This is a genomic window from Actinosynnema sp. NPDC023794, assembly GCF_040639675.1.
Classification (GTDB): domain Bacteria; phylum Actinomycetota; class Actinomycetes; order Mycobacteriales; family Pseudonocardiaceae; genus Actinosynnema; species Actinosynnema luteola.
Window position 1 is genome coordinate 800,892 of sequence record NZ_JBFAFR010000001.1, and the last position, 56,501, is coordinate 857,392.

56 protein-coding genes (2 of these 56 cut by a window edge) are annotated in these 56,501 nt (G+C 72.0%); 32 read left to right on the plus strand and 24 right to left on the minus strand.

Translation table 11 applies throughout. The features are described 5' to 3' along the window. The 4 genes from AB0H12_RS03590 to AB0H12_RS03605 form a co-directional block, all read right to left on the minus strand. A protein-coding gene (locus tag AB0H12_RS03590) for a serine hydrolase domain-containing protein (protein ID WP_499620531.1) crosses the window boundary here: on the minus strand, positions 1-1,197 show its 5' portion. 210 nt of this gene lie to the left of the window's left edge; 1,197 of the gene's 1,407 nt are visible here — the first part of the coding sequence; it begins with the start codon at positions 1,195-1,197; the stop codon falls past the left edge of the window. 36 nt (positions 1,198-1,233) lie between these two features. Further along, the gene (locus AB0H12_RS03595; RefSeq protein ID WP_499620532.1) at positions 1,234-2,016 is read right to left on the minus strand and encodes a class I SAM-dependent methyltransferase; all 783 of its coding nucleotides are present in this window, start codon (positions 2,014-2,016) and stop codon (positions 1,234-1,236) included. A gap of 96 nt (positions 2,017-2,112) precedes the next feature. Continuing rightward, positions 2,113-2,661, minus strand: a complete 549-nt coding sequence (locus AB0H12_RS03600; protein WP_499620533.1) for a DUF1062 domain-containing protein — start codon at positions 2,659-2,661, stop codon at positions 2,113-2,115. Between the two features lie 347 nt (positions 2,662-3,008). Further along, complete coding sequence (locus tag AB0H12_RS03605) at positions 3,009-5,393, minus strand: GH92 family glycosyl hydrolase (RefSeq protein WP_499620534.1); 2,385 nt, start codon at positions 5,391-5,393, stop codon at positions 3,009-3,011. Between the two features lie 162 nt (positions 5,394-5,555). Between AB0H12_RS03605 and AB0H12_RS03610 the strand changes: the two genes are divergently transcribed. From AB0H12_RS03610 to AB0H12_RS03640, 7 genes are all read left to right on the plus strand, one after another. Beyond that, positions 5,556-6,620, plus strand: a complete 1,065-nt coding sequence (locus tag AB0H12_RS03610) for a sensor histidine kinase (protein WP_499620535.1) — start codon at positions 5,556-5,558, stop codon at positions 6,618-6,620. Further along, the gene (locus AB0H12_RS03615) at positions 6,613-7,770 is read left to right on the plus strand and encodes a hypothetical protein (RefSeq protein WP_499620536.1); all 1,158 of its coding nucleotides are present in this window, start codon (positions 6,613-6,615) and stop codon (positions 7,768-7,770) included. The genes AB0H12_RS03610 and AB0H12_RS03615 overlap by 8 nt, the downstream gene beginning before the upstream one ends. Continuing rightward, the gene (locus AB0H12_RS03620; RefSeq protein ID WP_499620538.1) at positions 7,755-8,405 is read left to right on the plus strand and encodes a response regulator; all 651 of its coding nucleotides are present in this window, start codon (positions 7,755-7,757) and stop codon (positions 8,403-8,405) included. The genes AB0H12_RS03615 and AB0H12_RS03620 overlap by 16 nt, the downstream gene beginning before the upstream one ends. 203 nt (positions 8,406-8,608) lie before the next feature. Continuing rightward, a complete protein-coding gene (locus tag AB0H12_RS03625; RefSeq protein ID WP_499620540.1) occupies positions 8,609-9,949 on the plus strand; it encodes a glycoside hydrolase family 6 protein in 1,341 nt (446 codons plus the stop codon). A 52-nt stretch (positions 9,950-10,001) separates the two neighbouring features. Further along, positions 10,002-10,490 carry a MarR family winged helix-turn-helix transcriptional regulator gene (locus tag AB0H12_RS03630; RefSeq protein WP_499620542.1) on the plus strand — a complete coding sequence of 163 codons (489 nt, stop codon included), beginning with the start codon at positions 10,002-10,004 and terminating at the stop codon, positions 10,488-10,490. A 73-nt stretch (positions 10,491-10,563) separates the two neighbouring features. Beyond that, positions 10,564-11,988 carry an MFS transporter gene (locus AB0H12_RS03635; protein ID WP_499620544.1) on the plus strand — a complete coding sequence of 475 codons (1,425 nt, stop codon included), beginning with the start codon at positions 10,564-10,566 and terminating at the stop codon, positions 11,986-11,988. A gap of 20 nt (positions 11,989-12,008) precedes the next feature. Then, positions 12,009-12,509: a pyridoxamine 5'-phosphate oxidase family protein gene (locus AB0H12_RS03640; protein WP_499620546.1), complete on the plus strand. Its 501-nt coding sequence runs from the start codon at positions 12,009-12,011 to the stop codon at positions 12,507-12,509. Here the strand turns inward: AB0H12_RS03640 and AB0H12_RS03645 are convergent. Genes AB0H12_RS03645 through AB0H12_RS03665 form a run of 5 tightly spaced genes read right to left on the minus strand, consistent with a single transcriptional unit; the run spans position 12,437 to position 16,566 of the window. Further along, on the minus strand, positions 12,437-13,402 hold the full coding sequence (locus tag AB0H12_RS03645; RefSeq protein WP_499620548.1) for a P-loop NTPase family protein: 966 nt from the start codon (positions 13,400-13,402) through the stop codon (positions 12,437-12,439). The genes AB0H12_RS03640 and AB0H12_RS03645 overlap by 73 nt on opposite strands. Before the next feature lie 2 nt (positions 13,403-13,404). Then, complete coding sequence (locus tag AB0H12_RS03650) at positions 13,405-14,115, minus strand: MBL fold metallo-hydrolase (protein ID WP_499620549.1); 711 nt, start codon at positions 14,113-14,115, stop codon at positions 13,405-13,407. A 25-nt stretch (positions 14,116-14,140) separates the two neighbouring features. Next, positions 14,141-14,719: a Pycsar system effector family protein gene (locus tag AB0H12_RS03655; protein WP_499620550.1), complete on the minus strand. Its 579-nt coding sequence runs from the start codon at positions 14,717-14,719 to the stop codon at positions 14,141-14,143. 31 nt (positions 14,720-14,750) lie between these two features. Further along, positions 14,751-15,686, minus strand: a complete 936-nt coding sequence (locus tag AB0H12_RS03660) for a hypothetical protein (protein ID WP_499620551.1) — start codon at positions 15,684-15,686, stop codon at positions 14,751-14,753. Next, positions 15,673-16,566, minus strand: coding sequence for a radical SAM protein (locus AB0H12_RS03665; protein WP_499620552.1), 894 nt, complete (start codon positions 16,564-16,566; stop codon positions 15,673-15,675). The genes AB0H12_RS03660 and AB0H12_RS03665 overlap by 14 nt, the downstream gene beginning before the upstream one ends. Positions 16,567-16,877: 311 nt before the next feature. On the opposite strand from AB0H12_RS03665, the gene AB0H12_RS03670 reads away from it, so the two are divergent. Continuing rightward, on the plus strand, positions 16,878-18,077 hold the full coding sequence (locus AB0H12_RS03670) for an MFS transporter (protein ID WP_499620553.1): 1,200 nt from the start codon (positions 16,878-16,880) through the stop codon (positions 18,075-18,077). A gap of 235 nt (positions 18,078-18,312) precedes the next feature. Here the strand turns inward: AB0H12_RS03670 and AB0H12_RS03675 are convergent, their stop codons facing one another. After that, positions 18,313-19,134 carry an alpha/beta fold hydrolase gene (locus AB0H12_RS03675; protein ID WP_499620554.1) on the minus strand — a complete coding sequence of 274 codons (822 nt, stop codon included), beginning with the start codon at positions 19,132-19,134 and terminating at the stop codon, positions 18,313-18,315. A 76-nt stretch (positions 19,135-19,210) separates the two neighbouring features. Here AB0H12_RS03675 and AB0H12_RS03680 point away from each other — a divergent pair, with 76 nt between their 5' ends. Further along, positions 19,211-20,248, plus strand: a complete 1,038-nt coding sequence (locus tag AB0H12_RS03680; protein WP_499620555.1) for a sigma-70 family RNA polymerase sigma factor — start codon at positions 19,211-19,213, stop codon at positions 20,246-20,248. 2 nt (positions 20,249-20,250) lie between these two features. On the opposite strand, the gene AB0H12_RS03685 is transcribed toward AB0H12_RS03680, so the two are convergent. Further along, the gene (locus tag AB0H12_RS03685) at positions 20,251-20,775 is read right to left on the minus strand and encodes an AAA family ATPase (RefSeq protein WP_499620556.1); all 525 of its coding nucleotides are present in this window, start codon (positions 20,773-20,775) and stop codon (positions 20,251-20,253) included. An 84-nt stretch (positions 20,776-20,859) separates the two neighbouring features. On the opposite strand from AB0H12_RS03685, the gene AB0H12_RS03690 reads away from it, so the two are divergent. The 3 genes from AB0H12_RS03690 to AB0H12_RS03700 all read left to right on the plus strand — a co-directional run bounded on the left by AB0H12_RS03690 (position 20,860) and on the right by AB0H12_RS03700 (position 24,212). Then, positions 20,860-21,303, plus strand: coding sequence for a helix-turn-helix transcriptional regulator (locus AB0H12_RS03690; protein WP_499620557.1), 444 nt, complete (start codon positions 20,860-20,862; stop codon positions 21,301-21,303). A gap of 10 nt (positions 21,304-21,313) precedes the next feature. Further along, a complete protein-coding gene (locus AB0H12_RS03695; RefSeq protein WP_499620558.1) occupies positions 21,314-21,724 on the plus strand; it encodes a VOC family protein in 411 nt (136 codons plus the stop codon). A gap of 100 nt (positions 21,725-21,824) precedes the next feature. Then, a complete protein-coding gene (locus AB0H12_RS03700) occupies positions 21,825-24,212 on the plus strand; it encodes an ATP-binding cassette domain-containing protein (protein WP_499620559.1) in 2,388 nt (795 codons plus the stop codon). A 164-nt stretch (positions 24,213-24,376) separates the two neighbouring features. On the opposite strand, the gene arfA is transcribed toward AB0H12_RS03700, so the two are convergent. The 4 genes from arfA to AB0H12_RS03720 all read right to left on the minus strand — a co-directional run bounded on the left by arfA (position 24,377) and on the right by AB0H12_RS03720 (position 29,069). Then, on the minus strand, positions 24,377-25,882 hold the full coding sequence (arfA, locus tag AB0H12_RS03705) for an arabinosylfuranosidase ArfA (RefSeq protein WP_499620560.1): 1,506 nt from the start codon (positions 25,880-25,882) through the stop codon (positions 24,377-24,379). 7 nt (positions 25,883-25,889) lie between these two features. Further along, on the minus strand, positions 25,890-26,729 hold the full coding sequence (locus AB0H12_RS03710; RefSeq protein WP_499620561.1) for a carbohydrate ABC transporter permease: 840 nt from the start codon (positions 26,727-26,729) through the stop codon (positions 25,890-25,892). Beyond that, positions 26,726-27,688: a carbohydrate ABC transporter permease gene (locus tag AB0H12_RS03715; RefSeq protein ID WP_499620563.1), complete on the minus strand. Its 963-nt coding sequence runs from the start codon at positions 27,686-27,688 to the stop codon at positions 26,726-26,728. Before AB0H12_RS03715 ends, AB0H12_RS03710 begins: the two co-directional genes overlap by 4 nt. Before the next feature lie 67 nt (positions 27,689-27,755). Then, positions 27,756-29,069: an ABC transporter substrate-binding protein gene (locus AB0H12_RS03720; protein WP_499620565.1), complete on the minus strand. Its 1,314-nt coding sequence runs from the start codon at positions 29,067-29,069 to the stop codon at positions 27,756-27,758. A 382-nt stretch (positions 29,070-29,451) separates the two neighbouring features. Here AB0H12_RS03720 and AB0H12_RS03725 point away from each other — a divergent pair, with 382 nt between their 5' ends. After that, positions 29,452-30,480 (plus strand): LacI family DNA-binding transcriptional regulator, encoded by a 1,029-nt coding sequence (locus tag AB0H12_RS03725; protein ID WP_499620567.1) that lies wholly within the window; start codon positions 29,452-29,454, stop codon positions 30,478-30,480. A 139-nt stretch (positions 30,481-30,619) separates the two neighbouring features. On the opposite strand, the gene AB0H12_RS03730 is transcribed toward AB0H12_RS03725, so the two are convergent. Together AB0H12_RS03730 and AB0H12_RS03735 are read right to left on the minus strand one after the other, a co-directional pair. Further along, positions 30,620-31,297: a response regulator gene (locus AB0H12_RS03730; RefSeq protein WP_499620569.1), complete on the minus strand. Its 678-nt coding sequence runs from the start codon at positions 31,295-31,297 to the stop codon at positions 30,620-30,622. Further along, positions 31,294-32,442: a sensor histidine kinase gene (locus AB0H12_RS03735; RefSeq protein WP_499620571.1), complete on the minus strand. Its 1,149-nt coding sequence runs from the start codon at positions 32,440-32,442 to the stop codon at positions 31,294-31,296. Before AB0H12_RS03735 ends, AB0H12_RS03730 begins: the two co-directional genes overlap by 4 nt. A 157-nt stretch (positions 32,443-32,599) precedes the next feature. Here AB0H12_RS03735 and AB0H12_RS03740 point away from each other — a divergent pair, with 157 nt between their 5' ends. Genes AB0H12_RS03740 through AB0H12_RS03750 form a run of 3 tightly spaced genes read left to right on the plus strand, consistent with a single transcriptional unit; the run spans position 32,600 to position 35,777 of the window. Next, the gene (locus AB0H12_RS03740) at positions 32,600-33,523 is read left to right on the plus strand and encodes an ABC transporter ATP-binding protein (RefSeq protein WP_499620573.1); all 924 of its coding nucleotides are present in this window, start codon (positions 32,600-32,602) and stop codon (positions 33,521-33,523) included. Beyond that, positions 33,520-35,037, plus strand: coding sequence for an ABC transporter permease subunit (locus AB0H12_RS03745; protein ID WP_499620574.1), 1,518 nt, complete (start codon positions 33,520-33,522; stop codon positions 35,035-35,037). The genes AB0H12_RS03740 and AB0H12_RS03745 overlap by 4 nt, the downstream gene beginning before the upstream one ends. Further along, a complete protein-coding gene (locus AB0H12_RS03750; protein WP_499620575.1) occupies positions 35,034-35,777 on the plus strand; it encodes an ABC transporter permease in 744 nt (247 codons plus the stop codon). Before AB0H12_RS03745 ends, AB0H12_RS03750 begins: the two co-directional genes overlap by 4 nt. Here AB0H12_RS03750 and AB0H12_RS03755 read toward each other — a convergent pair. After that, positions 35,774-36,148 (minus strand): hypothetical protein, encoded by a 375-nt coding sequence (locus AB0H12_RS03755; RefSeq protein ID WP_499620576.1) that lies wholly within the window; start codon positions 36,146-36,148, stop codon positions 35,774-35,776. The genes AB0H12_RS03750 and AB0H12_RS03755 overlap by 4 nt on opposite strands. An 89-nt stretch (positions 36,149-36,237) precedes the next feature. On the opposite strand from AB0H12_RS03755, the gene AB0H12_RS03760 reads away from it, so the two are divergent. Then, positions 36,238-37,356, plus strand: a complete 1,119-nt coding sequence (locus tag AB0H12_RS03760; protein ID WP_499620578.1) for a glycosyltransferase — start codon at positions 36,238-36,240, stop codon at positions 37,354-37,356. Here AB0H12_RS03760 and AB0H12_RS03765 read toward each other — a convergent pair whose 3' ends face one another. Both AB0H12_RS03765 and AB0H12_RS03770 read right to left on the minus strand, forming a co-directional pair. Beyond that, entirely contained in the window at positions 37,357-38,124 is a 768-nt protein-coding gene (locus AB0H12_RS03765) for a response regulator (protein ID WP_499620579.1), read from the minus strand. Further along, complete coding sequence (locus tag AB0H12_RS03770; protein ID WP_499620581.1) at positions 38,121-39,236, minus strand: sensor histidine kinase; 1,116 nt, start codon at positions 39,234-39,236, stop codon at positions 38,121-38,123. The genes AB0H12_RS03765 and AB0H12_RS03770 overlap by 4 nt, the downstream gene beginning before the upstream one ends. Positions 39,237-39,371: 135 nt before the next feature. Between AB0H12_RS03770 and AB0H12_RS03775 the strand changes: the two genes are divergently transcribed. After that, positions 39,372-40,556: a serine hydrolase domain-containing protein gene (locus AB0H12_RS03775; RefSeq protein WP_499620583.1), complete on the plus strand. Its 1,185-nt coding sequence runs from the start codon at positions 39,372-39,374 to the stop codon at positions 40,554-40,556. Between the two features lie 45 nt (positions 40,557-40,601). On the opposite strand, the gene AB0H12_RS03780 is transcribed toward AB0H12_RS03775, so the two are convergent. Then, the gene (locus AB0H12_RS03780; protein ID WP_499620585.1) at positions 40,602-41,231 is read right to left on the minus strand and encodes a response regulator; all 630 of its coding nucleotides are present in this window, start codon (positions 41,229-41,231) and stop codon (positions 40,602-40,604) included. Next, positions 41,228-42,268: a sensor histidine kinase gene (locus tag AB0H12_RS03785; RefSeq protein ID WP_499620587.1), complete on the minus strand. Its 1,041-nt coding sequence runs from the start codon at positions 42,266-42,268 to the stop codon at positions 41,228-41,230. Before AB0H12_RS03785 ends, AB0H12_RS03780 begins: the two co-directional genes overlap by 4 nt. A 104-nt stretch (positions 42,269-42,372) precedes the next feature. On the opposite strand from AB0H12_RS03785, the gene AB0H12_RS03790 reads away from it, so the two are divergent. The 3 genes from AB0H12_RS03790 (at position 42,373) to AB0H12_RS03800 (ending at position 45,326) form a co-directional block, all read left to right on the plus strand. Next, positions 42,373-43,731 (plus strand): alpha/beta fold hydrolase, encoded by a 1,359-nt coding sequence (locus tag AB0H12_RS03790; RefSeq protein WP_499620588.1) that lies wholly within the window; start codon positions 42,373-42,375, stop codon positions 43,729-43,731. A gap of 42 nt (positions 43,732-43,773) precedes the next feature. Then, complete coding sequence (locus AB0H12_RS03795; protein ID WP_499620589.1) at positions 43,774-44,145, plus strand: RNA-binding S4 domain-containing protein; 372 nt, start codon at positions 43,774-43,776, stop codon at positions 44,143-44,145. Positions 44,146-44,321: 176 nt separating this feature from the next. Next, positions 44,322-45,326, plus strand: a complete 1,005-nt coding sequence (locus AB0H12_RS03800) for a hypothetical protein (protein ID WP_499620590.1) — start codon at positions 44,322-44,324, stop codon at positions 45,324-45,326. On the opposite strand, the gene AB0H12_RS03805 is transcribed toward AB0H12_RS03800, so the two are convergent. After that, the gene (locus tag AB0H12_RS03805) at positions 45,323-46,252 is read right to left on the minus strand and encodes an EamA family transporter (RefSeq protein ID WP_499620591.1); all 930 of its coding nucleotides are present in this window, start codon (positions 46,250-46,252) and stop codon (positions 45,323-45,325) included. The genes AB0H12_RS03800 and AB0H12_RS03805 overlap by 4 nt on opposite strands. Before the next feature lie 39 nt (positions 46,253-46,291). On the opposite strand from AB0H12_RS03805, the gene AB0H12_RS03810 reads away from it, so the two are divergent. The 10 genes from AB0H12_RS03810 to AB0H12_RS03855 all read left to right on the plus strand — a co-directional run bounded on the left by AB0H12_RS03810 (position 46,292) and on the right by AB0H12_RS03855 (position 54,817). After that, a complete protein-coding gene (locus AB0H12_RS03810) occupies positions 46,292-46,822 on the plus strand; it encodes a CGNR zinc finger domain-containing protein (protein ID WP_499620593.1) in 531 nt (176 codons plus the stop codon). 138 nt (positions 46,823-46,960) lie between these two features. Next, entirely contained in the window at positions 46,961-47,479 is a 519-nt protein-coding gene (locus AB0H12_RS03815; RefSeq protein WP_499620594.1) for a hypothetical protein, read from the plus strand. Further along, complete coding sequence (locus AB0H12_RS03820) at positions 47,377-47,838, plus strand: enolase C-terminal domain-like protein (RefSeq protein ID WP_499620595.1); 462 nt, start codon at positions 47,377-47,379, stop codon at positions 47,836-47,838. Before AB0H12_RS03815 ends, AB0H12_RS03820 begins: the two co-directional genes overlap by 103 nt. Further along, complete coding sequence (locus AB0H12_RS03825) at positions 47,835-49,016, plus strand: MFS transporter (RefSeq protein WP_499620596.1); 1,182 nt, start codon at positions 47,835-47,837, stop codon at positions 49,014-49,016. Before AB0H12_RS03820 ends, AB0H12_RS03825 begins: the two co-directional genes overlap by 4 nt. After that, on the plus strand, positions 49,013-49,546 hold the full coding sequence (locus AB0H12_RS03830; protein ID WP_499620598.1) for a class I SAM-dependent methyltransferase: 534 nt from the start codon (positions 49,013-49,015) through the stop codon (positions 49,544-49,546). The genes AB0H12_RS03825 and AB0H12_RS03830 overlap by 4 nt, the downstream gene beginning before the upstream one ends. Positions 49,547-49,556: 10 nt before the next feature. Then, complete coding sequence (locus AB0H12_RS03835) at positions 49,557-51,092, plus strand: ABC transporter substrate-binding protein (RefSeq protein ID WP_499620599.1); 1,536 nt, start codon at positions 49,557-49,559, stop codon at positions 51,090-51,092. Next, positions 51,089-52,033, plus strand: coding sequence for an ABC transporter permease (locus AB0H12_RS03840; RefSeq protein ID WP_499620601.1), 945 nt, complete (start codon positions 51,089-51,091; stop codon positions 52,031-52,033). The genes AB0H12_RS03835 and AB0H12_RS03840 overlap by 4 nt, the downstream gene beginning before the upstream one ends. Continuing rightward, positions 52,030-52,800, plus strand: coding sequence for an ABC transporter permease (locus AB0H12_RS03845; RefSeq protein ID WP_499620602.1), 771 nt, complete (start codon positions 52,030-52,032; stop codon positions 52,798-52,800). The genes AB0H12_RS03840 and AB0H12_RS03845 overlap by 4 nt, the downstream gene beginning before the upstream one ends. Further along, entirely contained in the window at positions 52,797-54,269 is a 1,473-nt protein-coding gene (locus AB0H12_RS03850) for an ABC transporter ATP-binding protein (RefSeq protein WP_499620604.1), read from the plus strand. The genes AB0H12_RS03845 and AB0H12_RS03850 overlap by 4 nt, the downstream gene beginning before the upstream one ends. After that, positions 54,266-54,817: a GNAT family N-acetyltransferase gene (locus AB0H12_RS03855; protein ID WP_499620607.1), complete on the plus strand. Its 552-nt coding sequence runs from the start codon at positions 54,266-54,268 to the stop codon at positions 54,815-54,817. The genes AB0H12_RS03850 and AB0H12_RS03855 overlap by 4 nt, the downstream gene beginning before the upstream one ends. A 12-nt stretch (positions 54,818-54,829) precedes the next feature. On the opposite strand, the gene AB0H12_RS03860 is transcribed toward AB0H12_RS03855, so the two are convergent. Continuing rightward, positions 54,830-55,675, minus strand: coding sequence for an SDR family oxidoreductase (locus tag AB0H12_RS03860; protein WP_499620608.1), 846 nt, complete (start codon positions 55,673-55,675; stop codon positions 54,830-54,832). Positions 55,676-55,923: 248 nt separating this feature from the next. Between AB0H12_RS03860 and AB0H12_RS03865 the strand changes: the two genes are divergently transcribed. Then, positions 55,924-56,501, plus strand: the 5' portion of a protein-coding gene (locus AB0H12_RS03865; protein WP_499620609.1) for a pectate lyase. It continues 634 nt past the right edge of the window; only the first 578 of its 1,212 coding nucleotides appear in the window; it begins with the start codon at positions 55,924-55,926; its stop codon lies off the right edge, out of view.

Genomic DNA, 56,501 nt, shown 5'->3' on the forward strand with positions numbered 1-56,501 from the left:
CAACGCCACCCGCCACGCAGGCGTGCCCGCCCGACGTCGTGCCCACCGGGCCGACCGCCGCACACCGAGCACCCCGAGACCGATGGCGGCCAACGCGATCAAGCCCAGCACCAGCTCGAACGTCTGCCGACCGCCGTCGGCGGGCGCCGGATCACGGCCCTGGCTCACCGCGACCAGGCCGTTGAGGATGTCGTAGGTCGCGTCGTACAGCGACGCGCTGTTGACCAGCACCGCGAACCCGTGCCCAGTGCTCGGAACGATCGCCTGCACGGCCGAGTAGGTGAACAGGTTCCCGGGGTGCACGAGCTGCTCCACGCCGTCCGGTCCCCGCTCGGGGATCCAGCCCATCGCGTAGTCGTCCACAGTGGACGAGGTGTGCATGGCGCGCAGGCCCTCGGGCGACACGAGCTGTGCGCCGTTGCCCGTCTGGCTGATCAGCCACCTGCCCATGTCGGCGGCCGTGGTGACGACACCGCCACCGCCGCTGTGGAACCCGGGCAGCTCGGGCCTGCTCAGCCACGCGCCGAACACCGAGTTGTAGCCGTCGGCGGGTCGGATGTCGTCCGTCGACACCGTGCTGCGCGACATGCCGAGCGGCCCGAACACGTGCTGCTTGAGGTAGTCGTCGAACGTCCGGCCGCTCGCCACCTCGACCACCCGCGCGGCCAGGTCGTAGTTCACGTTGCAGTACTCGTAATGCGTGCCCGGGTCGGCGGCCAACGAGCCGGGGGACAGCTTGGCGGTGTAGTCGCCCAGGGAGGTGGCGGTTTCCAGCGCGGTCACGTCGATCGTGGTGTCGGAGAAGCCCGAGGTCTGGTTCAGCAGGTGCCGGACGGTGACGTCGGCGAACCTCGGGTCGGCCATCGTGAAGCCGGGCAGCTGGTCGGCCACCGGCTCGTCCAGCGCGATCCGACCGTCCTCCACCAGCGTCATCACGGCCATCGCGGTGAACGACTTGCTGACCGACGCGATCCGCATCGGTGTGTCCGCCGTGACAGGTTCCCCTTCGGAGTCCTCGCCGTACCCGGCAGCGTGCACGACACGGTCGCCCTGGGTCACCACCACCGACAGGCCCGGCAGCCCGGTGTCGTGCATGACCTCGGCCAGGTAGTCGTCGATGGAACTCGGCGCGGCGTGCGCGGCGGGGCTCAGGAGCGCCGCGGCTGCGACCGCGATCAGGATCGGCATTGCCTTCATGCCGATGACGGTAGGAATCGCCGACCTGCCCGGACATCAGTCCACGGGTCCGACCCGCCCCTGACGAAAGTGGTAGAACTCCGCGCCGGCGACCAGGTCCACCCCGCCGGTCGGGTGGTCCTCGCGGAGGCTGCGGAGCACCCGTGCGCGGAACGCGTCACGGTCCACCGGCGGCAGCGCGTCGTACAACCACCGGTTGCCGTGCGACATCAGCCACGACCAGCACGCCTCGGGCCCGTCGACCGGGAACGACGCCTCAGTCCCGATCCGCCCACCGTGCCGCAGCCCCACCCGACCCGCACGCTCACCCCACGTCACGGGCTCGTGCCGCGTCACCTCCCCGACTCGACGGGTGAACTCGTCCACGATCCGCCCGTACGCCGCCCACCACCCACCGTCCGCGCTGGGACCCGGCACGGAGAACGCGAACACCCCACCGGGCTTGAGCACCCGCGCCACCTCCGCGAACACCGCATCGGCGTCGAGGACGTGCACCAGGAAACCGCTGAGCACCACGTCGAACGACGCGTCGGGCAGCTCGAGACGCCGCGCGTCGAGCACCCTCGCGTCCACCCCGGGCAGCGCCTCCCGCAACCCGTCCAACATCGCCGACGACACGTCCCCCGCCACCACCGAACAGCCGGCAGCCACGAGCGCCGCGGTCACCGCACCCCGCCCCGCGCCGAGGTCCAACACCCGTGAGCCGGGCTCCGGCGCGACCCACTGGACCAACCGCCGGCCGAACGTGGCGAAGAACGGCACCTCCCGGTCGTAATCGGCGGCCACCCGGTCGAAGAGCTCCGCACCGAGATCCACCACGATCCGCAGCCTACGACGCGAACCTGCCTACCGCGCCGTGGTTTTCGGCCAGGGCCCGCCCGCCGGATCGTGCCGGACAGGCCCCGACCCCGAAGCTCAGCGCTTGAAGGTGAACGTGAAGTCGCCGGACAGCTTGCCGCTCAACCGGACCGCCGACACAACCTTCCCCTCCGCGATGAGCCTCTCGACCTCACCCCGCGGCAGACCGAAAGCGTCAGCGATCAGGCGCACCGGCCGAACGGGGATCCGCGCCGCGAACCGGACCGACACGTCGACCACCTCGTGGTCCAGGTGATCCGATCCGCCGGTGTCGAGACGCCAGGCGTCGTCCCAGTCGAGGGCGATGCGGTTGCGACGTCGCAAGACGGGGTCCTGCAGCAGGTCGGCGATCAACCCGAGGTCGTTGTCGTGCAACCGATCCAACAACTCGGACCGCACGGAACGCACGTTGACCCGCTCCAGGACCGTGAGCTTCACGGTGTCCCCGCACGCCGCGCAGAGCAGGAGGAGCCAGGCGTCGAGGACCTTGTGGTTCGCGTTGACGCGGAACTTGCCGCTAGCCCGGAAGCGATCGGACGCGCACACGTGGCAACGGCGCTGAACGAGCGGCAGGCGGGTGGGCACGACCATCCAGTTTTTGAGCACAGGAAATACACCGGTTCTGTGAGAAGTCCGCAGCAGAAGGAGCGCGGGCGCACAAGGCGCGACGCGCGACTGATCAGCTCTTGGGAGGTCTCACAGAATCTGCAACGGCTCGCCCTTGCCTAGACGACGTGACTCGCCAGCACGCTAACGGCGCACCACACCTTCACTCCACCGGTTTTCCGAGGACGGCTCGAGTCGCGCCGCACTGCACGCAGCCGGCGAGGAAGCGGCTTGCCCAACCGTCACCACAACGGACCCGCAGCAACCGCACCCAAGCCCGATTTGACATCGGTTCGGGCCCGTAAGGGGCCCGTGTCACATCGAGCCGGCCTCAACCACCGACCCCGTCACCCGTGATCGACCGGCAACTCCGCAACACCCCAAGACGTGTCGGGCACCGCAGCCACGTCCACAACCAGCTCACCACCGCGCGCAACGAACTCCTCCGACAGCCACGACCTGCCGTGCGCCCGCCCGTTCACCGTCACCCCACCCACATACACATTCGACGGAGACGCCTCGGGCGCCCTGATGGTGATCGTCGGCCCACCGTTCCGGTTGATCTTCGCCTTCACGAACATCGGACTGGACAGCAACAGCTCCGCCCGACTCGGCGTCTGCGGGTACACGCCGAGCGCGGCGAACACGTACCACGCCGACATGGTGCCGAGGTCGTCGTTGCCGGGCAGCCCGCTCGGTCCCGTCCGGTACACCAGGGACGCCATGGCGCGCACGGTCTCCTGCGTCTTCCACGGCCGGCCCAACGCGTTGTAGAGCCACGGCGTGTGAATGCCGGGCTCGTTGGTCGGGTCGTACCGCAACCCGTCGCCACCCGTCGCCCACGAGCCGTCCGGCTTGCGGAAGAACGCGTCCAACCGCTGGGCCGCCCGCTCACGCCCGCCCATCGCCGCCGCGAGCCCGGACACGTCGTGCTGCACCATCCACGTGTAGGTCGAACTCGTGCCCTGGGCGAACCCGACGTCCGACGACGGGCTGAACGGCGACACCCACGTGCCGTCCGACCTCCGCGCCTGCTGGTAGCCGACGCCCACACCCCCGGCCGAGGGGTTGAACGTGTTGCGCCACCAACCCGCCCGCGGCAGCAACGCGTCCCGCACGTCGTCGCGCCCGAGCCGCCGTGCCCAGTCGGCCAACGCGAAGTCGGCCGCGGCGTCCTCCAACGTCTCCGCCGCGCCGCCCCAGCAGTGGCACGTGTCCTGCGGCGCGTAGCCCAGGCGCAGGTACTCGGCCAGGTTCGGCCGCTGCCCCTCGCACTGGCCGGGGCACCCCTTGTCGGACAGGCCGTCCGGGTGCGGCACGGTGGCCTGGCGCACCAGCGACTCGAACGCCGACCGCACGTCGAAGTCCCGCGCGCCCATCGCGTGCATGCCCGCCAACGCGGGCGCGGACGGGTCGCCCGTCATCACGTGCGTCGGCCCGTTGACGTGCACCCAGCGGTCCCACACGCCGCCGTTCTGGCGGGCCAGGTTGAGCAGCGACTGGGCGTAGTCGGAGGCGATCCGCGGTTCGAGCAGGGCCAGGAGCTGGGTGTGGGCGCGGTACTGGTCCCAGCCGGAGAAGTTGCCGTACTGGGCGCGTTGGCCGCGTTCCAGGCGGTGCACCTGCCGGTCGCTGCCGAGGTACGTGCCGTCCACGTCGCTGGTCACGTTCGGTTGCAGGAACGCGTGGTAGAGGGCGGTGTAGAAGGTGGTGCGCCGCGCCTCGGTCCCGCCGGCGACCTCCACGGCGCGCAGTTGCCGCGCCCACTCGCGGCGGGCGTCGGCCGCGACGTCGTCCACGCTGTCGTGGGGCCGGATCTCGCGGTCCAGGTTGCGCCGCGCGGCCTCCGCGCTGGTGTACGAGATGCCGACCCGGACCCGCACGTCGTCGTCACGGGAGGTGTCGAAGGTGACGTAGCCGCCCGACCCGCGTCCCTGCCGCGCCGCGCCGGTCTCGTAGCCCTCGCCGCCGGTCGCGGTGGTGCCGCCGGGCTGGTGCGCGCCGTCGACCCACGTGCCGGTGCCCGCGAACGCGCGGTCGAACGACGCGGTGAAGTGCAGCCGGTAGTAGGTCTTCTTGTTGTTCGCGCCACCGTTGGCCCGACGGCCGCAGAACGCGCCGGTGAGCACGGACCCCGACACCGTGCGCGCGGCCGGGTCGATGGTGACCTCGGCGTCCTCGCTGCCGTTGAGCGAGTTCGACACCCGGAACAGCAGGGCGGCGGGCCGGTCGCGCGGGAAGGTGAAGTCGCCGACGCCCGCCCGCGTGGTCACGCTCAGGTCGGCCGCCGCGCCGGAGGCCAGCTTGACCGCGTAACGGCCCGGCGTGGCCGACTCGTCGGCGTGGGAGAAGTCGGCGGCGTAGACCTCGTCGCGGACGTCGGCGGTCGGCGAGCCGGTGACCTCGCCGACGAACGGCATGATCGGCACGTCGCCCGCCGCGCCGGGGTGGCAGCCCGCGCCGTTGACGTGGGTGAGGCTGAACCCGCGCACCCTGGTGGCGTCGTAGGCGTACCCGTTGGCCGCGCCGGTGTTGGTCTGGTCGCCGCGGGTGCTGGTCGGGCTCCACGAGATCATCCCGAACGGCCGCACCGCGCCGGGGTAGGTGTTGCCGCCGCCCGCCGACCCGATCAGCGGGTCGACGTGCCCGACCGCGTCCTTCGCCGACGCGGTGGCCGGCACCGCCAACCCCGCCGCCAGCACCATCGCCAACCCGGCCGTGAGCACCCGCACCGCGTCCCCCAACTCTCGACTGCCCTCGGGTCTACCCAACCGGGCAGGCGGGCCGGAAGCCCCGGCGCGGTTTCTGTCCGCTGTTGTCAGGGGAACGCTCCCGGCCGTTCGCGGGCACGTCACCCGCCGTCCACCCTGGACCGTGCGGCTAGGGTTCGCCGCATGCCGGGTCAGGTCGAGACCGAACTCCTGATCGCCTTCGCGCGGTTCGCCGGACCGGTGCGCGGTGTCGGCGTGACGCTGATCAGCGCGTTCGGCGTGCTGTCCGTGCCCGCCGACGCCCTGCCGCTCGGCCTGGGGCTGTGCGGCCTGGTGCTGATCGGCGCGGTGGCGGACTTCCGGTCGCCGCGAGTCGCCTTCGTGCTGTCGATCGTGCGGGTGGTGGCGCTGTGCGCGGCGCAGGAGCAGCTCGGCGCCACGGGCACGTGGTCGCTCAACGTGCTCACCACCACCGCGATCACCTTGCAGTGGGAGTGGGCGCCGAAGGTCACCGTGCCGACCACAGCCGCGCTGCTCACCGTCTACCTGACCGCGGTGTCGGGGGACGGTGGGGTGGCGCTGCGGGTGGTGGTGGAGTGCGTGTTGGCGCGGTTGGCGTTGCTGCTGCTGCGCCGGTCGTCACGGCGGGTGGACGAGCTGCGGACGCGGCGCGCGGCGCTGGAGCGCCAGGAGGCGGTGGCGTTGGAGCGGCGCAGGCGTGAGCGCGAGTACCTGGCGCTGCTGCACGACACGGCCTCGGCGACGTTCCTGGTGGTGGCGGTGAACGGGCGGGAATCCGATCCGGCGGAGGTCGCCGGGTACGCACGTCGTGACCTGGACCTGCTGACCGGCACGTCAGGTGTGCCGCGGGACAGCTCGGTGGACGTCGGCTCGTCGTTGCGGGCGGTGGTGGAACGCAGCCCGCTGGAGGTCGACGTGCGGTGGGAGAGCGTGCTGCTGCCGGCTTCGGTGGCATTGGCGCTGGTGCGGGCGGTGCGGGAGGCGTTGACGAACGTGGAGCGGCACGCGGGGACGGGTGCGGCGCAGTTGCGGGTGAGGGCGTCCGGCGGCGGGGTCGAGGTGGAGGTGACCGACGCGGGGCGCGGGTTCGACGTCGGCGCGGTCTCGGACCACCGGCGGGGTCTGCGCGGGTCGGTGGTCGAGCGGATGGCGGCCGTCGGCGGGCGGGCCGAGGTGACGTCCCGGCCCGGTCGGACGACGGTGCGGATGGAGTGGCCCGGTGATTGATCAAGGGGTCGGAGCGCGGTCGTGGGCGGGACCGTTGCTCACCTGGAGTCGTGACGAGGGCGATCACGGCGACGACAGCCGCGAGGCCGAACGGCACGTGTTCGCCGGCGTGCGGCTGATCCTGCTCGGCGTCACCGCCGTGCTGCAGGTGAGCCTCGGCTTCGGCGCCCTGCTCACCTACCCCCACCACCCGGCCGCGCGGGTCACGCTCGCCGTGTTCGTCTCGGTGACGCTGCTGTGCGCGATCTGGGTCGTGCGACGCGAACCACCGCCGCGGGCCGTGGTCGTGGGCGGTGTGGTGGCGGTGATGGCGGCTTCCGCGCTGGCCACCGCCGTGCTGCCGTCGTACGCGATCTTCGGGCCGGCGCACTGGTCGTGGGGTCAGGTCGGGTGGTCGCTGCTGCTGTTGCTGCTGGACCGCGTCCCCGCGCTGCTCGCCGCGCAGGCGGCGCACGTGGTGCTCGGCGTCGGGCAGTGGCTGCTCGCCGGCACACCGGACCTGGCCGGGATCGGCAACGCGGGCGTGGTCGTGCTCAGCGCGACCAGCCTCCAGCTCGGCGCCCTGGTGATGACCCGGTTCATGCTGCGCAACGCGTCCCAGGCCGTCGAGGTCGCCGCCGAACGGGAGCGCGCGGCGACCCGTGCCGCGTTGGCCGAGCAGTGGGAGCAGGACCTGCGCGCCGGGTTCGCCGGACAACTGGGCGCCACCCTGCCGCTGCTCGCGGACCTCGCCGACGGCGTGCTCGACCCGCGTGCCGACGAGACCCGGCGGCGGTGCGCGCTCGCGGCCACCCAGCTGCGGCGGTTGTTCGCCGAGAACGACGACGTGCCCGACCCGCTGGTGCACGAGGTCACGGCGTGCGTGCACGTCGCCGAACGGCGCGGGGTGGCGGTGTCGCTCGCGGTCAGCGGCGCGACGGTGCCGGTGCCGACCGACGTGCGGCGGCAGCTGACCGGACCGCTGGCGGAGGCGTTGTCGGCGGCGCGGGAGCGGGCCCGGGTGAGCCTGCTGCGCACCGAGGGCGAGGTGCGGGTGGCGGTGGTCTCCGACGCGGAGGTCGAGGTGGGAACCGCGATGGGGCCGGTCGAGGTCGAAAGCGGCACGTACGGTCGGCACACGCGGATGGAGGCCAGATGGCGGACGAACTGAGCGCAGTGGTGGTGGACGACCACCCGGCGGTGCGCGCGGGCGTCGCCTACTGGCTGTCGTCCGGCACGCCGCCGATCCGGGTCGTCGCGAGCGGCGATGACGTGCGCTCGGCGTGGCTCGGCGAGGGCGCGGACGCCGACGTGGTGATCCTCGACCTGCACCTGAACGGACCGACGCCGGTGCTCGGCGACCTGCGCCGGCTGGTCGAGGCGGGTCGGCGGGTCGTCGTCTACTCGATGCGCGCCGACGACGACATCGCGTTGCAGTGCCTGGAACTGGGCGCGTTGTGCTACCTGACCAAGGCGGAGGGCGCGGAGCACCTCGTGCAGGCGACCCGTGCGGCGGCGGAGGGCAGGTCGTACACGCCGCCCTCGCTGGCGGGCGCGTTGGCGGGCGACCGGTCCGACCACCGGCCCGCGTTGTCGGCGCGGGAGGTCGAGGTGCTCGTCGAGTGGTTCCAGTCGGAGTCCAAGGAGTTCGTGGCGCAGCGGCTCGGCATCTCGCTGAGCACGGTGAACTCGCACCTGGAGCGGATCCGGGTCAAGTACGCGCTGATCGGGCGGGAGGCGCCGACGAAGGCCGCGCTGGTGGCGCGGGCGATCCAGGACGGGCTGATCGGCGTGGACGAGCTCTGACCCGGGCCACCGGCGCACGTGGTCACGGCAGCCGGATGCCCGGCCGGCGACCGCGGCCCTGACGAGTCGAGCGCCTTCCGCGGGCCCGGAGCCGGTCGCCGAAGTCGCCTCCGCCGGATCACAGTCGGTAGTCGTGCCGGCACGGTACGGTGGGCAGCACACCGCCTCCCTCACACCGTTGTGATCACCGGAGGTTGCAGTACATGAGATCCCTCATCCGCGTCGGCCACGCGCTGACGGCGGTCGCGGTCGCCGCCGGGCTCGTCGTCACCGCGCCGGCCGGCGCGAGCACCGCCCCGCACTGGTCGCCGCGCCTGGACAACCCGTACGTCGGCGCGCGCCCCTACGTCAACCCGGAGTGGTCCGCCCGCGCCGCCGCCGAACCGGGTGGCACGGCCGTCGCCGGCCAGCCGACCGGCGTGTGGCTCGACAGCATCGCGTCCGTGCAGGGCGCCGACGGGACGATGGGCCTGCGCGCCCACCTGGACGCGGCCCTGCGGCAGAACGCCACCCTGGTGCAGCTCGTGCTGTGGAACCTGCCCGGCCGCGACTGCGGTCGCCTGGCCACCAACGGCGAGCTGGCGTGGAACGAGCTGCCGCGCTACAAGCAGGAGTTCATCGACCCGATCGCCGCGATCCTGGCCGACCCGGCGTACGCGCGGCTGCGGGTCGTCACGGTCGTGGAGCCCAACTCGTTGCCGTACCTCGTCACGCACGTCCAGCCGCGCTACGACGCCACCCTGGCCTGCGAGTACGTCAAGGCGGCCGGCTCGTACACCGAGGGCATCGGGTACGCGCTGGCGAAGCTCGGCGCGATCCGCAACGTCTACAGCTACCTCGACATCAGCCACCACGGCAACATCGGCTGGGACGACAACCGCAAGCCGACGCTGGCGCTGCTGGTGAAGGCCGCGACCTCGGGCGGCAGCCGGCTCGGCGCCGTGCACGGCTTCATCGCCAACACCGCCGACTACTCGGTGCTGCGCGAGGAGTTCATCGTCAAGACGGTGATCAACGGGCAGCACATCCAGCAGACCAGGTGGGTCGACTGGAACCCGTTCATCGACGAGCTTTCCTTCGTGGACTTCTTCCGGACCGAGGCGGTCGCGGCGGGCTTCGCCGCGCAGGTCGGCGTGCTGCTCGACACCTCGCGCAACGGGTGGGGCGGCCCGAACCGGCCGACCAAGCCGGGTTACGAGACGAACGTGGACGTCTACGTCGACACCAGCCGGATCGACCGCAGGGCGCGGATCTGGAACTGGTGCAACCAGGTCGGCACGGGCCTGGGCGAACGTCCGGTCGCGGCGCCCCGGCCGAACGTCGACGCGTACGTGTGGATGAAGCCGCCGGGCGAGTCGGACGGCGCGAGCATCCCGATCCCGATCGCCGGCGAGAACTTCAACCGGGAGTGCGACCCCACCTACGACGGTCGCCCGAACGCCAGCCCGGACCCGACCGGGGCGTGGCAGGACGCGCCGCCTGCCGGCCACTGGCACTCGGCGCAGTTCCGGGAACTGCTGCGCAACGCCCACCCCGCGCTCTGAACTCGGTTTCTTGCGGATAATCCGGTGTTGTCCTGGTAGCTAGACTGGGGCCATGTCCGCCATGGCCCCAGCCCGCACCGAATCCGACCTGTCGTTCCTCCTGGACCACACCGGTCACGTGCTGCGCACCCGGATGGCGGCGGCGTTGGCCGAGATCGGCCTGACCGCCCGCATGCACTGCGTCCTCGTCCACGCCTTGCAGGAGGAGCGCACGCAGATCCAGCTGGCCGAGATCGGCGACATGGACAAGACCACCATGGTGGTCACGGTGGACGCGCTGGAGAAGGCCGGCCTCGCCGAGCGCCGGCCGTCCAGCACCGACCGGCGGGCCCGGATCGTCGCCGTCACCGAGAAGGGCGCCGAACTGGCGAAGCAGAGCCAGGCGGTCGTCGACGGGGTGCACCGGACCGCCTTGGAGTCGCTGCCCGACAAAGATCGCGAAGCGCTGCTGCACGCACTGAACCTGCTGGTCAGCGGCCATCTGTCCACCCCGATCCCGGCACCTCAGACGGCCCGCCGAGCCCGCGAGAGCACGAGGTAAGTCCGCGACAGATTGTCTGTAACGAAACTATCCGCTACGGTTCCTCCTGTCCCCACCGGAACAGGAGAGACCGATGTCGTCCTCGCTCGACACACCGCTCGACACACCCCGCGCGAACCGCTGGTCGGCGCTGGTCGTGCTGTCCGCCGCGATGCTGATGACCATCCTCGACGGCAGCATCGTCACCGTCGCCATGCCCGCCATCCAGCGTGACCTGGGCTTCTCCCCCGCCGGCCTGAGCTGGACGGTCAACGCCTACCTGATCGCGTTCGGCGGCCTGCTGCTGCTGGCCGGCCGACTCGGCGACCTGATCGGGCGCAAGGCGATGTTCCTGGCCGGCAACGCGGTCTTCACCGCCGCGTCGCTGCTGGCGGGCGTGGCCGGCACACCGGGGTTGCTGATCGCGGCCCGGTTCCTGCAAGGCGCGGGCAGCGCGATGGCGTCGGCGGTCGTGCTCGGCATCCTGGTCACGCTGTTCACCGACCCGGCTGAACGCGCCAAGGCGATCGGCGTGTTCAGCTTCACCGGCGCGGCGGGGGCGTCCATCGGGCAGGTGCTCGGCGGCGTGCTGACCGACGCGCTGAGCTGGCACTGGATCTTCTTCATCAACCTGCCGATCGGCGTGGCCACCGTGCTGCTGGCGATCCGCGTGCTGCCGGCCGACCGGGGCGCGGGCCTGTCCGCCGGCGCCGACGTGCTCGGCGCGGCGCTGGTCACGAGCGGCCTGATGCTCGGCATCTACACCGTGGTCAAGGTCGAGCAGCACGGCTGGACGGCCGCGCACACGCTCGGTCTCGGCGCGCTGTCGGCCGCGTTGCTGGCCGCGTTCACCGTTCGGCAGGCCCGTGCGCGGACGCCGTTGATGCCGCTGCGGATCCTGCGTTCGCGCAACGTGGCCGGCGCGAACCTGGTGCAGGTGCTCACGTTGTCGGCGATGTTCGCGTTCCAGATCATCGTCGCGCTCTTCATGCAGAAGGTGCTGGCCTACAGCGCGCTCGCCACCGGGTTGGCGATGCTGCCGGCGGCGGTCGCGATCGGCGGTGTGTCGCTGTTCGTCTCGGCCCGGTTGAACACCCGCTTCGGCGAACGCGCGGTGCTGCTGGTCGGGCTCGCGCTGCTGACCGGCGCGATGGTCAAGCTGGCCACGGTCCCGGTGGACGCCGACTACCCCGCCGACCTGCTGCCCGTGATGCTGCTGATCGCCGGCGGCGGGCTGGTGCTGCCCGCGTTGGCGTCACTGGGCATGTCCGACGCGAAGCCCGACGACGCGGGCCTGGTGTCCGGCCTGTTCAACACGACGCAGCAGGTCGGCATGGCGTTGGGGGTGGCCGTGCTGTCCACGCTGGCCGCCGCGCGGACCGAGGGGGAGCGGGCGTCGGGCGCCGCCGAGCCGGTCGCGCTGACCGCCGGGTACCACGTGGCGTTCACCGTGGCCGCCTCGCTGCTGGTCGCCGCGTTCGCCGTCACGCTCCTCGTCCTGCGCAAGCGTTCCCGCTGACTTCTCCGGAGGAGATCGACATGACCGTCAACGCAGGCCCCGCACCCCGCACCCTGACCGACGACGAACTGGTGGACCTGCTCGACGCGCAGCGGTTCGGCGTGCTCGCCACCGTGAAGCGCAGCGGCCACCCCCACCTGTCCACCGTGCTCTACCAGTGGGACGCGAAGGAGCGGGTCATCCGGGTGTCGACCACCGCCGATCGCCTGAAGGCCCGCCAGATCCGGGCCGACCCGAAGGTCTCGCTGCACGTGAGCGGACCGGACGTGTGGTCGTTCGCGGTGGTGGAGGGGGATGCGGAACTGGTCGAGACGACGGACGGCCCGGACCTCGAACCGGACCGCCGCCTGACCATCACGTTCACCGCGACCCGCCTCTACGGCACCGCGCTGGACATCCCGAAGGCGGAACCCCGAAAGATCCGATCAACGGCGACACCGGATCTCCCTCACGCTCCGACCAACTCGGCGAGCGTGCCCGGCAGGCGGTCGAGCATGTCTTCCGAGCAGGTGACCCGGTAGTGCGGGACATGTCGCAGGACCAACGACTCACCGGAGCCCCGCACGTCGACCCGGTACGCGCGAAGCACGCCCGACGCCAGGTCGACCAGTCTTGGCCCGTAGGCGTCGAGGAGGTCGTACGACGCGGCGTCCAGCCACCCCGCGGAGTCGACCCGCTCGTACTCCAGCACACCGGCGATCGGTGTTTGCGCATAACTGACGAGCAGCCTTACCTGAGTGCGGCCCACGCAGGAGGTGCCGTTGGCCTTCGCCAGATCGGGGAGGCTGTAACGCCTGCGCGCTATCCCGTCCTGTTTGTCGACGCCGATCACGAGCGGCCGCAGCGGCAATCGGAGTCGTGCGCGCTCGGCCTCCGGACGAATCGCCACCAGAGCGGGAAACCCGACCGCGACAGGCTCCACACCGGGCAGCAGCACGCATTGGTCGTTGGCGACGAGGCCGAAACCCGCGGCCGCGCAAGCCCGGAGCACGGTGGTCTTCCCGCTCCCACGGGCACCGGTGAACAGCATCCCGCTACCTCGGTGGTCGACCGCGCCAGCGTGACAGTTCCGCCCCGAGGCCGACTCGACCAGGAAGACCTTGACGATCGCCCGCGCCACACCAATGACCGCGAAAACCGTTTCCTTCACGTCCTCCCCGACGGTCACGGTCACCACTTCGCGCTCGTACTCGAACGAGGGCTCCGGGCTGTTCCCGCGGAGCCGCCCGGGCACCGATCGCCTCCGCACCAAGACGATGGCGACCGAGTCCCGGCGGTCTTTTTCGGCCGTGGCGAGCCAGTAAGGCGACACCAGGTCGACCAGCAACTCCCGCTCAGCACCGGTGAGGTTCCTGACCGACACGGAGAACGGCACCAGGCCGTCGCCGAGACTCAAGCGCAGTTCCTGAGGCATCACTACACCGAGTAACGGTCGCCGTCGTCCGGCACTTGAACACCCGGCCAGTCGCCGCCGCGCACTTCATCGCTCACGTGGGTGGCCAGCACGCGCACATCCGGGAATCGCCGGGCCAGGTCGACCAGATCGGACACTCCCATGTGCCCCGCTCGACGCTCGATGAACGACGCGTCGAGCACCGCCGTGGAACATGCCCGCATGATGGTCTCGACCCCGTCGCACAGCTCGGAATCACCGGAGAACCCGGTGGTCGCATCGCCATCACCGACCAGGTACCCGAAAGCGGGGGTGGCGGTGTGCGCGACCGGGACAGCGCGCACGGTGTGGCCGCCCGAGGTGATCTCCCCGCCGTGGTCGGTCCACTCGTGGAACTTCACCCGCGAGTTCTTCCGGACCTTGTCCCAGGATTCGGGGTAAGCCAGCCTGAACAGCGTGTCGACCCGCTCCTCCAGTCCGCGTGGGCCAGCCAACAGGAAATCTTCGTCCCTCACCCGCCTGAGCCCGAGTTCGAGCAGCAGGAACACCACGTCGAAGTAGTGGTCAGCGTGGAAGTGGGTGATCAGGCAGGCATCGAGGGAGCCCGGCTCGACACCCTGACGTCGAAGCGTCTTGACCGCGCCGTTCGGTACGTCGACCAGGATCCGGTCGTTGACCAGCGCACACGCGCTGAGCGCCGAGGTGAGGATCGACCCCGTGCCGACAAGCCGCAACTCCATTAAATTTTCCGATCCGCGGTCAGGCGATCAAGGCCGCAACTATGTACACCTGTTGAACGACGAGGGCGAGCACGAACACGACGATCGCGGTGGAGAGCCACCGATGCGCCTTGCCGAGCGCATCGTACCGCATCCGCAGGTTCCGGGAAAGCTCCACCGCTTGTGCCGCGAGTTCCCGCGCGTAGTCCTCCTCGGACAGGTCGGCCACCTTCTCGTAAGCTTCGTCGGCGGTCAGCGCGACGAATGTCCCGAAAAACAGGAGGTGCTTTCGACTTCGCTTCGACCGCGTTTTCTTCGGCAACTTCTTGATGACGTTCAGCCCTTCCAGGAGTGCGAGCGCCGCGAGGCACAACGTCAGCAGACCGAGGCCACGGACCGGGATCGGAGTGGCCGGATTGGCCAGGAAGACCTGGATGACCAGCACCACGATGCCCGACGCCGCCGTCGCACAGATGGTCGACTTCGTGGTCAATTGATTCCGCCGGTGCTCGAACGTCTGCAACACCAGGAGCGCCGCTTGGACCGGGATCGCTGGCGCCGACCGGCTCTCCGGCTGCTCGTCCGGCAACCTCTGCCGTCGACGCTTGAACACCAGCACGTCATCCACCATTCGATCACGACGATCGCGGTCAGTCCGCGACGTCTACTGCGAGTTCGGCGAGCACAGTATCCACCAGCCTTCCCACCAGCACCGTATCGGAGCACCAATCGTCACTCGATCGACGGCTTCGATCGGGTTCCACCATCCGAGAGTGAGCGGCGACCCGGTAACGCACCAATACCTTCAGGCACACCGCGAGCTGGAAAACGTCCCATCGGTCCGAATGGCTTCCGCCCAGGAAATGCTCCTCTATCCTGCCGACCACATCCCTCCGACCGAGCACGAGCGCATCGGCGTACAAGGGGGCGAGTTCCGTGAAGTACGGGGCGACGCGGGCTCGCGGTTCGGTGAAGACCGGATCGATGATGGCGACGTGTCCGGGGAGCACGAAGACGTTCGCCGAATGCAGGTCGCCGTGGACGACCGGGGTCCAAGCCGCACCCGAGGACCGCATCGCCGAGGTGATTACCCGGCCCACTCGCCATACTCGTCCGGCAACTCGAGCGAGACGATCCTCGGCCAGCAGACGGGCCTGTTTGGCGATGTTCTCCACCATGCCGACGGCGACGACCTCCGCGGGCACCGGCGACGTTCCGACGCGCCGTTGGATCACATCGACGCGGTCGATCAGCCGATCGATGTGATCCAGCTCGACCGAAGTACCCGACAGCAGTGCCCACAGCGAGCACTTCTCGGGAAGCCTCTCCATTACGATGACGCCGAGCCGCTCGGACGCGCTGCCGAAGTGCTCCAACCGGCAATCCAGCATTCCGTGTCCGGCCAGCCACTCGAACCGCATGGCCGTGCGCTCGGGCGGCTCGCTGAGGAAGACCTTGACCACCCGCGACTCGGTGAAGAAGAGCACCGACGAGTGCCGTTCCACCACCTTCACGACCTGCTCGCCGGTGACGTCGCCCGCCGCTCGCTCGAAATTCTGGAAGCGATGCCCGTCAAGCATCGGCATAGGCATCGGCCTGCGCCTCGAACAGGCGCTCGGCTACTCCCTGGAGCTCGGCCACGTTGAACACGCTGCCGCGTCGCGTGATCCCGTCCGGCTCACCGCTGTAGAATCTGCCATCCCCCTTCACGATGCACAACGTGGTATTCGCGACGGTCCTGAGTTCGCGGATGTCGATCCCGAGCTCACCGCTTAGCCCGATCGTCTCGGCCATGACCTCGTCGACCACCTGCGGCTCCACCACCAGGCTCCGCCAGGTGGTTTTTGCCTGGCCGCGTCGAACCAACCGTTGCAATCGAACGTGCCGGACCCCGACGTCCGCGAGATAGCGCACGGTGCGCTCGACGCTGGGCAGGTTCCGCGAGGTAATCAGCACGCTCACCCGCACCCGGCACGCCGACCGCACCAGGTTCCCCAAGTTCTCGACCAGCACTTCGTACGGCACACCCGGCCGGCACTTGCGGAAGACGTCCGGGTCAACCGTGTCGAAGGACAGGTCGACCCAATCGAATGCCTCTCGCGTTTCCGCGGCGACCATGGGGAACATTCCGCTCGTCCGTAGCAGGGTGCCGCCGCCGTGCCGCCTGACGTAGGAGGCGAGTTCGTTGAGGTCCGGGCGGAGCAGCGGTTCGCCGCCGCCGAAACCGAACCGCATGGTCCCGTGCCGGAGCAGGGCCGCGAGAACACTCCTGAGCACCTCGGTCGGCCAGTCTTGATCGTGATCCTCGATCAAGCAGTAGGGACATTTTCCAGGACACTTGTTAGTCGGCTCGAAGCACACGCTGAGCACCCGCGGGCGACTGCCTCCGCCAAGGACGACCCGGTCTCGATTGGCAACGTAGGCGGAACCGGAGCCCACCGTCTCGAGATAATCGACAGATTCCATGCGCCAGTCCCCTCCGAAAGCTTCACGCGATTCACAAAGAGGAAATATCCACCGTACTCGACCTGCTCCGCGAACAACAGGACTGAACGGCGGAAGCATCGGCCCCGCGTCAGCCGACGGATTTACGCAGTCGGTCACCGTGCGCTGTTTCGCGGTCACAGCGAATGCGCCTATGCACGTCGGGACCACGTGAGGAGCGCCACGGGCGCAGGCCGGAACTGCGCGGCACTGGGAGGTAGGATCGTTACGCTGGCTAAAGAACCTACGTCGCGCGGTCACTGTCGACTCGGGACAGCTGACAGGAGCGACGCATGACGGCGACCGTCGAGTCCGCGCTGACTCGTCGTGGCAAGGGCGGCGGGGCGGCGATGTCCGCCCTCGCGCTGGGCGGGTTCGCCATCGGGACGACCGAGTTCGCCACCATGGGCCTGCTGCCGCAGATGGCCGCCACGTTCGACATCTCCATCCCCACCGCCGGGCACGCGATCAGCCTGTACGCGCTCGGCGTGGTGGTCGGCGCGCCGCTCATCGCCGGGCTGGCCGCGAAGCTGCCGCGCAAGGGGCTCCTGATCGGACTGACACTGGCCCTGGCGCTGGGCAACGGCTTGTCCGCCATCGCGCCGAACGCCGCCCTGCTGATGACCGCGCGGTTCGTGGCCGGGCTGCCGCACGGCGCGTACTTCGGCATCGCGGCCGTCGTCGCGACCACCCTCGTGCCACCGGAGCGGCGTGGCACGGCGGTCGCCCGCATCATGGTCGGCCTGACCGTGGCGAACCTGGTCGGCGTGCCGGTCGCCACCGCCGCCGGTCAGCAGATCGGGTGGCGGGTCGCATACCTCGCGGTGGCCGTGATCGCGGTCGCGACGGCGTTGGCGGTGGCCAGGTGGCTGCCGCGGGCGCCGGCGCCGCGGGACGCGAGCGTGGCCGCCGAGCTGAGCGCGTTCCGCCGGCCGCAGGTGTGGTTCGCGCTGCTCACCGGCATGATCGGGTTCGGCGGCATGTTCGCCGTCTACTCCTACATCTCGCCGATCACCACCGAGGTGACCGCGCTGTCCTCGTCCGCGGTGCCGTGGGTGCTGGCGGTGTTCGGGCTCGGCATGACGATCGGCGCCACGGTCGGCGGCCGGTTCGTCGACCGCTCGGTCATGGGCACGGTCTTCGGCTCGCTGATCGCGGTGACGGGCGTGCTCGTGGTGTTCGCGCTGACCGCGACCTCGCCGGTGATGGCGTTCGCGACCGTGTTCCTGATCGGGCTCGTGTCGCAGGTGCTGGCCTCGGCGTTGCAGGTGCGGCTGATGGACGCCTCCCCGGACGCGCCGTCGCTGGCGTCGTCGTCCAACCACTCGGCGTTGAACATCGCCAACGGCGCGGGCGCGTGGCTCGGCGGCCTGGCGATCGGCGCGGGCTGGGGCTACACCTCCACGGCGTGGGTCGGGGTGGCGTTGAGCCTGGCCGGGCTGGCGGTGGCCGCCCTGTCGGTCCTGGTCGGCCGCCCCCGCGTGCCCGCCTAGGCCGCCCTGCCACCGCCCGGCGGTCGCCTGCCGGGCCGCGTCCCACGCCGCGGTCGCCGGGGGCCGCTCGCCCGCCGGGCGGGATGGCTCGGTCGGTGTCCGTTCGTCCGGGCTCGGTCCGGTGCGAGCCGGTCAAGAGGCACTCGCCCTGCGGGGAGGGCTGCGTGGGGCCAAATCAGCCCGCCGTCTCGGCCAAGGACCCATGCGGGCGGCGGTCGCCCGCCGCCCGCGTGGCTCAGCCCTCCCCCAGCACCTCGCGCAGCCGGACCGCGAACCGGTCCGGGTCCTCGACGAAGCCGATGTGACCGCCGGGGAACCTGGTCGGCTCGATGCCGAGAACGGCGGCCAGCGCCTCCGACGTGCGCTCGCACAGCTCGCCACCCGAGTCCTCGCCGATGCCGACCACGATCCGGCTCGGCACCGAGCGCAGCACCTCCGAATCGGGCACCCACTCGACGGTCGGCCGCAGCATGTGCTCGTACTGGAACCGCTCGTCGGCGAGGTCCTGCGGGTCGCGCTCGCCGCCGAACATGTGCTCGATCACCTCGTCGGGCACGTGGATGTTCGCGATGGCCATGAACTGCCGCCACGCCCCGAGCGCGTCGCCGGACAGGTAGGTGGCGACCATCTCGTCGGTCCGCCGCAGCAGGTCCTCCCGGTCCGGCACGAGCTGGTCGAGCGGCGGCTCGTGGGCGATCACGGTGTGCGCCAGCTCGGGGTTCGCCTGCGCGAGCGCCAGCACGCTGACCGCGCCGCCGCTGGAACCGAGGACGGTCGCCGGGCCCGCGTCCAGGTGCCGGATGAGCCTGGCCAGGTCGTCGGCGCGCAGCTCCGGCGTCGCGTCGCGGTCCGGGTCGTCCACCTTGCTGCGGTTGATGCCGCGCGGGTCCGTGGTGAGCACGGTGTGGTCGGCGGCGAGCAGGTCGGCCAGCGGCTCGAACGACCTGGCGTCCATCGGCGCGCCGACGAGCACGACCAGCGGTCCGCGGCCACGCACCTCGTAGTGCAGCAGCGCGTCGGGCACCCGCAGGGTGTCGGTGGTGGCGGTCTTGGTCATCGCGGATCCTCCTGGAACTCCTCTGAAGTGCTCGTTCGCCGGTAGTGACCGTCCGGGTGGGGCAGAATCGTCGCTCGTGGACGAAGTTCTTCCGACGAGTTCCGCGACCGGTGTCGAGGAGCCCGACCTGGCGCGGGCCCGGGCGGGCGACGGTGAGGCGTTCACCCGCCTGGTCGAACCGCTGCGCCGGGAGCTGCACGCCCACTGCTACCGCATGCTCGGCTCCACCCACGACGCCGACGACGCCCTCCAGGACGCCCTGCTGCGGGCCTGGCGCGCGCTCGGCCGCTTCGAGGGGCGCAGCTCGCTGCGCTCGTGGCTGTACACAGTGGCCACCCGCACGTGCCTGGACACCGCGGAGAGCCGTGGCCGGCGGGCGCTGCCGGTGGACCTCGGACCGGCCAGCGAACGCGCGGTGCTCGACAACCCGCCCGTGACCGACGTCGCCTGGCTCGGGCCGTACCCGGACGAGGGTTGGGGCGACAGCGGGCCGGCCGGGCGCTACGCGCAGCGCGAGGCCGTCGAACTGGCCTTCGTCGCGGCCCTGCAACACCTGCCGGGCAACCAGCGGGCGGCGTTGCTGCTGTTCGAGGTGCTCGGCTTCTCGGCGGCCGAGATCGCCGCCATGATGAACACCTCGGCCACGTCGGTGAACTCCGCGCTGGCCCGTGCCCGCCGGGTGGTCGCCGAGAAGGTGCCCGCGCGCACGCAGCAGCAGGCGTTGCGGCTGATCGACGACGCGCGGCTGCGGCAGGTCGTGGCCGACTACGCCGGCGCGCTGGAACGCGGCGACGCCGACACCATGGTCGCGCTGCTGACCGAGGACGTCACCTGGTCGATGCCGCCGTTCCGGCACTGGTACCACGGCATCGAGGCGGTCAGCGACTTCGTCGCACGGGTGCCGATGGGCGACTGCCCGCCGTGGCGGCACCTGACGACCGGCGCCAACGGCCAGCCCGCCGTCGCCTGCTACCTGTGGGACGACGGCGCCGGCGCGTACGCGGCGTGGGCGATCAACGTGCTCACACTGCGCGGCGACCTGATCCGGGAGGTCACGTCGTTCATCGGCGCGGAGCACTTCCCGGCGTTCGGCCTGCCCGCCTCACTGCCCTGACCTCACCAGCCGGCGGCGCGCACGACCTCGTGCGCGATCTCCTCGACGGACCTGCCGTCCGTCGCGACGCGGACGGTGCCGGGAGGCGCGTCCTCGGCCAGCCGGCGTGCCATCGCCAGGCTCCGCTCGATGTGCGGCGCGAGCTGCGAGCCGATCTCGCGGCGGGCGAGGCGTTCCCGGATCGTCGCCTCCGACGCGGTGAGCAGCACGAGGGTGGAGCGGACGTCCCCCTCGCCCAGGGCACGCCGGATCATCGGCTCCTCCAGCACGCTCACCGTGTTCGTGTAGACGAGCCGGTGCTGACCGAGCGCGGCGTAGTTGGCCCACACGGCGGCCAGGTTGCGCTCGGTGATCCCGGTCCGGTGCGGGTCGTCGGCCGGGGCCGGGTGGACCTGGTCCAGGAAGTCGCCCTCCACCAGGCAGTGCGCCGTCCCCCGCCCCTGGAGCACCTGGGAGACCTCCCACCCGACGGTCGACTTCCCCACGCCGGCGCCGCCGCCGATCAGCATCAGCTCACGCGTGATCACGTCGGCCAGACTGGCACGATCCCGGGCCGCGTGACACCGGGTTTCCACCTGCTGCACGCACCGTCATGTGGCACGATCGCGCACGTGACCAGCACCTCCGCCGCGACACAGCACCTGCGCGACCTCGCCCGGTTGCGACGCGTCCGCGACCGGATGGACCGCGAGTACGCGCAGCCGCTGGACGTGGAGGCGCTCGCCCGCGGGGTGAACATGTCGGCCGGGCACCTCAGCCGCCAGTTCCGGCGCGCCTACGGTGAGTCACCGTACTCCTACCTGATGACGCGGCGCATCGAGCGCGCGATGGCGTTGCTGCGGCGGGGCGACCTCAGCGTCACGGAGGTCTGCTTCGCGGTCGGCTGCTCGTCGCTCGGCACGTTCAGCACCCGGTTCACCGAGCTGGTCGGCGTGCCGCCGAGCGAGTACCGGCGCGAGGCGACCGGCGAGACGGTCGGCATGCCCGCGTGCGTGGCCAAGCAGGTCACCAGACCGGTCAGGAATCGAGAAGCGTCCGCTTCGGACCCCACCTAGCGTGATCGCCATGGACATCAGCATTCACCAGACCTTCCTCCCGCAGGACGACCCGGACGCCGCGCTCGCCTTCTACCGCGACACCCTCGGCTTCGAGGTCCGCAACGACGTCGGCTACGAGGGCATGCGCTGGATCACGGTCGGTCCCGTCGGCCGGCCCGACACGTCCATCGTGCTGCACCCGCCGGCCGCCGACCCCGGCGTCACCGACGAGGAGCGCCGCACCATCGTCGAGATGATGGCCAAGGGCACCTACGCCGGGATCAACCTGGCCACCAAGGACCTCGACGGCACGTTCGACAAGCTGCAGGCCGACGGCGCCGAGGTCGTCCAGGAGCCGACCGAGCACCCCTACGGCGTGCGCGACTGCGCGTTCCGCGACCCGGCGGGCAACCTGATCCGCATCCAGCAGCTGCGCTGACCCGCACGTCCCAGCGAGTGCCGCCCCGCTCCGACGTCCGCAGGAGCGGGGTGACCGCACACCCCCGCCTACGCGCCCGGCACAACCCGATGGAGACACGATGAGCAAGGCCACCAGGACGCAAGCGCAGTCGCCCGAGCCGTTCCTCGCCGACCGCCACGACCTGATCCGCGTGCAGGGCGCGCGCGTGAACAACCTCAAGGACATCAGCGTCGAGATCCCGAAACGCCGGCTGACGGTGTTCACCGGCGTGTCCGGCTCGGGCAAGAGCTCGCTGGTGTTCGGCACGATCGCCGCCGAGTCGCAGCGGATGATCAACGAGACCTACAGCGCGTTCGTGCAGGGCTTCATGCCCACGCTGGCCCGGCCCGAGGTCGACGTGCTCGAAGGGCTGACGACGGCGATCATCGTGGACCAGGAGCGGCTCGGCGCCAACCCGCGCTCGACGGTCGGCACGGTCACCGACGCCAACGCCATGCTGCGGATCCTGTTCAGCAGGCTCGGCACGCCGCACATCGGCCCGCCCAACGCGTACGCGTTCAACGTGCCGTCGGTGAAGGCCAGCGGCGCGATCACGGTCGAGCGCGGCGGCAAGACCAAGGCCGAGAAGGCGACGTTCAACCGCCTCGGCGGCATGTGCCCTCGCTGCGAGGGCATGGGCGCGGTCAACGACTTCGACCTGACCGCGCTGTACGACGACACCAAGTCGCTCAACGACGGCGCGCTCACCATCCCCGGCTACAGCATGGACGGCTGGTACGGCCGCATCTACCGCGGCTGCGGGTTCTTCGACCCGGACAAGCCGATCCGCAAGTACAACAAGAGGGAACTGCACGACCTGCTCCACAAGGAGCCGACCAAGATCAAGGTCGACGGGATCAACCTGACCTACTCCGGCCTTATCCCGCAGATCCAGAAGTCGTACCTGTCCAAGGACGTCGACGCGATGCAGCCGCACATCCGGGCGTTCGTGGAGCGGGCGGTGACGTTCACGACGTGCCCCGAGTGCGACGGCACGCGCCTGGCCAAGGAGGCGCTGGCGTCGAAGATCAAGGGCCGCAACATCGCGGACCTGTGCCGGATGCAGATCAGCGACCTGGCGGACTGGGTGCGCGACCTCGACGAGCCGTCGGTGGCGCCGCTGCTCGTGAACCTGCGGCGGGCGCTGGACTCGTTCGTGGACATCGGACTCGGGTACCTCTCGCTCGACCGGCCGTCGGGCACGCTGTCCGGCGGCGAGGCGCAGCGCACCAAGATGATCCGGCACCTCGGCTCGTCGCTCACCGACGTCACCTACGTCTTCGACGAGCCCACCATCGGCCTGCACCCCCACGACATCGAGCGGATGAACGCCCTGCTGCTCCGGCTGCGGGACAAGGGCAACACCGTGCTCGTGGTCGAGCACAAGCCCGAGGTGATCGCGATCGCCGACCACGTGGTCGACCTCGGGCCCAAGGCGGGCACGGGCGGCGGCGAGGTGGTGTTCGAGGGCACGGTCGAAGGGCTGCGCGCCACCGACACCCTCACCGGGCGGCACCTGGACGACCGGGCGTCGTTGAAGGACTCGGTGCGGACGCCGTCGGGTGCGCTGGAGGTGCGCGGCGCCGACACCCACAACCTGCGCGACGTGGACGTGGACATCCCGCTCGGCGTGCTCTGCGTGCTCACGGGTGTCGCCGGGTCCGGCAAGAGCTCCCTGGTGCACGGCTCCGTGGCCGGCCGCGAGGGCGTGGTGGTGATCGACCAGGGCGCGATCCGCGGCTCGCGGCGCAGCAACCCGGCGACGTACACCGGCCTGCTCGAACCGATCCGCAAGGCGTTCGCCAAGGCCAACGGCGTGAAGCCGGCGTTGTTCAGCTCGAACTCCGAGGGTGCCTGCCCCACGTGCAACGGCGCCGGCGTGATCTACACCGAACTGGGCGTGATGGCGACCGTCGAGTCCACGTGCGAGGACTGCGAGGGCAAGCGGTTCCAGGCGTCGGTGCTGGAGTACACGTTGGGCGGCAAGAACATCGCAGAGGTGCTCGCGATGTCCGCGATCGAGGCGGAGGCGTTCTTCGAGACGGGCGACGGGCGCGTGCCGGCCGCGCACAAGATCCTCGACCGGCTCGTGGACGTCGGCCTCGGCTACCTGTCGCTGGGTCAGCCGCTGACCACGCTCTCCGGCGGTGAGCGGCAGCGGCTGAAGCTGGCTGCCCAGATGGCAGAGAAGGGCGAGGTCTACATCCTCGACGAGCCGACGACGGGCCTGCACCTGGCCGACGTCGAGCAGCTGCTCGGCCTGCTCGACCGGCTGGTCGACTCCGGCAAGTCGGTCATCGTGATCGAGCACCACCAGGCGGTCATGGCGCACGCGGACTGGATCATCGACCTCGGTCCCGGCGCGGGCCACGACGGCGGCCGGATCGTCTTCGAGGGCACCCCGGCCGACCTCGTCGCCAAGCAGTCCACCCTGACCGGCGAACACCTCGCCGCCTACGTCTCCTGACCAACCCGCGAGAGTCCTACCTCCAGCACGCGAGAGTCCTACGTCCAGGAGCCCTGAGTTCAACGCTCAGCGCACGGAGCCGGGTGAGGCACCTGGCTCCGAGCGTTGAATTCAGGGTGTCCGAACGTAGGACTCTCGCGGCGTGAACGTAGGACTCTCGCGGGTCAGGAGCTGGGGGTGAGGCGCACGGCGGTCCACGAGACGGGCGGCAGCACGACGTGCAGCTCGCCGTCGGTCACGGTGGCGGTCTGCGGCTTCGGCACCACGCGGTCCGGGTCGGTCTCGGTGTTGGTGGCCGAGCCGTCCGGGTCGTGCACGGTCCACGCCTCGGCCACCTCGACGTCGCCGAACGCGGCCAGCGCGACCTTCAGGTCGACCGGCTCGGACCGGTGCCGGTTGACCACGAACACCACCGTGTCGCCGGTCTCCTCGTCGTGCGTGGCGACCGAGTCGACCACCGGCACGTCACCGAAGCGCTTCGTCGGGTACGTCGGCGAGGACGTCTCCACCCGCAGCACCTGGCCCCGCGCCAACCGCGACGTCAGCGCGAACGGGTGGAAGGTCGTCTGCCGCCACGCCGGGCCGCCCGGCTCGCTGCGGATCGGCGCGATCACGTTCACCAGCTGCGCCTGGCACGCCACGGCCACCCGGTCGCTGTGCCGCAGCAGCGAGATCAGCAGGTTGCCGACGACCACGGCGTCGGTGACGTCGTACTGGTCCTCGATGACCCGCGGCGCGACCTCCCACTCCGTGCGCGGCTCCGCCTGGAACCGCTTCATGTACCAGACGTTCCACTCGTCGAACGAGAGCGTGATCTTCTTCTTGCTCTTGAGCCGCGCGCCGACCGCGTCCGCGGTGGCCACCACGCTGTCGATGAAGTGGTCCATGTCCGCCGCGGAGGCGAGGAAGCTGTCCACGTCGCCGTCGATGACCTCGTAGTAGGCGTGCAGCGAGATGTGGTCCACCTCGTCGTACGCCAGCTCCAGCACCGTGGACTCCCACTCGCCGAACGTCGGCATGGACGAGCTGGAGCTGCCGCACGCCACCAGTTCCAGGTCCGGCTCGGCCTGCCGCAGCGCGCGGGCCGTCTCGGCGGCCAGCCGGCCGTACTCGTGCGCGGTCTTGTGGCCGAGCTGCCAGGGGCCGTCGAGCTCGTTGCCGAGGCACCACAGCTTCACGCCGTGCGGCTTCTCGGAGCCGTTCTCGCGGCGCAGGTCGGACAGGTGCGTGCCGCCGTCGTGGTTCATGTACTCGTGCACGTCGAGCGCCTCGGCGACACCTCGCGTGCCGAGGTTCACCGCGTACATGACCTCGACGTCGGCCTTGCGCGCCCACCGGACGAACTCGTCGACGCCGACCTCGTTGGTCTCGATGCTGTGCCAGGCGAGTTCACGGCGCACGGGCCGCTGCGAGGCGGGGCCGACGCCGTCCTCCCAGCGGTAGCCGGAGACGAAGTTGCCGCCGGGGTAGCGGACCAGCTCGACCCCCATCTCACGGGTCAGCTCCAGCACGTCGCCCCGGAAACCGTCCTCGTCGGCGGTCGGGTGGCCGGGTTCGTAGATACCGGTGTAGACGCAGCGGCCCATGTGCTCGACGAACGACCCGAAGAGCCGGCGTCGCACGGGCGCGATGACGTAGTCGGGGTTGAGGGCAAGAGAGGCGTTGAGCACGATGCTCCTACTTCAGGGCGCCTGCCGTCGCACCGCTGCGCCAGAAGCGCTGCAGCAGGACGAAGGCGACGATGAGCGGGACGATGGCCAGCAGTGAGCCGGTCACCACGAGGTTGAACAGCATCCGGGTGCCTGCCTCCTGCTGCGCGGTGTTGAACCAGGTGGTCAGGCCGACGGTCAGCGGGTACAGGTCGGAGTCGCTGAGCATCACCAGCGGCAGGAAGTAGTTGTTCCAGGTGGCGACCAGGGTGAACAGGAAGACGGTGACGATGGCCGGCCGCATCATCGGCACCACGATCTGCCAGAAGATGCGCAGCTCGCCCGCACGGTCGATGCGGGCGGAGTCGATCAGCTCCACCGGCACGCTCTCGTCCACGTAGACGCGGATCAGGTACGCGCCGAACGGGCTGAGCAGCGACGGCAGGATGACCGCCCAGATCGTGTCGACGAGTTCCACTTCGGACAGGATAAGGTAGGTCGGCAGCACCAGCGCGGTGGCGGGCACCATGATCATGCCCAGCAGCGCCGTCTCGAACAGCCTCTTGCCCGGGAACCGGAACCGGGCCAGGCCGTAGCCCGCCGCCGCCGCCAGGGCCGTCGCGCCCACCGCGCTCAGGCCCGAGTACAGCGCCGTGTTGACCAACCACTTGCCGTACGCGCCGTCGTCCTCGCGGAACAGCAGCCCGATGTTCTCGAACAGGTTGAACTCGGCGAACCACAGCGCGGGGCTGTCGAGCAGGTCCGGCTGGCTCTTGGTGGCCGCGACGACCACCCACAGCAGCGGGACGAGGAAGTACAGGATGCCCACGCCCATCAACAGGTGCGGGAGCCGGGTCTTCACCTTCATGCGCGCTTCCCCCGCCGGCGGTTGTTGACGAACACGAACGCGTAGGCCACCACGAACACCAGGAAGCCGAGCGCGAAGGACAGCGCGGCGGAGTAGTGGAAGTCCGAGTAGGCGAACGCCTGGTTGTAGGCGTAGAGGTTCGGCGTGTACCCGGCCGAGATCTGCGGCGCGAACCGGGCCATGATCTGCGGTTCGGTGAAGAACTGCATGGTGCCGATGACGGTGAAGATCGCGGCCAGCGAGATGGCCTGCTTGATCGCGGGCACCTTGACCCGCAACGCGATCTGCACCGGCGTGGCGCCGTCGATCACCGCGGCCTCGTACATCTCCCGCGGCACGCCCTGCAACGCCGAGTACAGGATGATCATGTTGTAGCCGGTCCACGCCCACGTCACGATGTTGCCCAGCGACACCAGCAGCAACGAGACGCTGAAGAAGTCGATCGGGTCGCCGCCCACCAGCGTCGGCAGGTCGGCGAACGGGCCGAACGTGCGGCTGTAGAGGAAGCCCCACATGAGCGCGCCGACGACGGCGGGCACGGCGTAGGGCATGAACGCGATGAGCCGGAACGCCACGGCGAACTTCGTGGTCACGGCGTCCAGCACGAGCGCGCCCGCCAACGCGATGCCGAGCATGATCGGGATCTGCACGAGTCCGAACAGGACGACCCGCAGCAGGCCGTCCAGCAGCAACGGGTCGGTGAACGCGCGCACGTAGTTGTCGAGGCCGGTGAACCGGGTGCCGAGGGCGAGGCTCTTGCTGGACAGGCTGAGCCAGAACGCGTAGCCCAGCGGCACGACCAGGAACGTGACGACGACTAGGAAGAACGGCAGGACGAACAGCATCCCGGCCACCGGGTGCGCGGTGACCCGGCGCGACCGCCGCCGCGCACGGGATTCGACCGGTGCGGCCGGTGGGTCGTCGACCTCGGGCGCCGCGATCGGGGTGGACCGCGTCACGGTGAACCTCCTGACTTGGCCTGGGCCCGCCGCGGCGTCGAACTCGCCGCGGCGGACCGCCGGAGCGCTACTTGCTGACCTTGAAGCCCTGCTGCTCGGCGTACGCGACGACGTTCTTCTGCGTCTCCTCCAACACCGTGCCCCACGGCCTGCTGCCCGACATGGCCTCGGCGCTGCGGTCGTTCAGCTCGCCGTACACGAAGTCCTGGAACGGCGTGAACTGGAAGTCGCCCAGCTTCTCCGACACCGGCACGAAGATCTCGTTCACCTTCTGGCCGTTGAAGAAGTCGTAGGCCTTGCCGGTGAACGCCGGGTCCGCCGCGACGTCCTTGACCAGCGGGTAGAGGAACGCCTTGTCCAGGCCGATCTGCCAGGCCGCGTCGGACTTGCCGAACAGCTCGCGCGCCACGGTGGTGGCGGCCTTCGGGTTCTTGGCCTGCTTGGTCACGGTGAACGTGGAGCCGCCCCAGTCGCCCTGCTCGTCCGCGCCCGCGGTCCACTGCGGCATCGGCGCGACCGCCCACTTGCCCGCGGTGTTCTTCAGCGAGCCCGCCAGGTAGCCGGGCGTCCAGCCGGCCGCGGCCCACGTCCAGTACTTGCCGGAGTCCAGCGCGGCGGTGGCGTCGGCGGTGAAGAACGGGTCCTTGGCCATGAGGCCCTTGTCGACCAGGTCACCGACCAGGTCGACCACCCGCTCGCACTCCGGCGCGGTCAGGTTGATCTTCACCTGGTCCTTGGCGGTCGTGTGCGAGTAGCCGTACGGGCGGCAGCCGGACTGCCACATCAGGCCGTTGAGCCAGCCGCCGTCGCTGCCGAAGCTCGCGATGTGCGCGTTCGGGTCGATCGCCTTGATCTTCACGGCCGCCTCGGCGTACTCGGCCCACGTGGTCGGCACTCCGATGCCGTGCTGGTCGAACAGGTCCTTGCGGTACATCAACGCCATCGGGCCGCCGTCGACCGGGATCGCGTAGACCTTCTCGCCGTCGGTGGCCTGCTCCCACGCCCAGTCGGCGTACAGGTCCTTGTCCTCGTTGGCGCCGTGCTCGCCCATGTCCGCCAGGGCGTCGAGGATGATGAACGTGGGGATCTGCTGGAACTCCACCATCGCCACGTCCGGCGCGCCCTTGCCCGCGGTGATCGCGGTCTTCAGCTTGGCGTAGTGGTCCGCCCCGGTGCCGGCGTTGGTCCACTCGACCTTGATGTCGGGGTGGCTGGCGTTGAACGCCTCGACCACCCCCTTGAACTCCGGGTACCAGGCCCAGACGGACACCGTCACGGGTCCGCCGTCGTCGCCGCCGGCCCCGCCGCACGCGGCCACGGCGAGCAGGCCGCAGGCGGCGAGCCCTCCTCGGAGTTTCGCCAACCATGTGGTGCCGAGCATGAGTGCGCCTTTCCGTCGCGGCATGCGTCAGTGCATGCGCGACCGCGATCACGGTGCGTGAGCGAGACGTACAAGGTGTGTGTCGACCCCGTGAGGCGCGAGGTGACGCCCTGGGGTCGTGGGTCCGGGTGTCGCGCCACGGCCGGCGGGTTCAGGGAACCGACCGTGGTTGCCGCCGTGGCACCGGTATTGCTGCGCTGCAAAGCACTATGGACGGCGTTTTGCCGCGCTGCAAGACCTCACGTGAACGTAATCCAAACGAGATTTGAGACGGTTGTGGATCATCGTGCGATCGGTGCTTGTCGCGGCGGAGGTCGGCGTGCACACTCTTTTGCAGCGCTGTAGCGGTGGGGCCGCCGCGCCGGTCCGACGGAGGAGAACGATGCGCGACGCCACGCTGCGTGACGTAGCAGAGCTCGCGGGCGTGTCCGCGCGGACGGTCTCGAACGTCGTCAACGGCTACGCCAGGGTGACCGAGCGGACCCGCGAGAAGGTGGAGCGGGCGATCGCTGAGCTGGGCTACCGGCCCAACGTGCTGGCCCGAAACCTGGCCAACGGCAGGTCCGGGCAGATCGCCGTGGTCGTGCCCTACCTGGACACGCCCTACTTCGCGGAACTGCTGCAGGCGATCATCCCCAGGGCGCGCGAACGCGGCTACAACGTCCTGATCGACCAGACCGACGGCGACCCGGCGCACGAGCGCGAGCTGATCCGGCGCGGCGCGCGGGCGCTGCTGTTCGACGGCATGATCTTCAGCCCGCTCGGGCTGGCCCAGGAAGACCTGGACGACGGCGACCCGACGTTGCCGCTGGTCGTCTTGGGCGAGCGGTCGTCCAACGGCACGTTCGACCACGTCGGCATCGACGACGTGGCGGCGTCGCGGGAGGCCACCGCGCACCTGATCGCGCTGGGCAGACGTCGGATCGCGGCCATCGGCGACCAGCCGTACCCGACCGGTGAGGCGGCGCAGCTGCGCACGCTCGGCTACCGGCAGGCGCACGCCGAGGCCGGGTTGCCGGTGGACGAGTCGCTGATAATCCGCACACCGCGGTTCAACCGGGCCGACGGCTGCGGTGCGATGCGCGTGCTGCTCGACCGGGACGACCCGCCGGACGCCGTGTTCTGCTACAGCGACCTGGTCGCGCTCGGCGCGCTGCACGAGGTGCTGGAACGCGGGCTGCGCGTGCCCGAGGACATCGCCCTCATCGGGTACGACGACATCGAGGAAGGCCGCTACTCCAACCCGACGATCAGCACCATCTCGCCGGACAAGGTGACCATAGCGACCACGGCGGTGGAACGGCTGCTCGCGCGCATCGACAGCACCGGGCCGTTGGCGGGCATCGAGGTGCGCGCCGCGCACAAGCTGATCGCCCGGCAGAGCACCCTGGGCCGCACTCCCCGCCCGTGACCCGAACGTTCAACTCGCCTGTTCCGAACGCAGGACTCTCGCGCTCTGAACGTAGGACTCGCGCGTCGCGAACGTAGGACTCTCGCGCATGTCCTACGTTCGGGTACCCCGAGTTGAACGCTCAGGCGGAGGCGGAGGTCTAACGGCGGGAGCGCGGGACGACCAGGCCCGACTCGTAGGCCGCGACCACCGCCTGGGTGCGGTCGCGCAGGCCGAGCTTGTTCAGCACCCGGCTCACGTGCGTCTTCACCGTCTCCTCCGTGACCACCAGCCGGGCGGCCACCTCCGTGTTCGACAAGCCCTCCGCGACCAGCCGCAGCACCTGCGTCTCCCGCGGGGTGAGGGTGGACAGGGCCGACCCGGACGTGGCCGGCTCCGGGCGCAGCCGGGCGAACTCGCTGATCAGGCGACGGGTGACGGTCGGGGCCAGCAACGCCTCGCCGGCCGCGACGACCCGCACCGCGTCGAACAGCTGCTCCGCCGTCACGTCCTTGAGCAGGAAGCCGCTGGCGCCCGCGCGCAACGCGTCGTAGACGTACTCGTCCAGGTCGAACGTGGTGAGGATGAGCACCCGCGGCCCGTCGGCGAGCCGGCGCGTGGCCTCGATGCCGTCCACGCCCGGCATCCGCACGTCCATCAGCACCACGTCCGGTGACAGCTCGCGGCAGACCCGCACCGCCTCGCCGCCGTCGGACGCCGTGCCGACGACGGTGAAGTCGGGTTGCGTGTCGAGCAGCGCGGCGTACCCGGTGCGGATCACCTGGTGGTCGTCGGCGACCACGACCCGGACGGCGTTCACGACCCCGTCGGCGCTCACCCTGCCGCCCCCGCCGGGAGGCTCGCCTCGACCAGGAAACCGCCCACGGCCGTCGTGCCCGTGCGCAGCCGGCCGCCGACGGCCGCCGCCCGTTCCCGCATGCCGGTCAGCCCGTGCCCGCCGGACGGCGCCGCGCCGCGCGGGCCGGGCCCGTTGTCCCTGATGCGCAACCTCAACGCCTCCTCGGTGTAGTGCAGCTCCACGTCGACCGCCGCGCCGGGCGCGTGCCGCCGCGCGTTGGTGAGGGCTTCCTGGATGATCCGGTACGCGGCCAGTTCCACGCCGGGGTCCAGCGCAGTGGGCGTGCCGGAGACGATGAGCCGCGCACCCGCGCCGGACGTGTCGCGCACGTCGTCGAGCAGTTCGTTGAGCTGCTGCAACCCGGGCTGCGGGCGCCGGTCCGCGACCTCCTCCGGCGCGAGCGCGTCCTCCCGCAGCACGCCCAGCAGCCGCCGCATCTCGGTCAGCCCGGCCCGCGCGGTGTCGCCGATCTCCGACAGCCGCTGCGCGCCGGCGGCGGGCATGCCGGGCGTGGTCAGCCGCGCCGTCTCCGCCTGCACCGCGATCATCGAGATGTGGTGCGCCACGACGTCGTGCAGCTCGCGTGCGATGCGGGCCCGTTCACCGCGCGCGGTGTGCTCCAGCAGGCTCCCGGCCACGGCCTGCCGCGCGGCCCGGTGCACCAGCGCCTCGCCGCGCGCCCACCGGGCGATCCCGATCCACCCCGCCGCCAACCCCGACGACGCCGCCAGCACGGTCACCGCGTCCGCGTCGCGCACGAGGGCCAGCACCGGGTAGGGCGCGGCCAGGCAGGTCGCCAGGACCTGTCCGCCCACCCGTCCCAGCCGGTACAGCACGATCAGCTGCGCGGCGAGGCCCGCCGCCGTGAGGCTGTGGAACAACCCGAGCGACAGCACCCCCGCCGCCGACACCGCGACCGCGGCGGGCTTCGGACGCAGGAACGCCGGCGGCGCGGTGGTCGCCAGGGCCAGCACCCCGAGCACCAGGACGAACTGCGGGTCGGCGCCGCCGGTCACCGCCCGCGCCACCGACTCGCCCACCGCCGCCGCGCCCAGCAGCACCACGGCGGCCCCCGGCACGTGCGGGCCGTCGGCCACCCGCCGGACCCACCCCTCTTCGCTCACCGGGTCATTGTCGTCGCCGACCCACGCCGATGCGTCACCGCAGGTGGTGACACCGACATCCCCCTCAGGAGGGACACGCCTCCCCCACGTCAGCGAGGGCGCAGACGGCTCTCCCGCGTGACGACCGGACCCGGGCCGCGCTCCTAGCCTTCCCGGCATGGAAGCAACCATCGAAGTCTCCGGGCTGCGCAAGCGGTACGGGCCGACCGTGGCGCTGGACGGGATGACGTTCACCGTCGCCCCGGGCAGGGTCACCGGCTTCGTCGGACCCAACGGCGCGGGCAAGTCCACCACGATGCGGGTGATCCTGGGCCTCGACTCCGTCGACGAGGGCCGCGCGCTGGTCGGCGGCCGGCCGTACCGGGCCCTGCGGCACCCGTTGCGGCAGGTCGGTTCCCTGCTGGACGCGTCGGCGCTCCAACCCAGCCGCACCGGCCGCAACCACCTGCTGTGGCTGGCCCACTCGCAGGGCCTGGGCGCGCGGCGGGTGGACGAGGTGGCCGAACGGGTCGGCCTGACCTCGGCGATCCGGCGCAAGGCGGGCGGCTACTCGTTGGGCATGCGGCAGCGGCTCGGCATCGCGGCGGCGCTGCTCGGCGACCCGCCGGTGCTCGTGCTGGACGAGCCGGTGAACGGCATGGACCCCGAGGGCATCCGGTGGGTGCGCGGCTTCCTGCGGTCGCTGGCGGCCGAGGGCCGGGCGGTGCTGGTGTCCAGCCACCTGATGAGCGAGTTGCAGGACACCGCCGACCACGTGGTGATCGTCGGCCGGGGCAAGGTCATCGCCGACATCGGCGTGGCGGAGCTGATCGAGTCCGCGTCCGGTGAACGGGTCACCTTGCGCACCAGCGCCCGCACGCCGGCGATGACGGCGCTGGCACGGGCGGGCGCGACGGTCGCCGTGACCGGCGCCGACACGCTCACCGTCACCGGGCTGTCCGGTGAACGGGTGGTGGCGCTGCTCGGCGAGAACGCGGTGCCGTTCTCCGAGGTGTCGGCGCACCGCGCGTCCCTCGAAGAGGCGTACATGGAGCTGACCAGGGACGCGGTCGAGTTCCACGCGGCCGAGGGGGCGCGATGAGCGGGCCGGACGGCTTCGGGCAGTTGCTGCGCGCCGAGTGGACGAAGCTGCGCACCGTGCGCGGCTGGGTGTTCGGCCTGGTCGCGGCGGCGCTGGTGATCCTGCTGATGGGGTTGTTCGCCGCGGCGGCGAGCAACTTCTCGTGCAGCGGCCCGAACGGCGAGCCGTGCGCGGGCAGCACGCCGCCGTCGGGTCCGGGCGGCGAGCCGGTGGTCGACAACTTCTCGTTCGCGCACCAGGCGCTCACCGGCGACGGCAGCATCACCGCCCGCGTAACGTCGCTGACCGCCGTGTCCTCTTCGGACGGTCAGGCGCCGGTCGAGGACACGCAGCCGTGGACCAAGGGCGGGATCATCATCAAGGCGAGCACCACCCCGGGATCGCCGTACGCCGCCTTGATGCTGACCGGCGGCCACGGGGTGCGGTTGCAGCACAACTTCACCGGTGACGTCGCGGGCACGCTGCGCGCGACGCCGAGCTGGCTGCGCCTGACCCGGTCGGGCGACACGATCACCGGCCACGAGTCGCCCGACGGCGCGACCTGGCACCTCGTCGGCGCGGTCACCCTGGCCGGGCTGCCGACGACCGTGCGGGCCGGGCTGTTCGCGGCCTCGCCGCACCACGAGGTGGTCACCGAGTCGTTCGCCAGTGCCAGCGGCCAGAGCTACCCGACGCGGGCGACCGCCGAGTTCGACCGGATCGGGCTCCAGGGTTCCTGGCCGGACCGGAAGTGGGTCGGTGACGACGTCGGCGGCCGAGGCGGGCCGCGCTCGGGTCCGGTCGGGTTCGAGGAGACCGCCGACGGCGTCACGGTGAGCGGGTCGGGCAACATCGCGCCGGTCGTGGCCGGGCGGGGCGGGCTCGGCAAGACGGTCGAGGGTCGGCTGGTCGGCGCGTTCGCCGGGCTGATCGCGGTCATCGTGGTCGCGGCGACGTTCATGACGTCGGAGTACCGGCGGGGCCTGATCCGCACGAGCCTCAGCGCCAGCCCGCGGCGCGGCCGGGTGCTGGCGGCGAAGTCGGTGGTGATCGCGGCGGTCACGTTCGTCACCGCGCTGGCCGCGGCCCTGATCACGGTGCCGCTGGTCCGGGCGGTCGAGGTGGACAAGGGGTTCTTCCTGTTCAGCGTGCCGACCGCGACCGAGCTGCGGGTGATCGTCGGCACGGCGGCTTTGCTCGCGGTGGCGGCGGTGCTCAGCCTGGCCGTCGGCACGGTGCTGCGGCGCAGCGCGGGGGCGGTGACGGTGGTGATCGTGGCGATCGTGCTGCCGTACATCCTGGCGATCGCGTCCGTGCTGCCGACCGGGCCGTCGGACTGGCTGCTGCGGGTGACGCCCGCCGCCGCGTTCGCCGTCCAGCAGAGCTTGCCGGAGTACCAGCAGGTCACGGCGAGCTACGCGCCCGCCGACGGCTACTTCCCGTTGAGCCCGCTGGGTGGGTTCGCGGTGCTGTGCGGCTACACGGCGGTCGCGCTGGGTGTGGCGTTCCAGGTGCTGCGGAGGAGGGACGCGTGAAGGAAGCGCTGCACGTGGAGTGGACGAAGCTGCGCACGGTGGCGGGCACGGCGTGGTTGCTGGCCGCCGTGGTGCTGCTGACCGCGGCGCTGAGCGTGGCGGCGTCGGTCGCCTGCGCCGACACGGGGTGCGGTGATCCGGCGAAGACCAGCCTGACCGGGATCGCGTTCGGCCAGGCCGTGGTCGCCGTGCTGGCGGTGCTCGCGGTGGGCGGCGAGTACAGCACGGGGATGATCCGGGTGACGTTCGCCGCGCTGCCCCGCCGGTCGACCGTGCTGGCGGCGAAGGCGGCCGTGGTCGGCGCGCTGGTGCTGGTGGCGGGCGCGGCGGCGGTGCTCGTGTCGGTGCTGGCGGGGCGTGGCGTCCTGTCGGGGGTCGCGGTGCTGTCGTTGGCGGACGGCCCGGTGCTGCGCGCGGCCGTCGGCTCCGTGCTCTACCTGGTGCTGGTCGGGCTGCTGAGCCTGGGCGTGGCCGTCGTGGTGCGTGACGCGGCGGCGGCCATCGGGGTGGTGCTCGGGCTGCTGTACCTGTTCCCGATCGTGGCCGCGGTGGTGTCCGATCCGGACTGGGTCAAGCGCTTGCAGCGGATCAGCCCGATGACGGCGGGGCTGGCGGTGCAGGCCACCACGGACGTCGGGAGCCTGCCGATCAGCCCGTGGGCGGGTCTGGGCGTGCTCGGGCTGTGGGCGGCCGGCGCGCTCCTGGTCGGCGGTCTGGTGCTCCGGCTGCGTGACGCCTAGGCCCTGGTCGGCCGGGGAAGCAGCAGGTGCACGGCGAAGCCGGCCAGGGTCGTCAGGACCACCTGGTAGAGGATCGAGAGCCGCGGGTCGCTGCCGACCGTGAACACCGCGTCCAGCCCGGTCGTCGCCACGCCGGCGAGGGTGAGCAGGCCGGTCACGTGCCAGCCGAAGAAGCCCGCCGCCCAGGCGACCAGCGGCCAGCGGTTGCGGTCGGGGCGGCGCAGGACCAGGTACGCGGAGAACGCGGCGGCGGCGTTGAAGAGCAGGCCGACGACCATGAGCTCGGCCAGGTCGCCGGACAGCAGCGTCGACAGCGTCTGCGCGACGATGAGGGCGATCATCGACCAGCATCCGACCCGGGTTTTGTCCACGGCGCGGATGCTAGGGCACGGCTCCTACCCTGACGGCGGCCGACCGCTCGTCGTGCACGTCGCCGTCGGGTGATCGATACGCTGACCGGATGCGTGTCTTGTTCACCTTCATCGGCGGGTTGGGCCACTTCCAGCCCTTGGTGCCGTTCGCCTCGGCCGTGGCCGCCGCCGGGCACACCGTCGCGGTCGCGGCCGGGCCGAACCGGTGCGAGGCGGTGGAGGCCGCCGGGTTCACCGCGATCCCGGTGGGTGCGGGAGGAGGGCCCGAGCCCTCGCAGGTCGGGCCGCTGCTCGCGCCCGACCGGGAGCGGGACGACCAGGAGCTGCGGGACGGGTTCGTGCGGCGGGGCGCGGCCGAGCGGGTGCCGTTGTACCTGGAGCTGTTCGAGCGGTGGCGGCCGGACGTGGTGGTCTGCGAGGAAGTGGACTTCGGCAGCGTGCTCGCGGCCGAGAAGCTCGGGCTGCCCTACGCGAACGTGCAGGTCATCGCGTCGGGTGCGTTCGTGCGGCCGGCGGTGGTCGGCGAGCCGATCGGCGAGCTGCGCGCCGGGCTCGGCCTGCCGCCCGACCCGGACCTGGTGATGCTGCACCGGCGGCTGCTGCTCTCGCCGTTCCCGCCCAGCTTCCGCGATCCGGCGTTCCCCTTGCCGGACACGGCTTTCCCGATCCGCCCGCCGGTGGGTCCGGTCGGCCGGTCCGACCCGCCGACCGTGTACTTCACCCTGGGCACGGCGTTCAACGCCGAGTCCGGCGACCTGTTCTCCCGGGTGCTGACCGGGCTGCGCGACCTGCCGGTGGACGTGATCGCCACGGTGGGCCGGCACCTCGACCCGGCCGCGTTCGGCCCGCAGCGGCCGGGCGTGCGCGTCGAGCGCTACGTGCCGCAGGAAACGGTGCTGCCGCGCTGCGACCTGGTGATCTCGCACGGTGGTTCGGGCAGCGTCGTCGGCGCGTTGGCGCACGGCCTGCCGACCGTGCTGCTGCCGTTGGGCGCCGACCAGCCGCAGAACGCCGAGCAGTGCGCGCGGCTGGGGGTGGGCCGGGTGCTGGACCCCGTCGCCGCCACGCCGGAGGACGTGCGGGCCGCGGTCGCGGAGGTGCTGGCGGACCCCGGTTACCGGCGGGCGGCGGCGCGCGTGCGGGCGGAGATGCTCGACCTGCCGGAACCCGCGCGGGCGGTGCCGTTGCTGGAGCGGCTGGCCGGCTGACTACCCGGTCCGGTCGCGGTTGCCCGTCGGCACGATGAGACCGCTCTCGTAGGCGACCACGACGGCCTGCGCGCGGCTGGACAGGGCCAGCTTGCCCATCATCCGCTTGACGTGGGTCTTCACCGTCGCCTCGCTGAGCACGAGGCGTTGGGCGATCTGGGCGTTGGTCAGCCCGTTGCCGACCAGGCGCAGCACCTCGGTCTCCCGCGCGGTCAGGGCGGCCGGCCGCGGCGCGCCGACGGCGGTGGCGCGGTGGTGCTGGGCGTAGGTCTCGATCAGCCGGTGGGTGATGTGCGGCGCGATGAGGATGTCGCCGGCCGCGATGGTGCGGACGGCGGAGATGATCCGCTCCGGCGGGGTGTCCTTGACCAGGAAGCCGGACGCGCCCTCGCCCAACGCGGTGTAGACGTACTCGGGCAGGTCGAACGTGGTCAGCACGACGATCCGGGGCGGGTCCTCCCGGTCGCGATCGGCCTGCCGGTGGCCGTCGGGCTCGCGGTCGTGGCCAGGGTCGTGGTCGGCCGGCCGGTGGGCGTCGGGGTCGCGGTGGGCGGCCAGGATCCGGCGGGTGGCGACGATGCCGTCCAGCACGGGCATCCGGATGTCCATCAGGATCACGTCGGGCGAGGTGCGGGCGGCCACCGCCACGGCCTGAGCGCCGTCGGCGGCCTCGCCCACGACCTCGAAGCCCGGCGCGGCGGTGAACAGGGCGACCAGGCCGGCCCGGATGAGCGCCTGGTCGTCGGCGATGAGCACGCGGATCGTCACCGGGCCTCGACCTCACCCATCGGCAGCCGCAGGACCACGCCGAACCCGCCCTCCGCCGTCGGGCCGGCGGTGAGCACGCCCCCGTACAGCTCGGCGCGTTCCCGCATCCCGCGGATGCCGTGCGGCTGGTGGTCCGGGCCCGACGCGACCCGCGCCGCCCGGCCGTTGTCGGTCACCTTCAGCACCAACGTCTGCTCGCCGTAGTCGACGTCGATCCGCGCCTCGGCCCGCCCCGCGTGCTTGAGCACGTTGGTCAACGACTCCTGCACCACCCGGTAAGCGCACAGGTCCGGCCCCGGTTGCAGCTCGCGGACCTCGCCGCTGATCACCACGTCGACCGGCAACCCCGCGCCCCGGGCACGTTCCACCAGCTCCTCGAGAGCCGCCAACCCGGGCTGCGGCCGGTAGTCGTCGTCGTGGTCCACGCGCAGCACGTCGAGCAGGCGGCGCATCTCGGTCAACGCCTCACGGCTCGTGTCGCCGACCGTGGTGATCGCCTTGCGCGCGGTCGCCAGGTCGGTGTCCAGCACGTACCCCGCGACACCGGCCTGCAACGAGATCACCGACATGTGGTGCGCGACGATGTCGTGCAGCTCGCGCGCGATGCGCACCCGCTCGTCCGCCACCGCCCGCGCCGCCTCCTCCGCCAACCGCTCGGCACGCCGCGCCCACCGCTTCGTGCCCTCTCCCAGCATCCACGCGCCCGACACGACCAGCACCGACTGCGCCACCTCCGACCACACGACCACGTCGGGCAGCCCGAAGAACGCCACCACGACCACGGCCACCGCCGCCAGGAACACGACCGCGGCCACGAGCCGGGACCGCAGCGTGGCCACGGTGAACATGCCGACCAGCGCGCCGACGCCGCCGCTGGGCAGACCGCCGAACCCGACCACGCCGTAGCACGCCAACGCGCCCAGCATCACCGCCATCGTGGCCACCGGCGCGAGCTGGCGCAGTGCGATCGGCGCGACGGTGAGCCCGCCCACCACGTACGCCGCCCAGCCGGAGCCGCCGCCCGTCTGGCTCACCGTGGTCGCCACCGTCAACGACGTCAGCACCACCGCGAGCAGCAGGTCGAGCCGGATCGGCTTGATCTTGGCCAGCACCGGTCCAAAGTAGTCGTGCGCCGGGACCTCCGTCGCCACCCTGCGGGTGGATCACCCGCTACCCCCACGGGGGTAGGTCGAGATGCCGTCGTGGGGCGACGCGCCGACCCGTCGCGAACCCTAACGTTCGGTGACATGAAACGACTCTGCGCGACAGCCGCGGTCGCGGCGCTCGTCCTCGCCACCGCGGGCACGGCCGACGCCCACACCGGCACCACCACCCTCCAGCGGCACGCCGACGCGTTGCTGGCGCAGGGCGCGCCCGGCGTGCTGGTCGAAGTGGACACTCCACGCGGCGACGTGCGGGTGCGCAGCGGTCACGGCGACGTCGACCGGCGCACGCCCGTGCCGTGGCAGGCGAAGTTCCGCATCGGCAGCTTCACCAAGCCGTTCGTGGCGGCGACCGTGCTGCACCTGGTCGGCGAGGGCCGGATGTCCCTGGACGACACCGTCGAGCGGTGGCTGCCCGGTGTCGTCGCCGGCCACGGCAACGACGGCGCGAAGATCACCGTGCGGCACCTGTTGCAGCACACCAGCGGCCTGGTCGACTACGTCGGCGAGATGCCGGAGCTGTTCCTGGAGGAGGAGTTCGCGAACGTCCGGTTCCGGGCCTACCGGCCGGAGCAGCTCGTCGCGCTCGCCGTGCGGCGGCAGCCGGACTTCCAGCCGGGCGAGCGGTGGAAGTACTCCAACACCGGCTACGTCCTGGCCGGGATGATCATCCAACGGGTCACGGGCAACACCTGGCAGCACGAGGTGCGCACGCGCGTCGTCGAGCCGCTCGGCCTGCGCGACACCCACCTGCCGGGCACGTCGCCGTTCCTGCCCCGGCCGCACGCCACGGCGTACGAGCGGTTCCCGGAGAAGGGCCTGGAAGCCGACCCGGAGGACCCGCGGTACGGCCGCGCGCTCGACGTGACCTACTACAACCCGTCCTGGGGCGGCGCGGCCGGTGACATGATCAGCACCACCGAGGACGGCAACGAGTTCCTCAAGGCGCTGATCGGCGGTGAGGTGCTGCGGCCCGCGCAGCTCGCCGAGATGACGAAGACGGTGCCCGCGCCGGAGCTGGACGAGGCGTGGGCGGGCGCCGCGTACGGGCTCGGTCTCATGCGGATCCCGAGCTCGTGCGGCGACTACTGGTCGCACGGCGGCGACATCCCCGGCTTCAAGACCCGCAACGGCGTGACGGCGGACGGCAGGCGCAGCGTGGTGGTGTCGATCAACACCGACTCGATGGTGGCCGAGCCCGGCGCACCCGAGTTGGACCAGGAGGTCACCAAGGACCTCGTCGACCACGCGCTCTGCGGTCCCAAGTAGACCCTGTTCTGCGGTGGGACACCCGCGTGGTGTCCCACCGCCGGTTCACGTCCGCGCGGCGTCCCGCACCAACAACGCCGCCTGCACCCGGTTCTGACAGCCCAGCTTGGCCAGGATGCGGCTCACGTACGTCTTGATCGTGGCCTCGCTCATGTGCACGCGGCGGCCCACCTCGGCGTTCGACAGCCCTTCCGCCACCAGCGCGACGATGTCCGACTCGCGCGGCGTGAGCGTGGCGAGCCGGCGTGCCGCGTCCTCGTCGCGCCCGTCCACCGCGACCATCCCGAGCACGTGCCGCGTCACGGCGGGCGACAGGTACGCCTCACCGGCGTGCACAGCCCGCACCGCGCGGATCAGCTCGTCCGGCGCGCAGTTCTTCAGCACGAACCCGTCGACCCCCTGCCGCAGCGCCAGCCGGACGTTGGCCTCGTCGCCGAACGCGGTCAGCACCACCACCCGCGGTCCGCTCAACGCGGCGGCTGCGGCCAGGCCGCCCATCACCGGCATGGCGAGGTCCAGCAGCGCCACGTCCACGCGGTGCCGGCGGGCGGCTTCCACGGCTTCGCGGCCGTCGGCCGCCACCGCGACCACGTCGAGGTCGCCCGCCGACTCCAGCACCGCCCGGATGCCCGCGGTGATCAGCGGTTCGTCGTCGGCGATCAGCACCTTGATCACGAGAGGGCCTCCACCCGGTCCGGCACGACGGGCAGCATCGCGATCACCCGGAACCCGCCCGGCTCCTCGTGCACGCGCAGCAGGCCGCCGGCCGACCGGACCCGTTCGGCCAGGGCCGCCAACCCCGTCCCCCGCGCGTCCCGGACCCGGCCGCGGGTCGGGTTGGCCACGCCGAGCAGCAGCGCGTCCGGCTGCCAGTCCAACGACACCACCACCGGCTCGCCGGGCGCGTGCCGGGCCGCGTTGGTCAGTCCTTCCTGCACGACCCGGTAGGCGGCGTGCCCCGCGTCGCCGGTCGCGAGCGGTCGAGCGGCGCCCGAGCGCTCGACGGTCACCGCGACACCCGCGCGTCGGAACTCCTCCACCACCTCGTCGACGCCGTCCAGACCGGGCGAGTCGCGCAGGGTGGCCACGACGGCGTGCAGCTCGTCCACGGCGGTGCGGGCGGCGTGCGCGAGGTTGCGCGCCACCGGGCGCTGGTCGGCCGGGAGCGGGGCCACCTCCAGCGCCGCCGCCTGCACCGAGACCAGGCTGAGCCACCGGCCGAGCGAGTCGTGCATGTCCACCGCGATGCGCAGCCGTTCCCGCAACCGCTCGCGCTCGGCGTGCAGCCGCCGTTCCCGGCGCAGCCGCTCGGCCTGCCTCGTCAGGTGCACGCCCGCGACCAGCGGCAACGCCACCAGCAGCGCGACGCGGGCCAGCGCGGGCCACGGCTCGGTCGCCAGGCGCTGCGTCGGCACCAGCAGCACGGCGGGGTAGGCGAACGCGGCGACGGCGGTCAGGACCAGGTCCCGGCGTGAGGCCACGTGCCGTCCGGCCTCGTGGCTCGTGCACGCCAGCAGTGCCAACGCACCGCCCGTGACCAGCGCCATCGCCACCGCGATCGGGAACGCCACGAGCGGTCGCCGGGCGGCGAGCGCCATGACCAGCGCGGTCAGCGCGGCGTGGGCGGCCAGGCCACCGGCCGACATCCCCTCCAGCCACCCCAACCCCGTGTCGGCCACCACCACTGCGAGCAGCAGCGCAGTCCTCGCCATGGCCGCCACCCTAGCCGGCCGCGGTGGGCCGTCCACTTTGGTGGACACCGCCGACGACGATCGCGAACAGCGCCCGGCGGCCCGGTCTTCCTAGCGTCGGAGGCGTGATCAAACTCCTCCTGCCGCTGCTGCTCGTCGTGCCGCCGCACGCCGACCGGCCACCGGCCACCCTCGACTGGCAACCCTGTCCCGACAACGGCGCGGTCGCCGCCGAGTGCGCCGACCTGCCCGTGCCCGTGACCTCGGCCCGTACCGTCACGCTGAAGTTGGCCCGCCTGCCCGCCACCGGCGTCCGCAAGGGCGCGGTCGTGGTCAACTTCGGCGGGCCGCAGGGCGACCAGATCGCCTTCCTGCGGTCCCGACCGCAGGTCTTCGACCGGATCCGCGAGTCGATGGACGTGGTGACCTGGGACCCGCGCGGCTACCCCGGCCTGAGCGCTCCGGCGTTGGACTGCGACTGGCGGCTGCTGCGCACGCCGCGCTTCCCCACCGACCAGGCCGGGTTCGACCGGCTCGTCGCCGACAACCGCGCGCGGGGCGACCGGTGCCGCGACACCGACCCCGACCTGTTCGACCACATGGACTCGGGCAGCGACGCCCGTGACGTCGAGGCCATCCGGGTGGCGCTCGGCGAGCGGCGGGTGAACTTCATCGGCACCTCGTACGGCGGCGTGATCGCGCAGGCCTACGCCCGGCGGTACCCGCACCGCGTGCGCACGGTCTACGTCGACGGCACGGGCAACCACAGCGCGCGTGACTGGGACCGCGAGCTCGACGCCATCGCCCGGGACAACGAGGCGTTCGCGAGGCGGTTCCTGGACTGGGCGGGACCGGGTGTCGAGCGGCGTTGGCAGGGGCTGGTCGCCCGGGCCGACGCCGAGCCGATCCCCGCGCTCTCGGTCGGCGTCGCCTACGACGGCACGCAGTTGCAAGCGCTCGCGTTCGGCAAGCTCAGGGGCGGCCCCGACCGGTGGGCCGAGGTGTCGCGGGCCATCACGGCGGCCGAGGCCGGTGACGCGTCCGGTTTCGCGCCGCCGCCGGGCCGTGACCCGAACCCCGGGCTGCCCGGCGGCGGGGTGAAGGAGTGCCTCGACTTCCCGCACTCCGACTTCCGGCAGGTCACGCGCACCGTCGAGCGGCTGCGGCGGATCGCGCCGAACACCGGCGCGTCGTTCCCCCTGGCCTGGCACCTGCCGCTGACGTGCACGGGCTGGCCGACACCGACGGCCAACCCGCCCGCGCCGCTGCCGTCGACGCTGCCGCCGTTCCTCGGCGCGGGCACCTGGCAGGACCACGCGCCGACGAAGCGGGTGACCGACCAGGTCGCGGGCAGCCGCACGATCTTCCACGACGGGCCGGGTCACAACCTGTTCGCGGGGATGATGAACCCGTGCGTCGTCGAGCACGTGAGCGCCTACGTGACCGACCGACGCCTGCCGCCCGCGAACACGACCTGTCCCTGACCGTTCCACCAACCCGGCCGCGGACAGGCCATGATGTACGGCGTGGAGTCCACCCGTGTGGACCGCTGGCTGTGGGCGGTCCGGCTGACCAAGACCCGATCCGACGCCGCGGCGGCGTGCAAGGGCGGGCACGTGCGCGTGAACGACCGGCCGGCCAAGCCCGCCACGTCGGTGTCACCCGGTGACGAGGTGCGTGCACGAGTGGGTGACACGACCCGGATCGTGGAGGTCGTGCGGGTGATCCAGAAACGCGTCGGCGCGGCCGACGCGGTCGGCTGCTTCATCGACCGGACCCCGCCGCCACCACCGCCGACGGAAGCTCCCGCGCAAGTCGCCCGGCGTGACCGCGGCGCGGGCCGGCCGACCAAGCGTGAACGCCGGGTCCTGGACAAGTTCCGCACCGGCCGGCTGTGAGGGCACGGGTCCGCCACCGGGTGGCGGACCCGTGCGTCGACCGGATGGCGTTCAACCGGTCTGGACTGTTCGGGTGAACCAGGCGAAATCCCCCTAACGGGCTAGCCAGTCGAAGCGATCAAGGAAAGGACGGCGTTCTCGCGTGGGCGGCCCGCACCGCCGCGGTGGGAGGTGCGGTGGACCGGAAGCGGCGGGACGAGCGGAACCGACGGGTCGGGCTGGCGCGCTGGCGGCTGCGGGAGGGCGACTCGGCGGTGATCGCGGGCCGGTTCCCGGAGGCCGCCGACCTGTACGCCGTAGCGGGCTACGAGCTCGACGGCCTCGACCGCCGGGACCGCGAGGTAGCGGTGCTGCTCGCCCAAGCCCTGGCCGGGCACGGGCGGGTGGACGTGGAGCTCGGCAACCCGCAGCGCGCGCTGGAGACGTTGACGACCGCCCTGGACCTGGTCGAGCAGGCCGAGCCGAACGGCGCGCTGCACGCGAAGGTGCTCGTCTGCCGCGCGTGCGCCCTGCGCGGCACGGGAGCGTTGGACGAGGCGGTCGCGGCGTTCGCCGGGGCGTTGGCAATCCAGCGGAACGTGGACCGGACCGGCGAGACGGTGGTCTGCACGCTCACCGAGCTGTCGCACACGTGCCGGCTCCAGGGCGAGGGCCGTGCCGCCGAGCACGCCGCCCGGGAGGCCGTCACGATGGCCGAGCGGATCGCGCCCGGCGGCATGGCGGCGGCGGTCGGCCACCACACCCTGCGGCAGGCGTTGGACGACCTCGGGCGGGTGGACGAGGCCGAGGCGCACCTCGCCCGCAGCATCGACCTCCTGCTGCGGCACGCGCCGGACGCGTCCGTGACCGCCGACGCCGTCGACCGGTGGTGCGAGGTGGCGCTGGCGCGGCAGGGCCCGCACGACGCCCTGCCCGGCATCGACCGGCACCTCGCCGTGATCGAGCCGCTGGCGACCGGCGCGCCCGTGGTCGGCGTGCTGCGGTTGTGGCGCGGCATCGGGCTGGCCGCGCTCGGCTCCGACGAGGCGGACACCGAGGCGTTGCGCGAGTTCGAGACCGCCGAACGCGTCCTGTCCGCCCGGCCGGACCAGGCGGAGCGGGCCGCTCGGGCCAGGACCAAGCGGGCGGACCTGCTGTCGTGGCACCAGAGCCCGGAGTCCGCCGACCGCCCGACGTCCTAGCGCGGCTCGCCCAGCTTCACGGCCACCACGCCGCCGAGGATCAACGCGCCGCCGGCCAGCTGGACCAGGCCCGGCGCCTCGCCGAGCAGCAGCCACGCGAAGAGCAACGCCATCACGACCTCGGTCAACGCCACGAACGACGCCAGCCGCGAGCCCAGCCGCCTGGTCGCGGCGATGCCGACGACGTACGCGAGGGCCGCCGTCACCACGCCGAGCGCGAGCACCGGCAGCCACCACGCCACGGTGAACCCGTCGAACGCGACCGGCGCGGCCGACACCGCGAACGGGACGATCCCGACCGCGCCCGCCAGCACCAGCACGACGCCGCCCAGCAGCAATCCGCCGGCGGCGAGCACGGTCCCGGGCAGCCCTTCCGCGTCACGCGCGTTGAGCACGAAGTACACCGCCGCGCCCACCATCGCGGCCAACGCCCACAGCACGCCGACCACGCTGACGTGCGCGCCGGACACGACGTCGAGCACCAGCAACAGCCCGACCAGGCCCAGCACGCCGCCGAGGACCGTCAGCCGGGTCGGCCGCTGACCGTGCCGCAGCCACAACCAGCCGACCACGGCCACCGGCGCGGTGTACTCGACCAGCAGCGCGACCCCGACCTCCATGTGCGCGACGGCGTTGAAGAACGCCAGTTGGCAGCCCGCCACGGCGACCAGCCCGTACGCCGTGATCAGCGGTGCGTTGCGGCGCAGCAGGCGCCACCGGCCGCGCAGCTGCACGACCGCGATCGGCGCCAGCACCGCCGCGGCCAACAGGACGCGCACGGCGACCGCGGCGGCGGAGGACCAGCCCGCGTCCATCAACCCGCGCGCCAGCGGCCCGGACAACCCGAAGGACGACGCGGACAGCAGCGCGAACCCCAACCCGGCCCGCAGACCGCCCACCTGCACGTCATGCGTCATCGTCGCCATGACCCATGACGCTATGGACCTCGGGAGTAATCTGTCAACATGCTTTTCACCCATGACACGACGGCGTCGCTCGTCGCCGCGGTCGCCTTGGTGAACTCGGCCGAGGAGCCGGACACGATGACCGGCCAGGCGCAGCTGGACGCGTTCTTCGCCGAGCACGGCTACACCGGCTCACGCACGCACGACGCGGCCGAACTGGAGGCCGTGCGAGCGCTGCGCGGCACCCTGCGACGACTGCTGACCAGCGACCGCGACACCGCCGTCGGGATCGTGAACGACATCCTGGCCAGGCACCGGGCCGTGCCGCGGCTCGTGCGGCACGACGGTTTCGACTACCACCTGCACGCCACCGACCCCGCGACCCCGCTCGCCGACCGGATCGCCGTCGAGACGGCCATGGCGATGGTCGACGTGATCCGCGCCGACGAGATGAGCCGCCTCTCCGTCTGCGCGGACGAGACGTGCGGCGGGCTCGTGCTGGACCTCTCCCGGAACCGCTCGCGCCGCTATTGCAGCACGACGTGCGGGAACCGGATCGCCGTCGCGGCCTATCGCGCCCGCCGGCACTGAGACTTCTCGCACTTCGCCGCGGAGGTGACCTCCAGCCGAACCCGGTGAGCCACATCACTCCATCGACGGCCTCGCCACCGGACTGACAATGATTACCATTCTCCCAGTCCTGTTCGACGCCCCTTCGGAGTAGCACGCGTGGCGCACTTGTTGATGATCGAGAGCTGGGTCGGCGCGATGGGTTCGTCGCTGCCCCGCGCGATCCACGAGTCCGGCCACCGGTTCACCTTCCTCACCCGCGACCTCCGGCACTACCCGCGTTCCGCGCCCGCGCACCCGCACCCGTTGCCGGCGGCGGACAACGTGCTCACCGCCGGGACCAACGACGTGCCGTCACCGCTGTCCTACGTGGAACGCGCGCACGGCGTGCCGGCGTTCGACGGCGTGATCTCGTCCTGCGACTACTACCTGTCCACCGTCGCCACCGTGGCCGCGCACCTCGGCCTGCCCGGAGCGGACCCGAAGGCCGTCGAACGCGCCTACCGCAAGGACCTCACCCGCGCGACGTCGCCTACGAGGAGTTCGACGAGGTGCACTGGCTCGGTCCGGTCGAGGTGGTCGACGCGCTCACCGGTGTCGACGCGCTGGAACAGCCGATCGCGCCCGGTCGCCGGGACGAGCCGGCGTGGCTGCGCGAGCGGTGCCCGGTGCCGTTGATCGCGGACGGGGACGCCGCCGCGGTCGCCGACGTGCGGGCGTCGACGGGCCTGGTCGACGGGGTGAACGTCAAGCCGGCCAGGTGCGGCGGGATCACCGCGGCCCGGGAGGTCATCGACGTCGCGCGCGGGTGCGGCCTGGGCGTGATGCTCGGCTGCCTGGTGGCCGGCTCACCGGGCATCGCGCCGGCCGTGCACCTGACCGGCTACGCGCGATGGGTCGACCTGGACGGCCACCTGCCGCCGGCCGACGACCCGTGGACCGGCACCGGCGGCGAGGACGGCGCCCTGCGCCTGGCCGGCGCACCCGGTCTCGGCGTTGCGCCCGCCACCGACTCGGGCGGGGTCGTGCGCCGATGAGGCGCTTCCCGCTGTCCGTGCGCCTGCTGCTGGTCAACCAGTTCGGCGTGAACACCGGCTTCTACCTGCTGATCCCCTACCTCGCCACGCACCTCGGCGACCTCGGTCTGTCGGTCGCGGCCATCGGCGCCGTGCTCGGCGTGCGGACGTTGAGCCAGCAGGGATTGTTCCTGTTCGGCGGCTCGGCGGCCGACCGGCTCGGGCCCCGGAGGGTGATCATCGCGGGCTGCGCGGTCCGGGCCGTCGGGTTCGGGCTGTTCGCGGCGGGCGAGTCGGTGGCGGTGCTGCTGGCCGCCTCCGTCCTCAGCGGACTGGCCGGTGCGTTGTTCAACCCGGCCGTGCGCGCGTACATCGCCGACGAGTCGTCCGACCGGGCGGGCGCGTTCGCGTTGTTCAACGTCTACGGGCAGGCGGGCGCGCTGGCCGGTCCGCTGCTGGGCGGCCTGCTGGTGCTGTGGGACTTCCGCGTCGCGGCACTGGTGGCGGCCGGGATCTTCGCCGCGCTCACGGTCGCGCAAGCCGTCGTGCTGCCCGACCGGCCGGCGGCGGCGCACCGGGGCACGGTGCTGGACGACTGGCGCGAGTGCCTGTCCGACCGGCGGTTCCTGGCGTTCACCGGCGCGCTCACCGGCATGTTCGTGCTGCAGAACCAGCTGTACCTGGTGCTGCCGCTGGAGGCGCGGCGGCTGTCCGGCTCGTCGTTCGCCGTCGCGGCGCTGTTCCTGGTGTCCACCCTGGCCACGCTGCTGTTCCAGGTGCGCATCACCCGCGCGCTGGGTCGGCTCGCGCGCGGTCGGGCCATCGCGCTCGGGCTCGCCGTGACGGGGCTGGGGTTCGTCGCCACGGCGGTGAGCCACGTCGGCCCGCTCGGCGGCATCACGCCCGTGCTGGTCGCCGCGCTGCTGCTGGCGGTCGGCGCGATGATCGCGCACCCGTTCGTCTACGAACTGATCCCCGCGTTCGGCCGCACGGGTTTGGCCGGCACGTACTTCGGCGTGTTCTACCTGGTCTCCGGCCTGGCCGCGGCCCTGGGCAACGCGGCGATCGGCTGGGTGTTCGGCCGGTCGGCCCCGCTGGCGTCGCTGCTCTGCGTCGGCGTCGGGCTCGGGTGCGCGGCGGCCGTGGCCCGGCTGCACCGACGTGGCGCGCTCACCGTGGAACGAGAGGCGGCCCGATGAGCGAGAACCTGCTGACGGACAACCCCGGCCTCCACGAGCAGCAGTTCCCCGACCCCGACCACGTCGCCGCCCGGTTCGCGCACGACGTCGTGACCAGGTTCGGCGCCGACCACCACTCCGGGGCCCGGCGCACCCTGCTGGACGTCGGCTGCGGCACCGGCCGCGACGCGGGCCACCTGGCCGGGCTCGGCTACGAGGTGGTCGGGCTGGACAGCTCCGAGCGCGTGGTCCAGCTCGAACCGGGCGGCCTGCTGGTGGCGGAGCTGCGCAACGGCGCGTTCTTCCTGGGCAGCACCGAACTGCTCGACGGCGCGCGCACCCGCACGGTCGTCTGGGGCGGCGTCCCCTACACCTCGCACACCAGGCTCTGGATCGACCCCGTCGGTTTCGACGTGCTCGCCCTGTTCGACGCACCAGGGCCGCGCACCGAACCTCCTTGGGCACCCGACCACCCGTGGACGGCCGACGCCGAGTTGGGCGAAGCCCTTTCCGGAGACCGCCTGCACCACGTCGCGCGCCTGCGCCACTGAAAGGAAGCACATGCACTCCCTCAACCGCCGCGGTTTCCTCGGCCTCACCGCCGGCCTCTCGGTCGCCGCCCTCACCGGGTGCGGCGCCGCCGAACCGACCTCCGCCGCGTCCACCCCGCGCGCCGGCGGCCGGCTGCGCGCGGCGTTCGCGGGTGCCGGGGCCAAGGAGGTGCTGGACCCGCACCTGGCGAACCTGTTCGTGGAGGCCGCCCGGTCCAAGGCGCTGTACGACAAGCTGGCCGACCTCGGCCCGGACGTCTCCGCGCAGCCCAGGCTCGCCGAGAAGTGGGAGCCGGACGCCACCCTGACCCGCTGGCGGATCACGCTGCGGCAGGCCGCCTTCCACAACGGGCAGCCGGTGCGCGCGGACGACGTGCTGGCCAGCTACGCCCGCATCCTCGACCCCGCCCGCGCGTTCCGGGCCAAGTCCAGCCTCGCGCTGATCGACCTGCCCAACAGCCGCGCGGTGGACGAGCGCACGGTGGAGTTCGCGCTGAAGCGGCCGTTCGTGGAGTTCCCGAACGTGCTGGCGGCGTTCGGCGCGTACATCGTGCCCGCCGGCACGGAGGACTTCACCACGCCCGTCGGCTCGGGGCCGTTCCGCTTCGTGTCGTTCGAGCCGGGCAAGTCGGTGCTGCTCAAGCGGCACGTCGAGTACTGGGAGGGCGCGCCCCACCTGGACGAGCTGGAGTTCGTGATCGCCAACGAGGAGTCCGCGCGGGCGAACGCGCTGCTCGGCGGCCAGGTCGAGTACGCGCACGACCTCACCCCGACCACCGCGCGCAGCCACGGTGCCGGCGACCGGATGGCGATCCACCGCGCGCCCAACAGCGCCGTGCAGGCCTTCGCGATGAAGCTGGACCGGCCCCCGTTCGACAACCGGGACCTGCGCGAGGCGATGTTCCTGATGGCCGACCGTCCGCAGCTGGTCGAGTCGGTGCTGGCGGGCAGCGGGCAGGTGGGCAACGACCTGTTCGGCAAGGGCTACCAGCACTACGCCGACGACATCCCGCAGCGCACGCGTGACCTGGACAAGGCGAAGTTCCTGATCCGCCGCGCGGGCGCCGAGGGCCTCACGGTCAAGCTGGACACCTCCACCGCCGCGGCCGGGATGGTCGAGGCCGCCACGGTGTTCGCGGACCAGGTCAAGGGCTCGGGGTTGACCATCGAGGTGGTCACCGGCAACAAGGACAGCTACTGGTCCGACACGCTCAAGAACGGCTCGCTGTCGAGCTTCCGGTCCGGCGCGATGCCGATCGAGACCCACGTCGCGCAACGCCTGCTGAGCGGATCGGGCACGAACGTGACGAAGTGGGCCCGGCCCGAGTTCGACGCGCTGTACGACAAGGCCGTGTCCACTGTGGACGCGGGACCGCGCGGTGAGGTGTACCGCGAGATGCAACGCTCCCTGCACGCCGAGGGCGGCTACCTGATGTGGGGCTTCGCGGACTGGATCGTCGGCGCCGCGCCGAAGGTGGGCGGCATCTCCACCGCGCCCGCGAACACGCTCGACTGGGCGCGGTTCGACAAGGTGTGGCTGGGATGAGCTTGCGCCGGTACGCGGCCCGGCGGCTGGCCATCGGCCTGGTCCAGGTGCTCGCCGTCGTCACCGTGGTGTTCCTGCTGGTGCAGGCGTTGCCGGGGGACGCGGCGGTGGCGTTGGCGGGCGACAACCCCGACCCGCAGCGGATCGAGCAGATCCGGGCCGCGATGGGGCTGGACCGGCCGCCGCTTCCGCGGTTCGGCGACTGGCTGCGGGGGTTGGCGCGGGGCGACTTCGGCGTGTCGCTGATCTCCGGCCGGCCGGTGGCCGAGTTCCTGCACGACGGGCTGGGCCCGACGCTCGTGCTGGCCGTGCTCGCCCTTGTGCTGCTGGTCCCGTTGGCGGTGCTGCTGGGCGTGCTGGCGGCGTTGCGCGAGGGCGGACCGTTGGACCGGGTGGTCACGACGGTGACCGTGGGTCTGCACTCGATCCCCGAGTTCGCGCTGGCCGTGGTGCTGATCGCGTTGTTCGGGGTGCAGTTGCGGTGGTTGCCGCCCACGGCGGTGGGCGCCGACCTGCTCGGGCAGCCCGCCGTGCTGGTGCTGCCGCTGGTGGTGCTGGTCGCGCGGCCGTTGTGCTCGATCAGCAGGCTCGTGCGGGCGGGGATGATCGACGCGCTGGCGTCCGATCACGTCCGGCACGCGCGGCGGCTGGGCATCGGGGTGACGCGGGTCCGGTTCGCGCACGCGTTGCCGACCGCGCTGGCGCCCGCCGTGCAGCAGGTGGCGCGGACCACCGACTGGTTGCTCGGCGGCGTGATCGTGGTCGAGGCGGTGTTCGTCGTCCCCGGTCTCGGCACGATCCTGGTGGACGCGGTCGCGGGCCGCGACCTGCCGGTGGTGCAGGGGCTCGCGGTGGTGTTCGCGGTGACCACGGTGGCGGTGAACCTGGTCGCGGACCTGCTCGTGTTCCGGCTCGCGCCGCGTTCGGTGGCGATCGCGTGAGGGGCGTCGGCTGGCTGCTCGTGCTGGTGCCGTTGACGTTGGCGCTGGTCGGCCCGTGGTTCGTGCCGGACGAGCTGACCCGCGGCGCGCCGTTCGCGGAGAACTCGTCGTTGGGCACGGACTTCGTGGGCCGGGACGTGTGGCACCAGGTGCTCGCGGGCGGGCAGGCGGTGGTGCTGGTGGCGTTGCTGGCGACGGCGTTCTCGTACCTGCTCGGCGTGCCGTGGGGCGTCCTCGCCGCGATGACCCGCCTGCGGATCGTGGACGAGGTGCTGATGCGGCCCTTGGACCTGCTGCTCGCGGTGCCGTCGTTGCTGGTGCTGATCCTGGTGGCGGCGATCGCCGGGCCGGGGCTGACGGTGCTCGTCGGCGTGGTGGCGCTGGTCAACTTCCCGGACGTGGCGCGGATCTCGCGGGCCGCCGCGCTGGAGATCGCCGGTCGTCCGGCGCTGGAGGCGATGCGGTTGCAGGGCGAGGCGTGGTGGCGGACGTCCATCGTCTACACGGGACGGTCGATGCTGCGGACCCTGGCCGCCGACCTGGGCGTGCGGCTGACCGGCGCGCTGTACCTGGTCGCGTCGGCCAGCTTCCTGGGCGTCGGCGTCGCGCCGGACGCCGCCGACTGGGCCGTCATGGTCGACCGCAACCGGGTGGGGCTGTTCATCCAGCCGTGGGCGGTGGTCGTGCCCGCGTTGCTGATCGTGGCGTTGTCGGTGGGGTTGAACCTGGTGTTCGACCGGGCGTTGAGGGCGGAGGCGCGTACGTGACGACGGTGGTGCACGTGGAGGGCCTGCGCGCGGTGGCCGGGGCGCGCACGTTGGTCGACGGTGTCAGCTTCGCGCTGTCGGCGGGGCAGGTGGTGGCGCTGGTCGGCGCGTCCGGCAGCGGCAAGACCACCACGGGGTTGGCGCTGCTCGGCGAGCACGCGCCGGGCGTGTCGGTGAGCGGGCGGATCACGGTGACCGGGCGGGTCGGGTTCGTGCCGCAGCAGCCGTCGGCGGCGCTGAACCCGGTGCGGCGGCTCGGTGGCGTGTTCCGGGAGATCGCCGCCCTGCACCCCGGTGATCGCGACTCGTTGATCGCCGACGCGTTGCGCCGGGCCCGGGTGCCGGTGGAGCTGCTGCGCCGGTACCCGCACGAGCTGTCCGGCGGCCAGCAGCAGCGGGTGATGCTGGCGCAGGCGCTGGTCGGCGACCCGGCGGTGCTGGTCGCGGACGAGCCGACCACCGGGCAGGACCCGATCACGCGGGCCGAGGTGGTGGACGAGCTGTCGTCGGTCGTGGCGCAGGGGGTGGCGCTGGTGCTGCTCACGCACGACTTGGACGTGGTGCGCGCGTTGGCGGACGAGGTCGTGGTGCTGCGGGCGGGCCGAGTGGTGGAGGCGGGCCCGGTGGCCGACGTGCTCGACCGCCCGCGGTCGGCTTACACCGCCGAGCTGGTCGCCGCGCAGCCCCGGGTCACCGTGCCCGCCGAACGGCCGGTCGAGCCGGTCCGGCTGCGGACGCGGGCGGTGACGGCGCGGCACCGTGCCACGACCGTGCTGCACGACGTGGACGTGCGGGTGGGCGCGGGTGAGTGCCTCGCCGTCGTGGGGCGGTCCGGGAGCGGCAAGACCACGCTGGCCCGGTGCGTCGCCGGGCTGCACGCCGGGTTCACCGGCGACGTGCTGCTGGACGGGCGTCCGCTGCCCCGGTCGTTGCGCCGTCGGTCACGGGCGCAGTTGGCGGCGGTGCAGTACGTGTTCCAGGACGCCCGTGCGTCGTTCGACGCCTACCGGACCGTGCTGGACCAGGTGAGCCGGACCGCGGTGCGGCTTGGTGGCGTCGCCGACCCGCGTGCGGCGGCGTTGGCGGAACTGGCGGCAGTCGGGCTGGACGAGGCGACCGTGACCCGCCGGCCGGCCGGGCTGTCCGGCGGCGAGCTGCAACGCGCGGCGTTGGTGCGGGCGCTGCTGGCCCGGCCGGACGTGCTGGTGTGCGACGAGGTCACCTCCGGCCTCGACACCCTGACCCAGGCGAGCCTGCTCGACCAGCTCGCCGCGCTGACCTGCACCGTCGTGCTGATCAGCCACGACTTGGCCGTCGTCGCGCGGCTGGCCGACCGCGTCGCCGTGCTGCACCGGGGGCACGTCGTCGAGCACGGGCCGGCGGGCGACGTCCTGGGTTCCCCCACCCACCCGGTGACCATCGGCCTGCTGGGCCGCTCGATGGAAGGAACAGAGGAGAGGAAAACATGACCTTGTACCACCGCGAAGTAGGGCCTTACGAGGTCCGCCTTGCCACGCCGTCCGATGTGGACGGCGCGCGCAGCGTCATGCTGGACACGTTCTACCGGGAGTTCGGCTACGGCTACCGGCCCGAGTGGCACCGTGACGTGGTCGACCTCGACGGCGCGTACCTGCGGCCCGAGCGGCACGCGTTGTTCGTCGCGGTCAAGGGTGGCGAAGTGGTGGGGACGACCGGTGTGCGCGCCACGGCGCCGGCCAGCCCGCCGCACCCCGCCTGGCTGGCCGCCCGCTACCCGGACGGCAGCACGGCGCAGTTGTTCCGCGTGTACGTGCGGCCCGAGCACCGCCGTTCCGGGCTGGCGCGGGCGTTGGTCGACATGGCCACCGCGTTCGTCGCGGGGACGCCGGGCTACGAGCGGCTGTACCTGCACACCGACACCCGGATCGCGGGCGCCGAGCCGTTCTGGAGGTCCATGGCCGAGGAGGTGCACGACGCGCGTGACGGCGACCCGATCAGCTTCCAGACCGTCCACTTCGAGATCCCGCTGGCACGCTGAGAACAGGTCAGATCACCCGTCACGTCGTCGGCGGAGCAGGTCCGCCAACGACGTGGCGGGGTGGCCGGTGAGGGTGGGCACGGCGTCGCTCACCTCGGACAGCTCGCCGTTGGCGATGGCGGTGTAGGTGGAGACCCAGGCGTCGACCTGCCAGTCCGGCGCGCCGTACCCCGCGCGTGAGCGGTAGGCCTCTTCGACGGTCTCGGGGTGGTAGGTGATCGTCCGGCCGGTGGCACCGGACAGCACTCGGGCGACTTCGTGCAACGTCAGGGCCTGGGGGCCGGTGAGGTCGTAAGTGCGGCCGGCGTGGGTCTTCGGGTCGGTGAGCACTGCGGTGGCGGCGTCGGCGATGTCGTCCTGCGCCACGGCGGCCACCCGACCGTCGCCGGCGGGGCCGCGCAGCACGTCGTCGGCTCCGACCATGGCGGGCAGGAAGTCGGCGTAGAGGTTGTCGCGCAGGAACGTGAAGGCGAGGCCGCCGGCCTCGATGTGCCGTTCGGTGGCCCAGTGGTCGCGCGCGAGCGTGAAGGTGGCGTCCGGCGCGGCGCCCGCGAACGAGATGTAGACGAGGTGGGCGACGCCCGCGGCGGCCGCTGCGTCGACGAAGGCGCGGTGCTGGTCCACGCGGTCCACCGATTCGGAAGCCGAGACCATGAGGACGGTCGGGATGCCGTCGAGGGCTCGGCGCACGGCGTCGTGGTCGGCGAACGCGGCCTCGGCCACGGTGGCCGCGGGCAGGTCCGGCGCGCGGGACGGGTCGCGGACGAGCAGCACCTGGGCGTGCCCGGCGTCCGCGAGGCGGCGGGCGACACGTCCGCCGAGCTGGCCGGTGGAACCCGTGACGGCGATCGAAGGCATGCGGCGTGGTCCCCTCCCTGATCACGCCGAGTCTCCCACCCCTGGCGGGACGCGGCTCGCCGTCAGGGCCTCGAACGCGGTCGAAGGGTATTCGAACCGCATTCGACAACCTTTCGGCGAATACGTCGAAACACCGCGGCTATTCCGGTCGCAATTCACGTGCATGAATCTTCTACACAAATGTGACCGCACGGGGTTACCTTCCTGGGAGCGCTCCCAGGATTGCCCTGCTCGCAAGGAGGCGATGCATGAACACGGTGACCGGCACGCGCAAGAGAAAGCTGACCGGCCGGTTCGCGGCGATCACGGCCACGGCCTCGGTGACGGCGATGGCCGCGGCGATGGTGGTGGCGGGCGGTCAAAGCGCCTACGCGGCCGTCGGGTGCCGCGTCGACTACACCGTCACGAACCAGTGGGGCGGCGGGTTCGGCGCGAACGTCACGATCACCAACCTGGGTGACGCCCTGTCGAGCTGGAGCCTGGAGTGGACCTTCACGGCCGGTCAGCGCGTCGACCAGCTGTGGGGCGGCGAGTTCAGCCAGTCGGGCAGCACGGTGACCGTCCGCAACGCGAGCTACAACGGCTCCCTCGCCACGGGCGCGAGCACGACCCCCGGCTTCAACGGCACGTGGTCCGGCTCGAACCCCGCGCCGACCTCGTTCAAGCTCAACGGGGTGACGTGCACCGGCTCGCCGACCAGCACGTCCGTCTCCCCCTCCACCTCCCCCTCGACCACCACCAGCCGGACCACGACCACCACCACGACCAACCCCGGTGGTGGCGGCGACGGCAGCGGCCCTTGGCCCACCGACACGGGCAGCGTGCA

Coding starts and splice junctions, on each gene's coding strand:
- AB0H12_RS03725 (WP_499620567.1), top strand. CDS start 29,452: ATGCGCGACGCCACGCTGCGTGACGTAGCAGAGCTCGCGGGCGTGTCC.
- AB0H12_RS03740 (WP_499620573.1), top strand. CDS start 32,600: ATGGAAGCAACCATCGAAGTCTCCGGGCTGCGCAAGCGGTACGGGCCG.
- AB0H12_RS03830 (WP_499620598.1), top strand. CDS start 49,013: ATGAGCGAGAACCTGCTGACGGACAACCCCGGCCTCCACGAGCAGCAG.
- AB0H12_RS03640 (WP_499620546.1), top strand. CDS start 12,009: ATGACCGTCAACGCAGGCCCCGCACCCCGCACCCTGACCGACGACGAA.
- AB0H12_RS03700 (WP_499620559.1), top strand. CDS start 21,825: ATGAGCAAGGCCACCAGGACGCAAGCGCAGTCGCCCGAGCCGTTCCTC.
- AB0H12_RS03775 (WP_499620583.1), top strand. CDS start 39,372: ATGAAACGACTCTGCGCGACAGCCGCGGTCGCGGCGCTCGTCCTCGCC.
- AB0H12_RS03855 (WP_499620607.1), top strand. CDS start 54,266: ATGACCTTGTACCACCGCGAAGTAGGGCCTTACGAGGTCCGCCTTGCC.
- AB0H12_RS03825 (WP_499620596.1), top strand. CDS start 47,835: ATGAGGCGCTTCCCGCTGTCCGTGCGCCTGCTGCTGGTCAACCAGTTC.
- AB0H12_RS03635 (WP_499620544.1), top strand. CDS start 10,564: ATGTCGTCCTCGCTCGACACACCGCTCGACACACCCCGCGCGAACCGC.
- AB0H12_RS03760 (WP_499620578.1), top strand. CDS start 36,238: ATGCGTGTCTTGTTCACCTTCATCGGCGGGTTGGGCCACTTCCAGCCC.
- AB0H12_RS03810 (WP_499620593.1), top strand. CDS start 46,292: ATGCTTTTCACCCATGACACGACGGCGTCGCTCGTCGCCGCGGTCGCC.
- AB0H12_RS03630 (WP_499620542.1), top strand. CDS start 10,002: ATGTCCGCCATGGCCCCAGCCCGCACCGAATCCGACCTGTCGTTCCTC.
- AB0H12_RS03675 (WP_499620554.1), bottom strand. CDS start 19,134: ATGACCAAGACCGCCACCACCGACACCCTGCGGGTGCCCGACGCGCTG.
- AB0H12_RS03835 (WP_499620599.1), top strand. CDS start 49,557: ATGCACTCCCTCAACCGCCGCGGTTTCCTCGGCCTCACCGCCGGCCTC.
- AB0H12_RS03665 (WP_499620552.1), bottom strand. CDS start 16,566: ATGGAATCTGTCGATTATCTCGAGACGGTGGGCTCCGGTTCCGCCTAC.
- AB0H12_RS03670 (WP_499620553.1), top strand. CDS start 16,878: ATGACGGCGACCGTCGAGTCCGCGCTGACTCGTCGTGGCAAGGGCGGC.
- AB0H12_RS03710 (WP_499620561.1), bottom strand. CDS start 26,729: ATGAAGGTGAAGACCCGGCTCCCGCACCTGTTGATGGGCGTGGGCATC.
- AB0H12_RS03625 (WP_499620540.1), top strand. CDS start 8,609: ATGAGATCCCTCATCCGCGTCGGCCACGCGCTGACGGCGGTCGCGGTC.
- AB0H12_RS03660 (WP_499620551.1), bottom strand. CDS start 15,686: ATGCCGATGCTTGACGGGCATCGCTTCCAGAATTTCGAGCGAGCGGCG.
- AB0H12_RS03695 (WP_499620558.1), top strand. CDS start 21,314: ATGGACATCAGCATTCACCAGACCTTCCTCCCGCAGGACGACCCGGAC.
- AB0H12_RS03645 (WP_499620548.1), bottom strand. CDS start 13,402: ATGCCTCAGGAACTGCGCTTGAGTCTCGGCGACGGCCTGGTGCCGTTC.
- AB0H12_RS03720 (WP_499620565.1), bottom strand. CDS start 29,069: ATGCTCGGCACCACATGGTTGGCGAAACTCCGAGGAGGGCTCGCCGCC.
- AB0H12_RS03620 (WP_499620538.1), top strand. CDS start 7,755: ATGGCGGACGAACTGAGCGCAGTGGTGGTGGACGACCACCCGGCGGTG.
- AB0H12_RS03785 (WP_499620587.1), bottom strand. CDS start 42,268: ATGGCGAGGACTGCGCTGCTGCTCGCAGTGGTGGTGGCCGACACGGGG.
- AB0H12_RS03860 (WP_499620608.1), bottom strand. CDS start 55,675: ATGCCTTCGATCGCCGTCACGGGTTCCACCGGCCAGCTCGGCGGACGT.
- AB0H12_RS03745 (WP_499620574.1), top strand. CDS start 33,520: ATGAGCGGGCCGGACGGCTTCGGGCAGTTGCTGCGCGCCGAGTGGACG.
- AB0H12_RS03610 (WP_499620535.1), top strand. CDS start 5,556: ATGCCGGGTCAGGTCGAGACCGAACTCCTGATCGCCTTCGCGCGGTTC.
- AB0H12_RS03805 (WP_499620591.1), bottom strand. CDS start 46,252: ATGGCGACGATGACGCATGACGTGCAGGTGGGCGGTCTGCGGGCCGGG.
- AB0H12_RS03840 (WP_499620601.1), top strand. CDS start 51,089: ATGAGCTTGCGCCGGTACGCGGCCCGGCGGCTGGCCATCGGCCTGGTC.